Origin of the sequence: Pseudoalteromonas sp. SR41-1 (assembly GCF_014164015.1) — a bacterium.
GTDB lineage: Bacteria > Pseudomonadota > Gammaproteobacteria > Enterobacterales > Alteromonadaceae > Pseudoalteromonas > Pseudoalteromonas distincta.
The window spans coordinates 1-57671 of record NZ_JACJEK010000003.1; the positions used below are offsets into that span (position 1 = coordinate 1).

Sequence of the window (57671 nt, forward strand, 5' to 3'; positions counted from 1 at the left end):
CACACCGACGACAAACTAGGCCCGCATTATTAGTTTTTTCGTAAAGCTCAATCCACTTTAAACGTTGTTTAATTTCTTTGTTCATAGCGTCATAGTATATTGAAACGATCTCTATGAATCACACAGTTTATTACTGTGAAATGGGACACAAGATAATGAATAAAAGCATCGTCTAAGATGTTTATACATTGACTCGTCTTTACTTAAAGGGGGCGTTCATATATGACTTGTTATTTTTAAATATTCTTTAAAGTACTCAACCTTGGTGGTTCCTCATATGAAAACTTATATTTGAAAGCTCCATCACTTAGGACTTCTAAATCACATATTGTCCAATATCTGTTTTCTAGATCATTTTTAGACATAATCTCGCGCAACTGCTCAAAATACTCTGATGCTTCAAGAGTTAAATCAAACTCCCCAACCTCTTCATTAAACCAGATTTCACTCTCATCACTACTAACAAGCTCCCCATCAATATCATCTATTTCGATATTAATAGTAAATTTATCCCATTTGCAGTCAATATTTTGAGCTATTTCTATAATTATTAGTTCTTGAATATTATCGTTCATTTAACCACATTGCTGATTTTTAAAGTTGTACTTCACGAATTTTCCCCTGCGACCTTATAAGATACGGTAAAATCATCTGGTCTATTAGTTTGATTACTCTTACTATATTTAGGTTTTATCGTAATTTCTATATCTTTACCGATGTTATTATCTTACTTTTTTTACTTTTCTTTCAAATCTAGCATACGCACCTTGATTTAAATTCGGGAGTAACTTTGGACCAATACGCTTTCCATTACAGGGGACGACATTATGTCGGAAACTTAACTAGACACTCACTCTAACTTAACATAAACTTAACTAGACACCCACTCTAATTTAACAAGCAAAACTGTATTATTAGATTTACTTTTTTTTACTCAGCGTTTATCTCTTTTTCTATCGTTATTCATAAAGCACTCATTAAATGAAACATTACCGCTGTTAAACCTAAATTACACGCATAAAAATAACTGCATGATGCAGTTTCAACTTTTCTACTGAGTAATTTAAGATCTATGCTAATAGCTTTTCACAATTACTTATATTGGCTCGCCGTTTTCGATTTAAATTTTCACAGTAACTTATTTGTGAAGTGGGCCTGCCTACTGCACCATGAAATACGTGCGTAAATTGGGTTGTGAGTTTTAACCAGTTTTCTGGCGATATATTCACTCTTTCTAGTAAAGGCAAATGTGTACTTTCAATATACCCTCGCTTATCTTCACGTATACAACGTCCTGTTAATTCTAGAAGTTCAAGGTACGATTTAAGTTCAAACGGGAGTCCTTTTGGCATAATTTGACGTGACATGCCTGCAAAGCGAAGTAGTTTTTTTGGCTGTTTACCAACTTTTGCGTATGTTAGTCGCTTTTGAACGCTGGTATGGTCAGAGTCTTCTGGTGTATTTGCCATTCTGGCTCTGATGGGGTTTAAGTCTACATACGCCATGCAGGCCGCAAGTGCGGCTTCATCAAGGAGTGCTTGAGATTTAAAGCGACCTTCCCAGAATCTACCTGTGCAGTTATCTTCTTTATTTGCTCTACGAGCAATATTTTCATTCAATAAGCGCATAAACCAGCTAATACTTGATAGGCGCTCTCGATATTGTTTGACTGTTTGATTAAAAAAGATAAGCTCAGCTTTACTTAACTTTTCACCTTGTATGTATTTTTGCGTGAGTAACGTGCCTTTACACAGTTTATGCCAGCGAATAACAATTGCTTTATCATTCAGTCTATTTGCTTTTTTATCATCAACATACAACACTAAGTGCGTGTGGTTACTCATAACAGCATAAGCACACACGTCAATACAAAACACTTTGGTAAGCATAAGTAACTTCTCTTCTACCCAGCCTCTTCGATGCGCGTAAGACTTGCCAGTAAAATGGTCTTCGCCACATAAAAATGCACGCCGAACACAACGCGAGATACAGTGGTAATATTTTGTATCGGCCAAACTTACTTGGCGCTTTCTTGCGATTGCCATAAGATACCCTGCTAATTTTTCGCTCTGATAAAAGCTTAGTACTTAGTTCGCCAAACTGCAAAATTAGGATGGGTGTCAAGTTTATTTCTTTCCCTCTACGATGCTCGTAAGATTGACCAGTAAAGTGGTCTCTCCACATTAAAATGCACGGCGCACGCAACGTGATATTCAGCGGTAGTACTTTGTATAAAATTAAGATTGGTGTCTAGTTTATTTACTTCGGTGTCTATTTACTTATTGACTTCAAGGGATCGTCCATATATGTCTAGTTTATTTTCTTAGTTTCTAGTTTATTTTCAGAACGAATCTAAGTACTTTCTTTAAGCCACCAAACCTTTAAACTATTCGGAGGTATATTAATTAACTCGATATCCTCTTCGCTATCATCAAAATCTGTTCCATCAGGAAAGCGCGGGAAAGATACATTATTGATGAAGCGATCATACTTTGCTTCGCTACAAGAAGGGCACTCAGGTAAACTTAACAAAAATCGGTCAAGTTTACCCTTGTAGTACTTCCTATATTCACTCCCGCTATCTGGAACTGAGTTTGGCTTAACCTCTGCCAATATAGCGTTAGTTCTGGCCGTAGCCCAGACGATTGTATTACAACAGGAACATTGCCCCCCAACTACTTCACTATCATGCCAAGTGAAATAGCATAATCCATGCTGTTCCATGCCCTTGACTTTAGCAGGCTGAATACCAAGTTCATCTGCACCCCGTAAAATTAAATTGCTCATGGGCTTATTTTCCTATCTAAAATTAACGTTATTGCATCAGAGTCATAGCGACCACCAAACAAAGTAATTGCTCGATTATTTCCGTTCTTTCTACTACTTGGATACAAAATTCCATTATAACCGGCGTCGAATGCTTGGTTGGAAATCTGATTTGTATAACCGTATATTGTTTTCTGCTGAACAGGATTATCGACTTTCGCAGCCAATTTTGCTGGGTCAATACTCATTTTTTTAAGCACATTCGGATCTGTCAAATCCAAAATATTATCCACTCGCACATCACCAACAAACAGAGACTTCCCATCTAAATTTTTACGGACTTCTACATATGAGGTAACAACATTTTCACCAAAGTAAACATCTTCACCAGTTGGGCGATACGTAGGGTCAGAAAAGCGATATTGCGCACTTGGATTTGTACTTAATGCGGGGAAATTTGAATCATATATTTTATGTCCATCCATATGCACATCAGAGCCACTACCAGAAATAATATTCTGGTTCGTTATTTGAAGCTTTTAATGCATTTTTAGCACCTTTAGTCCCATTCAAAACAGTCTTACCGCCAGCTAAGGTAGCAGCAATTTCAACAGATTTATGCGCCATTGTAGCAAGTGCTGGTGAACCTGTCGCCTCAAGCGTCGCATCACCAAGCGCTGCCATATTGTCTTCATAATACTCTTGCACGATCGGAGCTAACTTCTCTGATACGGCTTGCCCTGCATCAGTAAATGGGCCTATTTGATTGGATTGTACACTTTCTATGGTATGAACCGCTGCATCTATATCACCTCCTGACATAGCGAGAGTGACAATACCTGCACCACCAGCTACAACATCAACTACTGAGTTGAATAATCCAGAAACAAATAAATCAAGTCCGCCTGTAACTGCATCAAAGGCATTAATCTGCTCAACCATCTCGTCAGCTGTGCATCCTGATTGCTCTTGTTTACAAATATTTTCTATTTGGCTTCTAAGATCACCTGAAATCTCTGGCTTTGCATCAAGCGCTGCTTTTACTTTTGCCTGCCCCTCTTTACACAACAGCCCCATTGGATCCACCCAATTCACCGGGTTTGGCGCGTATTGATAGTGGTTTATGCCACCCACTAAACCAATTGGATCTTGATTTATAAATCGCTGTTGTTTTGGGCTGTAGTAGCGATAACGGTTGTAATGCAGGCCGCTCTCTTCATCAAAATACTGCCCTTGAAAACGAATTGGCTGAGTGAAGCTATTTTTATTGCTTATCTCTGATTCTTCATAACCATACACATCGGCTTGATTTTCCCACACTACTTCTGCTTTGTTGTTGGTTACAAAACATGGAGTATTCAGTTGGTCTAGGTGGTAGTAGTACACCTCACCTTGTTTAATTAGCGCGACCGGGTGAAATTGATTAGGCAGGTTAATATACCAGGTATATTCACCGTGTTGGTATTCACCGATTAACTGGTCGTTATCCCAAATGTAATCAATTTTACCGTGCTCGGTATGCTTTGCGATACGCCGACCGAGTGGGTCGTAATCGTATTGGGTGAGCGTGCCGTTGTTGTTAAAACAGCTTAGCTGGTTAAATGCGTTATATTCACGGCGGGTTTTAATGCCTTTGCCGGTTTCGCGTATTTGGTTACCAAACTCGTCGTAGTAAAAGTCGCTGTCGCCAAAGTGTGTTAGGCGGTCGGCGTCGGTGGCACTGTTTATTGTGGTGTTGTTAGTGCCTTCATTGTTTGCTACTGAGTCAGCGTTGCTACTATTTTTACTACTACTTTCACTACTATTTGCTGCTAACTCATTGTATTCGCTATGGGTGGCGCGCGTTAAATCAATAGAAGAGCTGGCTGTATACTCGTTGCTGGCTGCATCATGTTCTATCCCCTGCTCGCCTGTATCTCTAAGGTCTGCATCGCTTGTGTTTGATTTAACTGTTTGGCTTTGTGGGTTACCAAAGCTATCCCACTGGTAGTATGTGGTTGTATCAGCACGTGAGCCTGCCAATTTTTGTTGTATTAACTGGCCGAGGCTGTTGTATTCAAAATTGATATTTTGGCTGCTTACGCCTTCGTTTTTACGGGCAATAAGCTGGTTGACGCTGTCGTAGTTGTACGTACAGGTATCAAATAATGTTTGCGATGGATGTGTAAGCTGCTGCTGCGTTAAGCGGTTAAATACATCAAACTGTTGAGTAAGGGTTATGCTGTTACCAAACTGCTGGGTTTTAATATTGCCTTGGCTGTCGTAGCTTAATGTTACAAGCGGCTTCGCAAGTTCAACCTCTTTGCTATTGTTTTGCAGTAAGTTAATGCCGCTTAGCTGGCCAAACTGGTTGTAGCTGTATTTAAGCGTGGTTGAGTCTGGCAGGGTAAGGGTTTGCCTTTTGCCGTATTCGTCGTAACTGTATTTTAAGGTATGCGCTTGTTGCTGGTTATTTACTTGCTCGGCGCACAGTAGCCTGCCGCCTTTATCAAACGTTTGTTTAAGTGTTGATTGCGCATTATGTGCACGCGCAATTTTACCTTGCTTTGTGTAGCTGTAGTAATTGGCGTTATTAACGATATGTGAGTCGCTTGCAAGGCTTGCATGCTGCGCAGTTACGCGGCCAAGGCTGTCGCGCTCTATTTTTACATGGCGTTTATTACTTTGCGTTACTGAGGCTAAGCGGTTACAGGATAGTGAGGTTAATTTTGTATGTTGACTGCTTACGTCTTCGCTTTTTTATGTTAAGAGCTGTTTTCACTTAGGGAATCACTAGAAGTAAATAATCCTCGTGTCAGTAGTTTAAGCTCTTGCTAAACTGATAAGGTGAAATAGATAAGTCAGTTTAAATAGCGACCACTTATTGCTTTTTTACACTAATTATGAATGTAAATAATATTAATAAAATCTATTACTGTAAATTTTGACGCAAATAAAAGAGTGCAGTATAGTACTGCTAAATTACTGGATGTAATATTTTATTTAATATTTACCTTAAAGGACTAAAACATGAAATTACCACTAATTTTATCTGCTTTTTTGTTATCTACCAACGTATTATCTGCCACCGAAACATCCAAAGTTTATTACAGTTATGACTCAGAGCGTGAAGCACAGCTATTCATTGTACCTAATGAAAAACAAGATACATACTATGTTAACTACCGAGGATTCGAGCATCACTTCGATGAGCAGACTTTATTATATAAAAGGTTCAAAAACGATATTGGAGAAGGCTATTACCTAAAACTAATTGGCATGCCTAATGTTAATTTTAGAAACGATAAAGACCAAACAATAATATCTGGCACTCTAGTTTCTTATTCAAATGTATATTTAGACGATGGTACTGTAACTAAAGTTATTTATCAGGGCTCTATAGACAAAGCTAAAGAAAGAAGAATTATTGAAAAATACAAAGAACGACAATTTGAAACCTTTAGCAAAATTGAAGCTAAAAAGTTGTATAAAAAACATTTAAAAAGCCTTAATGAAAAGTGTGGTACGCAAATTGTCCTTGATGTCGCTTGGTCTAACTTTGGCAAAAACAATTTGAAGACTACCCCATCTAAACTTTCAGCTTATTTACAATCATTAGAAAAAGTATGTTTAATTGACAATGATTATGCCTTAGCAGTAAAAGATATAAAAAGTGTTAAGGTTTTACCATCGAGCACTCCCGATACTCAAAGTGCAGAGTTAAATAAAAGCGAACTCACGATTCAATTAGGTAACCAGGTAGAGAATCTGCCTGAAGTTAGTTATGAAGCAATATATAATATTTTTTAAACACTAAAAGGAAGAAGTTATGAAACAAAAAATTTTAGCCGGACTTATTATTGCTGTTTGCAGCTCATCTGCTTATGCATCTATCAAAGACAAAAAAGCAATTAGAGCTGCAGATGCAAGTATTGCAGAAGAAGTTGCAAAAGTTAAAGCTTCTTGTGGAAACGCTAAATTAGATGTAAATGTTGATTGGGATGACTTTAAGAAAATGGCTGCTGCTAATGAAGCTAAGCTTGCTGATGATAGATACCAAAGCCAATGGATTATGTCTCATGCGGGTCAACGCACAGTAGCTGTTTTAGAGGCTGTTTCTGAAATATGTAAAGATGATGCTGATTATAAAGAAGAGTTAGCACTGTTGACAAAGGTTACTGTTTCAGCAAAACAAGATTTTAAAGATTCAAAGAGTGAGTTTTCACTTGATGATACTGTTTTAAAAGTTAAATCAGGTCATAAAATGACAAGACGAGCATCTGACTTTACTAAAAGTATCAAAGAATTATACTAATAGTTTAATATGACTATTGATATGGGCCAGCTATAAGCTGGCTTTTTTATAATATTTACTTTATGTGGGTTAATAAAATTTTTAAGTGTATTAGAATATATTGATGTAATACCAATCATTAAAAGGATCACCATGTCTAACTATAACGAATCTCCAGAACAAGTTGAACAGGCCACTCAGGGCTTTGTTATGCAACAAACTATGTTACGTATTAAAGATCCAAAGCCGTCGCTTGAATTTTACCAAAATGTATTAGGTATGAAGCTGTTAGGTAAGTATGATTTTCCTGGTATGAAGTTTACGCTTTACTTTTTAGGCTACGAGCAAGAATTACCACAAGGTGATGATAAAACTAAAGCAGAATGGGTGTTTCGTCGCCCTGCGCTAATTGAGCTTACCCATAACTGGGGCACTGAAAACGACGACAGCTTTGAGGGTTACCACAGCGGTAACCAAGAACCTAAAGGCTTTGGTCATATTGGTATTAGCGTGCCGGATGTTTACGCAGCCAGTGAGCGCTTTGCAAAATACGATGTAGAGTTTGTAAAAAAACCAGATGATGGTTCAATGAAAGGCTTAGCCTTTATTAAAGATCCTGACGGCTACTGGATTGAAATACTCTCTGCTGAAGGTATTACCGAGATTATCCTTTCTCAGTAATAAAGATTTATTTATATTAAAAACCAGCTTTTTAGCTGGTTTTTTTAATCGTAAAAATTCATTTTTATTTATAGGCCCAAGCATCGGTTATTGTTACTTGGCACTTGTTATAACTATTAGCAGACTTTTGGGCTATCCCTCTTACTCTAAAGTTTGTTGAGTCATTAGGCTGTAGAATTAGGTCTTCGTCGGTTATTGATAGCGTATCGACTAGTGCGTTTTGATTTGTTAAAAAATCGATCTTAAACTTTATATTTTTAAACGAAAAATCTGATTCATTTTTTATTTGCCCTATACAGGCAACATACAAACCATCGGTTTCATTTTTAGTGCTTATTTGGTTTACATTAGCAGTTAGGTTTTTTTGTGCTTGTTCTTCAAGCCCTGCTACATATATATTTTGATAAAAAATAAACCCAAAAATACCAATAATAATTAAGGCCAATGCACCAATAATAATGGGATTGTTTTCTAAGTTAGAATATTTAGCTTGAAGTGAGGTGCATTGCGGGCATTTTGTAGCGCGTGAATCTATAGCGCTAAAACACATAATGCATTCTTTAGTTTGCTGCATCTTTTCCACTACAATAAGCATCCTTGTTAAGTATTAAATGTTAAGTATTAAAACCAGCAGCATTGCTGGCTTTTAAATTATTTTAGTTTACTTATACATAATAACTCCGTAAACACATATAGCTTAAAAAAGTAACGATTTTATAAAGCAATACAAGGTACTGTATATAAACACAGTGCATGCGTGTTTTGGTATTTTAACGTAAACATAAAAAAGCCAGCAATTAAGCTGGCTTAGTATATTAACTATTTTACATAATTACTTACGAAGTGCGTCGATTCGTGCATCAAGCGGTGGGTGCGACGAAAACAACTCAGCAACACCTTTACCACTTGCAATACCAAAGGCCATCATTGAACCTTCTAATTGCGACGGATGGTTTTGCTTTAAACGCTCAAGGGCAGAACGCATTTTGTCGGCACCAACTAGTTTTGCCGCGCCGCTGTCGGCTGCAAATTCACGTTTACGGCTGTAACTTGCCACGACTATACTTGCTAGCACACCAAATAATACTTGGAATAACATATCGAATAAGAAGTATGTCCAGCTACTGCCGCCCTCTTCTTCATCGCTATTAATAAAGTTATCTACTATGCCTGCCAGTACTTTTGCAGCAAATATTACAAAGGTGTTTACCACGCCTTGTATTAGGGTAAGCGTTACCATGTCGCCGTTAGCCACGTGCGATACTTCGTGGGCAAGTACGGCTTCGGCTTGATCTTTTGTCATGTTGTGCATTAAGCCTGTGCTTACTGCCACTAACGAGTTGTTTTTACTTGGGCCGGTTGCAAATGCGTTCATTTCTGGGCTGTCGTAAATAGCCACTTCTGGCATTTTAATACCTGCTTTTTTTGCTTGCGCAGATACCGTTTGTATAAGCCAATGTTCGGTTTCGTTTCGGGGCTGCGTAATTACATGCGCGCCGGTTGATTTTTTAGCGATCCATTTCGACATAAATAACGAAATAAACGATCCACCAAAACCAAATACGGTGGCTATAAGTAAAATTCCGCCAAGACTACGATGGCTTAAGCCCAGCGCACTCATTATTATTGAAAGCACTACACCTAATACCAACATAACCGCTAGGTTAGTTAATAAAAACAAAAATACACGTTTCATATTGTCCTCACAAAATTAATATTGATCACCGAACGCTTAAAATAAATTAGGTTAAAGCAATCACTACGTTATGACACACTATGTCATAACGTTAGCGCTATTCTGTGACAAACTATGTCATAACACAAGTGTTATTTATGTGTTTATTGATAATTTTTTTGAGAGACGTTTTATAGCAAATTTAAGACTGAAGTTTCTTTATAAATCAGTTTATTACAAGCTGTTATTTAGTTCTGCCATATCAATTGGAAAACCACGCTCACCTGCTAATATGCGTGCAACTTCGTCAATTTTTTCGCCGCTATTATATTTAAGGTACGACCATTGGTGGGCACTGCGGTGATGATTTACAGCAGGATCGCTGCTTATTATTCCTAATTTTATAAACTCACCCACTATTTGATCTGCCGCTATTAACGTTGACGATGCTTTAACATTTTCGGCCCGTGCGTAACTAATATGCGAATATAAACTTACATCGGCTACGCGCAAAGTGTCGTCATCCCCTGGGATTTGTTGCCCGCCATACAAGGCATTATTTTGTGTGCTAGCTGTTTTAAATGCAGGTACAAACTCGGCTACATAATCAATTGCTGTTTGGGTGCGTGTTTGCAAGGCTGCTTCATCCCAGCCATCTTTAATATAATGCAGGTATTTATTGGGAAGTTTAGGTTGTGCGCTCATTGGCGTTGCATCAGCTAACCCATCATTAAACAATGTAATGTTGTTAGTCATGCCATGTATTTGAAAATACCCGTTAGGGTAAGGCGTTAGCTGCGCCATACCTTCTGGCGTGCCACGGTTACCGTAAATAATTATTTCGGGTATTTGCCCACCAGCACCTTGCCAATGAGTTATATAAGAGGCTTTAAATTCGACCATGCGTTTTACATCTACCCCAACGAGGTCGTCAATAATACCGGTTTGAAAACCACACGCATTAATAAGGTAATCTACCTCAATGGTTTGCGTATCGGTTTGAGTAACAGGTTGTTCATCAAGGCTTGGCTCTGATTGGTATTCAATGCGCCACTTAAGTGTTTGCTTATCATTATTGGTATTTATAACTGGCGATACATTTTTAACACTGGTGCTTGTTAAAACGTGAGCGTGTTTGTACTGTGCAAGAGCGAGTTGTGCACTGGCCGATAAACGAAAAATATTCCAGCCATATTCTTGTGCAACAATTAGCGGAAACTTTAGCTTATCTAAATCTAAATGCTTAGCAACGGGTATCATCCACTCATCTAACGACGTGGGCTTGGCTACTTGTTTTTGTTTAGCAAGCTTTAGCATTTGCTCATAACTATATAACTGATAATAATGCTCTGGCTCGCCTAATACTTTATTAGCGCTATCTTGCTCAACAAGCTCGCTGTAGGATTTTACTAATTTATCTAAACGCGGAAATAAATCCTCCGGTGAATCGTCATCGCGCTTGGGTACGGCAAATACTGTGGGACGAACATCTATGGTGTGAGGATAAAGGCGCGCAATATCTATACATTGCTTAAGTAAATCTATGCAGTCTTCGTCGGGTATTTCACGATATAAGTTGCCACCTGCGTGCAAATGGCACATTGGAGGGCCATCAATTAACGACTTTTTCTTTTCAAGCACATAAGTTTCTAACCCTAACGCAGCAAGCCTAATGGCTATTGTGGCGCCAGCTGTGCCTCCACCAATTATACCTACGCGTTTTTTAGGTAAGCCATAGTTTAGTGCCTTTGGCTCAGCGCTTACGTGCGCATCTGGGGCGTAGTTTTCAATAAATGGGTGCGTCATATAGTCGTTATGTCCTTAGTAACATTGTCTTTAAGCAAGCTATGTATTTATAAACGTTTATATGTGTACTAAGGCTGACTATTTCAAGATTTACCTAAAAAAGTAACTTTTTTAAAACCACTTAAGTGTTTATAGATAACGCACTAAGCAAGCTTTTGTATATTTGTAACTTAGGAGTTTGCTCGCTGTATGGGCTTATAGCAAGTATTGGAAACGGTAAACGTGCTTTAAGTGAATCAAGGTTTGCTTGGTACTCGTCCATATTTTTATCGACTTGGTTTGCAATCCAACCAACGCAGTTTATACCCATACTTTGCATATGCGCAGCGGTTAGTAACGCATGATTTAAGCAACCTAGCTTCATACCAACAACAAGTATTACCGGCAGTTGCTCTGCTTTAACCCAGTCGTATAAATAATCGTTTTTATTAATAGGTAATGCCCAACCACCAGCACCTTCAGTAAGGATGATGTCAGCGCCCTGTTGTTTTACGTTTTTATAAGCATCACTTAGTTTATCTACAGTAATACTCACTCCAACTTTCTCAGCGGCTATGTGCGGTGCAATAGGGGGTGCAAACGCAAACGGATTAACTACGTCGTATTTAGCGCTTACTGTTGCGCTTTCCATTAGTATGAGAGCATCAGCATTTACTAGCTGATTGAACGCCATTTCGCAGCCAGCAGCAAGGGGCTTAAAGCCAATAGCTTGTTTTTTATGTTGGGCAAGTAACTTTAATAGCAAACTGGTAACGTGGGTTTTTCCGGCATCGGTGTCGGTGCCTGTTATAAAAAATTCTTTCATGCTTTGCCTTATGATCTGAATCTAACTTTGGTTTAAGTTTTAACTTGAGCAATTAATCGCTTTTTTTTAATGATAACAGCACCACATGATAAGACACACATGCTTTATTATTTATAAGCGGATACGCACTGCATACTTTTTGTAGCGCCGATTTAGTAAGTAACCCTTGGCGCGTATTGGTATGATTTTGCGTAGTTGCACCTATAGCTTTAATTGAGGCAATAGCTTTTAAAGGTGTTGTGTATTCATCGGTGTAAATACGTTTTTTAGCGCTATTAATAGTAAACCCTGCATTTTGGACTGATTGGTTTATATGCAGCTCACTATTAAAGGTATTTATGTGGCTGTTAGAATCAAGCGCTGCAAAGGCTGTTTTTATTTCGTTAAGTGAGCCCTCTACCACAGCGCTTATGTACGCCTGCCCGCCTGGTTTTAATATGCTGTAAAGTGATTGCATTAAAGCCGAAAAATTAGCAGACCACTGCACTGCAAAATTACTGTAAATTACATCAACACTGTTTGCTTGTAGCGGTAAGTTATCCATATCGGCGCATATTTTTGGTGCGGTTAAATTACTACTTTGCAGCATGCTTATGCTCAAATCCATGGCAATAACGCTTGCAAACATACTTTGTAAGGTATGTGTATTAACAAGCGGGCCTGCGCCTAAATCAACACAAAGCTTATTTTTATTAAAGCCTGGTTTTATGAGTGAAAATAGATCGCTCGCAGCATTTTTTTGTACATTTGCATGGGCGTTATAACTCGCCGCCGCTTTTGAAAACTTACTTTGTGTAGACTTTTTAAGCTCCTTATTTAGCTCCTTGCTTAAATCCTTGTTTATCTCTATATCCAATTCGCTACTTACTAGGCAAGGTTTTACAAGTTGTGTTTGCACTAGGTCTGTTTTTAATACTGGCTGAGCAGTCATGCTATTGCACCTACTAAATGCTTAACTAAGTGCGTTATGTCTTGCTCGGTATGTGCGGCGGTTAAAGTAATGCGTAAACGTGAGGTGTTATGTGCAACCGTCGGCGGTCTAATTGCAGTGAGCCAAATACACTGTTGTTTAAGTTTATCTGCCGCTTGCAACGTTTGCTCAGCGCAGCCTAATACAATGGGCTGAATGGCTGTGTTTGACTCCATTACAGCAATATTATGGCTTTTAGCGAGTTGCTTAAATAATGCAATATTGGCATTTAGCTTATCGCGTTTATCATCAGCTGTTTTTATGCTTTTAATACGCGCAAGTGTGTGGCTTGCCATAAGCGGTGACATGGCGGTTGAATACGTGTAATCGCGATTAAATTGCAGCATGTAATCAATAAACTGTTTACTGCCCAATACACACGCGCCACTACTAGCCACTGCTTTACCAAAGGTAATGACTAATATATCTGGCAGCGTTTGAGTAATAAACGCTTCGCAACTGCCCAAACCGGTTTTGCCTAATGCACCAAAGCCGTGTGCGTCGTCAATCATTAGCCATGCGTTGTGCTGTTTTGCAAGTGCGAGTAATTCTTTAAGAGGCGCGGTATCGCCATCCATCGAAAATACGCCTTCGCTTATAATAAGCTTGTTTTGCGCTTTTGATTTTTCGAGCCGTGAGCGTAAATGGTTCATGTCGTTGTGATTAAAACGCACTAAAGCCGCGTTTGAGTTCATAGCCCCGTCAATCAAACTTGCATGATTTAACTTATCTTGAAAAATAGTGCTGTTTTGCGCAGCCGCTTTATCTTGAAACAACGCTTTAATTACGCTGCTATTAGCGCTAAACCCTGAATTAAATAACATTCCTGCGCCATAACCAAATTGCTCACATAAGTATTGTTCAAGCGCTTTTTGCTGAGCCTGATAACCCGTAACCAATGCTGAGCTGTGACTCCCTAATGCGTGGGAGTCATTAAGGTTAACAGCCTCATCACCAAAGCCTAAGTAGTCGTTACTGGCAAAGTTAAGGTAGGTTTTATTATTAACCATTATGGTGCGTGCTGTAGCGTGATGTACTACGTGGCGTTTACGAAGCAGTGCATCTTGCAGGCGAGCCTGCAGATGCGTATTTATAAAATCAAAAGGCATTGATATAAGCCTACGCTTCGTAAAACAATTCAGAGGTTGCTTTGTCGGCTACTTGCGATGAAAGCGAGGCTTCAACTGCTTCGTCGGAATAGTCGTGACGTTTTTCTGGGTTCATGCCTAGTTTTTTAATTAGGTTCATATCGGCATCAGCGTCGGGATTTTCGGTGGTAAGGAGTTTATCACCATAAAATATTGAGTTAGCGCCTGCAAAAAAGCACATCGATTGCATTTGCTCGTTCATGGCGTTACGCCCTGCCGATAAACGTACATAACTGTGTGGCATCATAATGCGCGCTGTTGCTATGGTACGTATAAATTCAAAGTGATCTAAATCGTCTACGTTTTCAAGCGGAGTGCCTTTAACTTTAACGAGCATATTAATAGGCACGCTTTCTGGCTGTTGTGGCAAATTAGCTAGTTGCATAAGTAGTCCAAAACGGTCGCTTGCTTGCTCACCCATACCGACTATTCCGCCTGAGCATACTTTCATACCGGCATCGCGTACGTGGTCAATGGTATTTAATCTATCTTGAAAAGTACGGGTTGATATAATTTGCTCGTAATACTCAGGTGACGTGTCAAGGTTATGGTTGTAGTAATCAAGCCCAGCGTCTCTAAGTTCATGGGCTTTTTCATTTGTGAGTTTACCTAGCGTCATACAGGTTTCTAACCCTAGCTCTTTTACTTCTTTAACCATTTGCGAAATGTATGGCATGTCTCTGTCTTTTGGATCTGACCATGCAGCCCCCATACAAAAACGGGTAGCGCCTTTTTGTTTTGCAAGGCGTGCTTGCTCTACTACTTTTTCTACTTCTATTAAGCGTTCGCGTTCTAAATCAGTTCTGTAATGGCCTGACTGCGGGCAGTACTTACAGTCTTCTGGGCAAGCGCCTGTTTTAATTGATAACAACGTAGAAATTTGCACTTCATTTGGGTTGAAGTTAGCACGGTGAACCGATGCGGCTTTAAACAGTAAATCGTTAAATGGCATTTCAAATAATGCTTTAACTTCAGCGTGGGTCCAATCGTGACGAACAGGTGCAAGTTCCATAATACTCTCTTATTTTTTTCTCAGCGGTGATATTGGCTTAGTCTACGAGTTGAAGTACCATTGTCAACGAAGCCCACCAAGTTAAAGTTTACATATGATTAAAAAGAATACGATTGACCTTGATTTTGATCGTGAGCACATTTGGCACCCATATACATCGATGACTAAGCCAATTCCGGTATACCCTGTTACACATGCTAATCACAATATTATTCACCTCGAAACTGGCGAGCAATTAATCGATGGCATGGCCTCGTGGTGGAGCGCAATACATGGCTATAACAACCCTGTTATAAATAACGCCATGATTGAGCAAATTAATAATATGAGCCACATTATGTTTGGCGGTATTACGCATAACAGCGCGGTAGAGCTGTGCAAAAAAATAGTAAATATAACGCCGCCTAGTTTAACTAAAGTGTTTTTAGCCGACAGCGGATCGGTAAGTGTTGAAGTAGCAATAAAAATGGCGCTGCAATATTGGTTAAGCCAAGGCATTACAACAAAACAAAAATTAATGACGCCTTACAAGGGCTACCATGGCGACACGTTTGCAGCCATGAGCGTATGCGACCCCGTTAACTCAATGCATAGTTTATATTCAGGCTTTTTACCTGAACACGTTTTTGTGCCTGCACCGGTGAGTAATTTTGGGTTCGAGTTTAACCAAACTGAAGCCCAAGAGCTTGAAGAATACTTTAAAGCAAACCACAGCCAAGTAGCCGCCTTTATCATTGAGCCTATTGTACAAAACGCAGGTGGTATGAACTTTTATCACCCTGATTATTTAGCCTGCGTGCGTAAATTATGCACCCAATATAACGTACTGCTAATTTGCGACGAAATTGCCACAGGCTTTGGCCGTACAGGTAAATTATTTGCTGTAGAGCACGCCAATATAGAACCCGATATAATGTGTATTGGTAAAGCATTAACCGGCGGTTCAATGACGCTATCGGCCACTATCACTAGCGATAAAATAGCCATTGGCATAAGCGAAGGTGAAGCCGGTGTTTTAATGCACGGCCCTACGTTTATGGGTAATCCGCTTGCCTGTGCAGCGGCCTGCGCAAGTATTGATTTATTACTTGAACAAAACTGGCAACAACGAATAAAGCAAATAAACACACAGTTACAACAACTTAATAAATGCAGTGAACTAGATGCGGTTGCCAATGTGCGTACCTTAGGAGCAATAGGTGTTGTTGAACTGAACGAGGCTGCGGGCAATGTTGATGTTGCTAAAATTCAGGCTTATTTTGTAGTGCAAGGTGTATGGATACGCCCATTCGGTAAACTAATTTACCTTATGCCACCGTATATAAGTGACGACACAAGTATAAAAACACTGTGTGATGCCATTTATAATGCCATTAAAGGCAAGCATTACGCTTAATAGTCGGTCTCAATAACTAATCCTAATACAGGTTATAGCGCTATTTGCTGTAACCTACCGCTACATTTAGTGTTTTTATCTATTAAGCGAGTTTGTAGTTATTGATCTCGTTAACCATTAGCTATATGATAATGTCTATCATTTACAATTACCTTTTTGGACTTCTTTGCTATGAAATTACTATTTAAACCAGCCAAAACTTTAGGTGCAAGCCTTTTACTAGCCTCGGCGTTTATGGCTCAACCAGTATTAGCTAACGGCCCTATTGGCGAGCATGTTAATCATCTTCAAGCTAACCTTAAAAGTTACGCAGAAGAAGTAGAATGGATGGTAGGCAAAGTTGATACCATGGTAAGCGACTACGATACTAAAGGCGCAAAATCTGTAAAAACTGATGATTTAATTGAATATTGGGAATCAGTTAAGTTTCACAGCGCAATAGAAACTAACTTTGTACCAGTATACGCTTCTATTTGGCAGGGTCTTTATGGCGTAAAAATGGCCATTGATAATAAAGAGCCTGCTGAGGAAGTTCGTAAACAGCAAAAAGCGATGAACATAGCCTTGTGGCAAGGCCTTGGGGCTGTTAAGCTTGCTGCAAAATTCCAGCAAAAAGGCTTGTTAGACACAGTAAAAGCAACCGCTACAACTCAAATGACACAAAGTGCCACAATTGATGAAATTAAGCACAAATTAGACCGTGTAGTAGCTAAATTTGCTGAGCGTTTACGAGACGAAGCAACTGAAATTGTTCACGATACTTATCTGCACCTGTTTGAAGGCGTTGAAGGAACTCTTATTGAACAAGATGCAAAACTAGTTGAAGTGCTGGAAAAAGACTTTAACGTAACACTGCCACAAGCCATTACAAACAGCAAAAGCGTAGACGAAGTACGCGATGTGATCAGTGATATGCAAACAAAATTAGACCGCGCTAAGGTTTTAATAGAAAAAGCCGAAAAAGCACGTAAGGATGTATTTTAAGTGAAGCGTAGGACCTTTATTCAAGGCCTAGCCGCGTTAGGGGTGGTTGGCTCATTGCCACTGCCTCTTTCTCGTGCGCTAGCCGCTGATATAGCAAACCCTGTTTCTGTTGACGATTTACCAAAGCTTAAAGGCGAGTTAACGCTTTATTTAGGCCGAGGCGAAGGTGGTTTGTATGAAAACGTATTACAAGCAATCCAGAAAAAAAATCCAGACTTTAAACTCGGTATACGCCGAGGTCCTACTGCTGCTTTAGCAAATACCATTGTTGCAGAAGCTAAAGCTGGCGTTCGCCGCGCTGATTTATTTTGGGCAGTTGATTCAGGCGCAATTGGTTTAGTAACCGATGCTGGCCTTGCACAACCCATCCCAAGTGATTTATCTGCTCAGTTACAACCACAATTTAGATATAAAGAGTGGGCACCTGTAACTGGCCGTATTCGTACATTGCCATATAACACGTCGCGTTTGACTAAAGATCAAATTCCAACAAGTATTATGGAAATTGCCGACAGCGATTTAAGTATTGGCTGGGCGCCCGCCTACGCTTCTTTTCAATCGTTTGTAACCGCAATGCGAATCTTAGAAGGCGATGACAAAACCGCTAAGTGGCTTAAAAAGATTCAAAAACGTGCTAAAACATACGCCGGCGAGCTAGGTGTTGTTATGGGCGTTGAACGCGGTGAAGTTGATATTGGTTTTGCTAATCACTATTACACTTTGCGTTTAAAATCAGGTAAGCCTGATGCCAAGCTAGATTTAGCATTTACACAAAATGATGCGGGCTGTTTAGTTAATGCATCGGGTGTATTAGCGCTTAACGACGATTCGCTTGCAACTAACTTTATGCGTTACTTACTAAGTAAAGAAGTACAAGGTTACTTAGCCAGTGAAGCGTACGAAATTCCGTTAGTAAATGGTATTACCCAACCTGAGGGTTTACCGTCACTTGCTAATATTTCTCCACCTAAAGTAGATTTAACACAGCTAGCTGATTTACGCCCTACTATAGATTTGATGCGAAGCAGCGGCGTATTGTAATGAAAATACCTGCCTCTTATCCAATGGCGCTGCTTGCAGCGCTTGTTGCGCTTACCCCTGTTTATGTATTAATTGTGCTTGCAAGCGATGCGAGCTCAGTGTTTGACACCCACAACCTGCAAATTTTAGGTAACACGTTATCGTTAATGGGTTTAACGGTACTTGGATCTATTTTAATTGGTGTGCCACTGGCGTTTATTAGCGCGTATGTGCATTTACCATTTAAAAAGCTCTGGCTGGTTGTATTTGCAGCCCCACTGGCAATTCCCAGTTATATTGGCGCATTTACACTTTATGCTGCTTTTGGCCCCGGTGGCGAAATAAATACCTTAACAGGAATAGAAACACCATCAATGTATGGCCTAACAGGTGCCGCCATTGTAATGACGCTTTATACCTTCCCGTTTGTAATGATGACAACTCGCTCATCCCTACTGAGCCTTGATGCAAGCATGGTTAATGCCGCACGAACGCTGGGCATGTCGATGACGCAAAGTATATTTAAAGTTATATTACCGCGCGTAGTTAACGGTATTGCAGCAGGCTCTTTGTTAGTCGCGCTTTATACGTTATCAGACTTTGGTACGCCCGCAATGATGCGCCTAGATACCTTTACCCGCGTAATTTATGTTGAATACAACGCCTTTGCGTTAGGGCGCGCTGCAATGCTTTCACTTCAGCTGATGGTTATTGTTGGTTTTTTACTTTTAGTTGAATCACAAATAAAAACAGCACCTGAGCGCCATGGTCGCCCGTTAATTTTATTTCCAAGTAAAGTACAATTAAGTGCCATGTTTGTTACGTTTGCACCTGTTTTACTGCTTGCTATTGGCTTGCCTTTGGCTATATTTTCGCTTTGGTTAGCTCGCGATGGTTTTAGCTCATTTGATTTTAATATTGCGTGGAACTCTACGTATGCATCGGGTATTGCGGCAATTGTAGCCGTTATCGTTGCGATCCCCGTTGCACATGCTGCACTGAGTGGAAAAGCGGGTCGTATAATGGAGCGTGTTACTTACTTTGGTTTTGGTATTCCGGGTATAGTAATGGGCACAGCGCTTGTTTACGGTGGTTTGCAGTTGCCGTTTTTATATCAAACACTGGGATTGCTTATTATTGCTTATATGCTGCGATTTTTACCACTTGCTGTAGGCTCTGTTAGAACAAGCACCGAACACTTAGATCCAAGCTTAGTAAAGTCTGCGCGCGTATTAGGGGCAAGCCCACGTGAAGTATTTACTCGCATAACACTACCTTTAACTATGCGCGGTATTATTGCCGGTGCAGCACTGGTGTTTTTAGAGTCAATGCGCGAACTAGAAGCCACGCTACTACTTGGCCCAACAGGGTTTGAAACCCTCTCTACATATTTATGGCGTGTATACGAAGCGGGCTATTTTGGTCGCGCCGCGATTCCAGGGTTATTGTTAGTAGTGATATCTGCCTGCGGGTTAGCTATTATGATGTCTGGCGAAAAACGCAACCAGTTTGAACATTAAGGATTTAAGAAACAATGCTATCTGTAAGTCAGTTGTCTATAGATTATGGCAGTAACCGCGTAGTAAGCGATTTAAACTTTTCGCTGGGTGAAAACGAAATCCTTATGCTTGTAGGGCCAACAGGTTGTGGTAAAAGTACAATTTTACAAGCCCTTGCTGGCCTTATACCTATTAGCGAAGGCGAAATAAACACAGGTAAATGGCGCGCTACACCCAAATTAACAATACCTCCTGAAAAACGCAGTGTAGGCATGGTATTTCAAGATTTTGCGTTATTTCCGCACTTAACCGTACAGCAAAACATTTGCTTTAGATTAAAAGATACAGCCCCTGCTGAGTATTGGATAAACCTACTTGGGTTGAGCGATTTTAGAGACAAAAAACCAGCAACGCTTTCTGGCGGACAAAAGCAGCGCGTTGCACTTGCGCGTACCCTTGCCCACCAACCTGACTTTGTATTACTTGATGAGCCGCTTTCAAACTTAGATGCCGCTCTTAAAGACATGCTTCGTTGGGATATTAGAAACGCACTTAAAGCCGCTGGCGTACCGGCGATTTGGGTAACACATGACCAAGAAGAAGCACTCTCAGTTGGCGATCGTGTTGGTGTGCTTAAAGGCGGTAAAATTCAGCAAATCGATACACCCGAGCGCTGCTTTAGTACCCCAAACAATCGCTTTGTAGCACGTTTTTTAGGTGAAGCCAGCTTTATTAGCGGCCAATTTAGCCAAGGACAAGCCACTACCTCAATTGGTAATGCGCCAGCTCATTGCGTTGACTGTGAAAGTGGCGACGTTGATGTACTACTACGCCCTGACGATGTATTGCTTGTACAAAGCAGTGTTGGTAATAACGGCGAAGTGATTTGGGTACGCTTTGAAGGTGGCAGCCGCTTGTGCGCTGTAAAACTTGCGTGTTCTACGGTGGTAACTAGCCGAGTAAGCCATGAAGTTGTGGTAAACCCAGGCGACGAAGTGCATGTATCACTAAGCACATCGCACCCACTAGCCGTTTATAAATCTATAGATTAATATCTATACCTAACTCAAAGTTAAGAGGAAACCCCATGAACGGACCAAACCCCAATAATCCTTCACCAATGGAAGGTTTTCCTCAAGTAGGTTTTTTAAAAAACTATATTACTTCTATCAATATTGAAGTAGGCGATTATACATATTATGACGATCCTGATGGCCCTGAGAATTTTGAAAAAAATGTGCTTTACCATTTCGATTTTATTGGGGATCGTCTGATCATAGGTAAGTTTTGTGCGATAGCTAAAGACGTTACTTTTATAATGAATGGCGCTAACCATCAAACTTCTGGATTTTCTACTTATCCATTTTTTATATTTGGTAATGGCTGGGAAAAATTTGTACCAAAATCAAATGATTTACCCTTTAAAGGCAATACAGAAATTGGTCATGATGTTTGGATTGGTTATAACGCTACAATTATGCCCGGGGTAAAAATTGGCAGCGGCGCTATTATTGCCAGTAAATCAGTTGTTACCTGCGATGTACCTGCTTATAGCGTTGTAGGTGGAAATCCCGCTAAAGTGATAAAAACCAGATTTGACGATAAAACAATAAATACGCTGCTAGATATAGCTTGGTGGGATTGGAGCAATGAAAAAATCACTGCTCATTTAGATGCCATTACACAATGCGATATAAAAGCCTTATCTAATCTCTAAGTGATTACCACTCAAACATGTAGGCCATTTTACTTATTGTTTTTAGCGGCACATTATGTGAGTTTCGTTTAGCGTATAGGTGCTGCATAGCTTTGTCTTTTACTTCACCCACTATCACTTCTTTTACTTGATAACCTAAAGCAACGGCAGCTTGAGAGTAAGCTATAAATTCCCACTTTTTAATATTGGTGTTATCTACAATCACCAATGGAATGCCTTGAGCAAGTGCATTTATAAAGCGCGCCAAATTTAAATTATGAAATTGTGGTAACTTAAATTTATCGAAATGATATTCGCCCTGCTCATTATTAAAGTAATCATCAGTTGAGCAAATTAGATACTGACTTTCGTCGGCTCCACCTAATTCGTCAGCAAGGCTTTGCGCGTAGTAAGACTTACCACTTCCTGGTAGTCCTCGTAAAATAAAAACTTGTTTCATAGCATCGATTTTTTAAGGGTGAATAAATATTAATTTAGTTTGGATGTTAATAATGCCACAAAATCATTAAATTTCAGAGCAACAAATCATAATAGTGGCAATTAAACTCTAAAAACTGTTTAAAAATAAACCGCATGCATAAAAACTTTTAAAGAGTTGCCCACAATAGTTTTTTTATTTAACTTTACTAGGTAAGATACAGGGTTCAAGTGCAGCGCCGTTTATGTGCAATTTATGCCCGAGTGTTGCGCACAGTTAAAATAAAATAGTTAGGCAACTTATATCATTGGAGTGAAGATGAGCCATTTAGCGATTTCAGAGCTATTAAAAGGCAATGTTGCGGTAGACAGCCAAGTAACAATTAAAGGCTGGATCCGTACTCGCCGCGATTCAAAAGCAGGAATTTCATTTTTAGCCGTTCATGACGGTTCGTGTTTTGATCCTATTCAAGCGGTAGTTCCTAATTCACTGAATAATTATGATGAAGTTACTAGCTTAACAGCCGGTTGTTCTGTGTCGGTTACTGGTGTTTTAGTTCAATCTGCTGGCCAAGGTCAATCTTACGAAATTCAAGCTAACTCAGTGACTGTATTAGGTTGGGTAGAGAACCCAGATTCATACCCAATGTCGGCAAAACGCCACAGCATTGAGTACTTACGTGAGCACGCTCACCTTCGCCCTCGTACAAATATGATTGGCGCGGTAACTCGTGTACGTAACTGTTTAGCACAAGCTATTCACCGTTTTTACCACGAGCAAGGCTTTTACTGGATCAGCACGCCAATCATTACGGCAAGTGACTGTGAAGGTGCTGGCGAAATGTTCCGTGTATCAACGCTTGATATGCAAAACTTACCACTTACAGACAAAGGCGAAGTTGATTACAGCGAAGATTTCTTCGGTAAAGAAGCATTCCTTACTGTATCTGGTCAGTTAAATGGCGAAACTTACGCGTCTGCAATGTCAAAAATTTATACATTTGGCCCTACATTCCGCGCAGAGAATTCAAATACATCTCGCCACCTTGCAGAATTTTGGATGGTAGAACCTGAAGTAGCGTTTGCTGATTTAGAAGATATAGCAAAACTTGCTGAAAACATGCTTAAGTATGTGTTTAAAGCCGTACTTGAAGAGCGCCGTGATGACATGGAATTTTTTGCACAACGTGTAGAAAAAACCGCAATTACGCGTTTAGAAGAGTTTGTAGATAAAGACTTTGCACAAGTTGACTACACAGACGCTGTAGAAATCCTTAAAAACTGTGGCAAAAAGTTTGAGTACGCTGTTGAATGGGGTGTAGATTTACAATCTGAGCACGAGCGTTACTTAGCTGAAGAGCACTTTAAAGCACCGGTAGTTATTAAAAACTACCCTCGTGACATTAAAGCATTTTACATGCGCCAAAACGAAGACGGTAAAACCGTTGCCGCAATGGACGTTGTAGCACCTGGTATTGGTGAGATCATTGGCGGTTCACAACGTGAGGAACGCCTTGATGTACTTGATGCACGCTTAGAAGAAATGGGCTTAAACAAAGAAGATTACAGCTGGTACCGCGATTTACGTAAATACGGTAGCGTGCCGCACTCAGGCTTTGGTTTAGGCTTTGAACGCTTAGTTGCTTATGTAACAGGTATGGGCAACGTACGTGACGTTATTGCCTTCCCTCGCACTAAAGGCAGCGCAACTTACTAATTAGTAAGTAAACTGTTTTAAAATATTGAAAAACCAGCCTAGTAGCTGGTTTTTTTGTTCAATATATTTTTATTTAAGATTTTTTACAAAAAATAAGTAAAAACTTATATGTGATGTTAATAAGGTTAAAAACAGACTTCCCTTTGAAAAGCTATAAAACCAGAGTGAAAAAAGTAAAAATACATGAACTAAGAACATCCCATACCAAGAGATTTTTGCAGCCATATGGATTTTTGTACTTTGCTGTTGCTTAACTTCATGAACGCTAAAACCCCAAGCGAGAGCGGTCCAAACACATGAAAATAAAAACATAAAGGTTGAAACAATAGTTAATCCTATATCACCACTATTCATAAATATCCTTATCCAAGTAAAGCATTACCTTAAAACAACAAAAAAAGCCGTAATACCCAAAGAGTATCACAGCTTTCAACCAGAATAAGTTTGTTTATTTGAAGGCTATAAAGCACTCTCTAACTGTGGCAGTACTTCAAATAAATCTGCCACTAAACCGTAATCTGCAACTTGAAAAATAGGTGCGTCAGGGTCTTTATTAATCGCGACGATTACTTTTGAGTCTTTCATACCCGCTAAATGCTGAATAGCACCGCTAATACCTACTGCAATGTATAAATTAGGCGCTACAATTTTACCTGTTTGCCCTACTTGCATGTCGTTAGGTACAAAGCCTGCATCAACTGCTGCACGCGATGCACCAATAGCTGCACCTAGTTTATCGGCAATACCATTAAGTAATGCAAAGTTTTCGCCGTTTTGCATACCGCGACCACCCGATATGACCACACTAGCAGCTGTAAGCTCAGGGCGTTCTGATTCTGTTTGCTCAACACTTACAAAGCTGCTTAATTGCGAATCTGATACTGTATCAATGCTTGTTATAGCAACAGCTGATTGCTCACCTTGTAAATCAAAGCTACTGGCACGTACGGTAATTACTTTTTTACTGTCGAGTGATTTAACCGTGGCGATTGCATTACCTGCATAAATAGGTCGTTTAAATGTATCGGCGTCCACTACTGCGATAATTTCAGAAATTTGCGCAACATCTAATAGCGCGGCAACACGTGGCATAAAGTTTTTGCCCGTTGTAGTAGCACTTGCAACAATGTGGCTGTAGGTGTCGCTAAGTGATAAAACTAAATCGCTCATGTTCTCAGCTAACTGATGTTCATAAACGCTATTATCGGCAACTAAAACATTAGCTATGCCATCAATGCTTGCAACTTGTGAGCTCATTGCGCTTAAGTTGTTACCTGCTATTAGTACATCAATAGGAAAGCCCATTTTTACTGCAGCGTTAATAGTTTTTGAGGTTTCTGGTTTTAAGGCACCGTTGTCATGCTCTGCAATTACGAGTGTTTTCATTTTAAATCACCTTTGCCTCTGTTTTTAATTTTTCTACAAGCTGCGCTACGTCTTCTACAATAATTCCTGCGGTGCGTTTAGCTGGCTCTTCTACACTTATTAATTGCATACGCGGTGTTAAATCAACACCAAGCGAATCTGCTGCTATTACTTCAAGCGGCTTACGTTTGGCTTTCATAATATTTGGCAGTGATGCATAGCGAGGCTCATTTAAGCGTAAATCAGTTGTAACAACTGCCGGTAAATTAAGTGCTACCGTTTGCAGCCCGCCATCAACTTCGCGTGTTACGTTTACTTTGCCATTTTCAATAACTACTTTTGATGCAAATGTACCCTGCCCGCGATTAGTTAATGCAGCAAGCATTTGACCTGTTTGATTATTATCTGAGTCAATTGACTGCTTACCTAAAATGACAAGTTCAGGCGTTTCTTGCTCTACAATTTTAGCGAGTAGTTTTGCAATATGAAGTGACTCGAGCTTTTCATCGGTTTCGATGTGAATAGCTTTGTCAGCGCCCAATGCTAATGCTGTGCGTAATTGTTCTTGTGATGCTTTTGGACCAATAGTTACGGCAACCACTTCAGTGGCGGTACCGGCTTCTTTAAGGCGAATTGCTTCTTCTATAGCAATCTCACAAAACGGGTTCATTGCCATTTTAACGTTGGTTAAATCAACGTCGCTGTTATCACTTTTAACGCGTGCTTTTACGTTGTAATCAATCACTCTTTTTATTGGTACGAGAACTTTCATAGGAACTCCATAATTATTTAAACCTACAAGGTAACGTGGACGTCAACCTATTTATTTTATGGAATTAGACTACTTCCTGTTGACGTAAACGTCAACCTAAAATAACCTTTAACTATTCACAGTCTGTAACGTTTAATTTGCAAGGTTATAAATAGGCTGTACACCTTATTTAAATGCGTAGTAAACATTCAAATAAGTCCGTCATAGATAAAGAGGTTATTATGGTCGAACGTGAAACCATGGAATTTGATGTAGTAATTGTTGGTGCAGGCCCTGCTGGGCTTTCAAGTGCAATTAAACTCGCGCAATTAGCACAAGAAAAACAACAAGAGTGCATGATTTGCGTAGTCGAAAAAGGTTCTGAAGTAGGTGCACATGTACTCTCTGGTGCTGTTTTTGAAACCAGAGCTTTGGATGAACTACTACCTAATTGGCAAGAGCTTGGCGCACCGGTTACAACCAAAGTAACTAATGATGAAATTTATTGGTTTAATAACGAGCAAAAAGCGACATCAATCCCCCACTTTGCTACACCAAAAACATTTCATAATGATGGTAACTTCATTGTATCTATGGGCAATGTATGTCGATGGCTTGCAGAGCAAGCTGAAAGCTTAGGCGTAGAGATATTTCCAGGATTTAGCGCACACTCTTTAATAATTGAAGATGAAGCAGTAAAAGGCATTATTACTGGTGATATGGGTGTAGACAAAGATGGTAATGAAAAAGACGGTTACATGCCAGGCATGGAGCTTCGTGCAAAATACACTATTTTTGCTGAAGGTTGCCGTGGTCATTTAGGTAAACAACTAATCAATGAGTTTGCACTTGATGCAGATTCATCACCGCAGCATTATGGTTTAGGCTTTAAAGAAATCTGGCAAATAGATGAAAGTAAACATGAGCTTGGCAAGGTAGTTCATGGTACAGGTTGGCCACTTAGCGGCGATACTAATGGTGGTGCATTTATGTATCACAGTGAAAACAATCAAGTTGTTGTTGGTTTAATTGTTGATTTAAATTACTCAAACCCACATTTGAGCCCGTTTGATGAGTTTCAGCGAATGAAGCACCATCCAGTATTTAAAAACGTACTTGAAGGCGCTGAACGTATTGCTTACGGTGCGCGTGCTATTGCTAAAGGTGGCTTGCATTCATTACCAAAAATGCATTTTGCTGGTGGTTTACTTGTAGGGTGTGATGCAGGCACTCTTAATTTTGCAAAAATTAAAGGTAATCACACTGCAATGAAATCGGGAATGATTGCCGCTGAGGTTATTTTTGAAGCATTGCAAAATGAGTTAGCAAATACCGATTTAACTCATTATCAAACTGCGTTTGAGCAATCGTGGGCATATAAAGAGCTATATCAATCTCGTAACTTTGGCCCTGCTATGCACAAGCTCGGTAAATTTTTAGGTGGTGCGTACAATACGCTTGATCAAAACATTTTTAATGGCGGTTTACCCTTTACGTTTAAAGATAATACGCCCGATCACTCTACCCTTGTTGATGCTAACGCCGCTGACAAAATTGCATATCCAAAACCAGATGGACACCTTAGCTTTGATAAACTCTCAAGTGTGTTTTTATCAAATACTAACCACGAAGAATCACAGCCGTGTCATTTAAAGCTTAAAGATGCGTCAATTCCTATTAATGTAAATTTAGTCAAATTTGATGAACCCGCACAACGTTATTGCCCAGCAGGCGTTTACGAAGTACAAGAAATTGCAGGCAATAAAGAGTTTGTTATTAATGCCCAAAACTGTGTGCACTGTAAAACCTGCGATATTAAAGACCCAAGCCAAAACATTACATGGGTAACACCTGAAGGTGCAGGTGGGCCAAACTATCCTAATATGTAACTAAATTATGCGCTGTATAGCTATATAACTACGTTTTTTACATATAAATTATAAACATATCCTAAATTGCAGGGGCTTCGGCCCCTTTTTTACGTTATGCTAATAGTAGTTTTAATAATAAGAGTGTTATTTATGCCGTCGTCAAAAGTTATTTTTCGTTTTTTAGCAGAGCCTACTGATGTTAATTTTGGTGGTAAAGTTCATGGTGGGGCCGTCATGAAGTGGATTGACCAAGCAGGTTATGCGTGCGCTGCTGGTTGGAGTGGTCATTACTGCGTAACTGTTTCGGTTGCGGGTGTTAAATTTAGACGCCCTATTTTAGTGGGTCAAATAGTCGAAGTAGAAGCTAAAATTGCCCATACGGGTAGAAGTAGCATGCAAATATTTATTCAAGTTAGGTGTGGCGATCCAAAAACGCAAAATATGGTTGAAACAAACCATTGTGTTATCAGCTTTATTGCAATGGATGAAACGGGCTACCCAATAGAAGTGCCTTCGTTTAAAGCAGTGACCGATGAAGACATTAAATTAGAAAATTACGCTATAAAAATGAAAGAAATAGCAATTGAAACAGAAAACTTGCTTCATAAAGTCTAATTAGTAATTTGAATAAAGTAAGGCTATGTAAAAAACTCATTATACTTTGTAAAACATACAACTTATTTTAGAGTACACGATTACACAAAAGTTCACTTTGATTATAAAACACGCTAAACAATGTAAAAACCAATACAAAAGAACTAATTGTGGCGTGTTTTTAATCCATTTTAATATTGGCACGCTCGCTGCAAGTAGATAATTGAAGTTTGATTAATGAAATCAAGCATTTGATTATTTTTTGTAAAGGAGCTATTCAATGATTAAAACACTTTCTCTTTCAGCTATTGCACTAGCAACACTGGGTTTTAACTCTGCAGCACACGCTGACATTTCTGATTTCGATTCTCCACGTATTTATACTGGTATCGGTTACGGTCAATATTCTTTTGAATTTGAAGACAGTGACAACGACACTGACTTTGACGACGATGCACAAATGCTTAAAGGCTATATTGGTACTCAGTTTAACGAATACCTAAGCTTAGAACTTGCTTATCAAAACTTTGATGAAGTAAGTGATATAGACAGCAAAGCTGAAATTGATGGCGTATCGCTTGCCGCACGTTTGGGCTACCCAATAACAGAGAGCTTTTCTGTATATGCAAAAGGCGGTTGGCTTGAGTGGGATGCAGATTACACACAAGATTTACCAGTAGGCGGTGTAACAGCTTCTACAGATGGTGGTGATGCGTTTTATGGTGCGGGTATTGAATACGCACTTACAACAAATGTACAATTTCGTTTAGAGTACGAACGCTACAAACTTGATGACGATATTGATCCAGACATGGATGTAGCATCTGTATCAGTTCAATACATGTTTTAATTAATCTTTAACATGTTTGAAAAGGGTAAGCTTATTAGCTTGCCCTTTTTTGTTTTAGGTCCTTTTTAAATATATTAATACAAAATATAAACCTCTCAGTCTAATAATTGATTTTAAACTAGATGGTCTATATGAATAATTTTTAACGAAGTAAGTGCGCTATTTAATGCACTAGAATAATCATATTTTTAATAAAATTGGTATACGCAATAAACTTACTTACACTAATGCCATAAATACTAAATGCAGGTAGAATAGCGCTCTATTTTATTTGTACCCGAGTACTATGAGCGATTATACCATTTCGGCTATTGGCCACATTGAATCTCCCTATAAACAAAAGTTTGCTATACCTAGGCAGCCTCGTTTAGTGCCACAAGCCAAGGCAAAACTTATTTTTGCACCTGATTTTAATCGCGAAGAGTTTGTACGTGGTTTAGATGAATTTACTCATATTTGGTTGCTATTTCGTTTTCATGAAACGGCCGATAAAGGTTATTCTGCCATGGTGCGCCCACCTCGTTTAGGTGGGAATGAGCGAAAAGGTGTATTTGCTACCCGCGCTACATTTAGACCAAACGCGATTGGTATGAGCGCAGTAAAACTTGAAGGTATTGAATATAAAAACGGACAACTTAGTTTATTACTCGCTGGCATTGATTTACTTGATGGCACACCCATTATCGATATTAAACCGTACTTACCCTATTCAGATGCAATGCTTGACGCCAGTGCTGGCTTTGCAGATACACGCCCAGAAACACAAATGACGGTTGAATTTAGCCCTCAGGCAATTGAGTTTGTTAATGCGCAAACACAATACCCAGATTTACATGATTTTATAGCTAATGTTTTAAAACAAGATCCCCGCCCTGCCTATAAAAAACAAAAAGACGGCGAGCAAAGCTATGGTATGACTTTGTACAATTATAATATTCGCTGGCAAGTCAATGACGAGCATAACGTAGTAACAAACATAGAAAAAAACTAAATAACTCACTTAGCGCTTTAGTGTAAAAGCATCCGCTGTTAAACTTAAGCTCTATTAAAAGAACATAATTACTCTATTTCGGAAAAAACATGCGTACAAGCCAATATATACTCGCAACACTTAAAGAAACGCCATCAGATGCTGAAATCGTATCGCATCAGTTAATGCTTAGAGCCGGTATGATCCGTCGCGTCGCTTCGGGTTTATACACTTGGTTACCCTCTGGTTTACGTGTGCTACGTAAAGTAGAAAACATTGTACGTGAAGAGATGGACAAAGCAGGTGCTATTGAAATGCTAATGCCTGTAATTCAACCCGCTGATTTGTGGGAAGAGTCTGGCCGTTGGAATGAATTTGGTCCTGAGCTTATGCGCTTCACAGACCGTCATAACCGTACGTTTGCACTTGGTCCAACACACGAAGAAGTAATAACTGATTTCGTACGTAAAGAAATAAGCAGCTACAAGCAGTTACCAGTTACCTTGTATCAAGTACAAACTAAAGTACGCGACGAACGCCGCCCTCGCTTTGGTGTGATGCGTGCTCGTGAATTTACAATGAAAGATGCCTACTCTTTTCACTTAAGTGAAGAGTGTTTAGATGCGACTTATCAAGCGATGCACAAAGCATACTGTAACATTTTTGAGCGTTTAGGCCTTGATTACCGCCCTGTACTTGCTGATACTGGGTCTATTGGTGGTAGCTTATCTCACGAGTTTCATGTACTTGCTGAGTCGGGCGAAGATGCAATTGCATTTAGTGATGGCAGTGATTACGCTGCTAATATTGAAAAAGCAGAAGCACTAGCGCCAAACGATCCACGCCCAGAAGCAAGTAAAGAGTTAAAAGCATTCCCTACTCCTGACGCTAAAACAATTAATGAGCTTAAAAAGCACTACGGTGTAAAACCTCATCGCGGTGTTAAAACCTTAATTGTTTACGGTGCACCTGATGAAAACGATGTACGTGGTTTAGTGGCGCTTGTACTTCGTGGCGATCATGATTTAAATGAATTGAAGGCTGAAAAGCACCCATTAGTAGACTCCCCACTTGAAATGGCAACAGAGGCAGATATTGTTGCTGCTATTGGTGCAAAACCCGGCTCATTAGGCCCTGTGGGCTTATCTATGCCTATAATTGTTGATAGAGCCGCTAATATCCTTGCTGATTTTGTTGCCGGTGCTAATAAAGACGACGAGCATTACAGCGGTATTAACTGGGATCGTGACGTAACTGATTACGAAGTTGCTGATATTCGTAATATTGTTGAAGGCGATATGAGCCCATGTGGCCAAGGCGTTTTACAAATAAAACGCGGTATTGAAGTAGGTCATATATTCCAACTTGGCACTAAATACTCAGAAGCGATGAAAGCGGGAGTATTAAACGAAGGTGGTAAAAACCAAACCATGACCATGGGTTGTTACGGTATTGGTGTTTCACGTATTGTTGCAGCTGCTATTGAACAAAACAACGATCAATACGGGATCATTTGGCCAAAATCAATCGCGCCATTCGATTTAGCGATTGTTCCAATGAACATGCACAAATCGCATCGTATTCCTGATATTGCAAATAACCTTTACCAAGGTTTAAAAGATGCAGGTCTTGATGTGTTATTTGATGACCGTAAAGAGCGCCCTGGTGTTATGTTTAATGACATGGAGCTAATTGGTGTACCATTTACGCTGGTGATTGGTGAGCGTAACCTTGACGAGAATAAAGTTGAGCTTAAAAACCGCCGCACCGGTGAAAAGCTAATGATTGATATTGACACTGCAATTGATGCAATTAAAGCGGCTGTTAAAGGTTAATAACACCCACGCTTAGAACAGACTAAAAGGCCGCATTTAAAATGCGGCCTTTTTTATGCGTAATAATAGCTGCTCAATGACTCACCTTTCCTAGCTTTGTAGAAATCATTTAATTACGTGCCTTGGTATAAATTGTCATGGAGGCTTCGCTAAAGTGTCTCATAAGTGTCATTAGATTTATCTACAGTGTTTAATTATTACACTATGGATGACAGGCATGACAAACAATCAACTGCGTAAAAAACAACATTATCCAGCTATATGGATATCTGATGTTCATTTAGGTTACAAAGATTGTAAAGCTGATTACTTACTTGATTTTTTAAACTCGGTAGAATCCGACACACTTTATTTAGTGGGTGATATTATTGACTTATGGTCAATGAAGCGACAGTTTTATTGGCACCCTTCTCATTATGAAGTATTAAACTGCATACAAACAAAAGCAGCTAGCGGTACACGTGTCATTTATATTCCCGGTAATCATGATGAAGCGTTTAGAAACTATATAAATCAAACATTATTTGGTGTTGAAATCCACCAGCAGTTTATTCACACCACTAAAGCTAATAAACGGTTTTTACTTATACACGGCGACGACTTTGATTCAGCAACTCGTTATAACAAACTTGTTAGTATTGCGGGGGATGCAGGATACGACTTTTTATTATTTTTAAATCGATGGACTAATCGTATACGTAAAATATTTGGCGGTAACTATTACTCGCTTGCATCATGGATAAAAGCTCGGGTACACAAAGCACGAGAAGCGATTAGTGCCTTTGAAGATGCTGCAATTCATGAAGCTAAAAAACAAAACGTAGATGGTATTATTTGTGGACACATTCACCATCCCAAAATAAAAGTAGATGACGGTATTATGTACTGTAACGATGGTGACTGGATTGAGAGCTGTACTGCGCTTGTAGAGCAGCAAGATGGAAAGATAGAATTACTACATTGGTCAGATACACAGTTTATACTCGATAGCGCAGACATAGCTATTCTTAACACGCCTTTAAATACGTCAACAAGTACCAAACCAAAAAAATCAGCTGCCTAGCAGCTGATTTTAAAAACGATTAACTTAACCAAGTAATTAGCTTATCTTTTAAAGTTTCTGGTTTAATTGGTTTTGTAATGTAGTCGTTCATTCCAGCAGCTAAACATCGCTCTCTATCACCTTCCATCGCACTCGCTGTCATAGCGATAATCGGTATGTAAGTATAATCTACCCCTGCCTTACTATTTCTAATTTCACTTGTTGTATCGTAGCCATTTAAATTGGGCATTTGGCAATCCATTAATATAACATCAAAAGCTTGCTCTTCGTTTTCTCTCAATGCTTCTAAGGCTTCTATACCGTCTGACGCACAAGTGATTTTTACTTCGGTACGCTTTAATATCGCCTTTGCTACTTCAATGTTTATCATATTATCGTCTACTAATAATATATGATAAGCAGATAGGTCAGGCTCTACTTGTTCCTCTTCCAAGCCTTTAGGTGGCGCTATAATACAGTCACTACTAGCACCAAATAAGCTGGCTAATTTATAACTGAATTGATCTTGAGTGAGTGGTTTATTTAAAATATGGCTGCCTTCAGGTAATACCGTTTTGATTGGCTTATCTGTCACCATGTCTCGTAAAATTAAAACATACCTTTTATTAAACTGTTTACAGTAATCAATTAACGCATCAATTTGAGGATGCTCATCATCAATTAATAATAAATCAGCTTCAAACTCTTTGTGCTCACTAAAGTAGTCAAGTCGTACAATGTTTTCTGCTTTTACTTTGCAGGTTAATAACAATAAGTCGCATACGTTTTTATAAACGTTATCGCGCGCTATTAATGCAGCTACGTTAATACTTGTAGCAAGCTCTATACCTGTGTTTAATTTTTTCTCTTGTGCAACGTGTAGCTCAACCGTTGCGGTAAAGGTACTACCCGCGCCCTTTTCACTTATAACCGTAATATTACCACCCATTAACTGAGCAAGTTTTTTACATATAGATAAACCTAAGCCTGTACCACCAAAATGGCGGGTCGTGCTTGAATCTTCTTGTGTAAACACTTCAAATAGTTTGTCTATGTTCTCTGGCGCTATACCAATTCCGGTATCTTTTATTGTAAAGCTCATTAATAACTTTGAGTCAGTAATGTACTTAGAGCCAACAGTTAAACTTACTTCACCTCTATGAGTAAATTTAAACGCATTATTAACTAGGTTAATTAAAATTTGTTTAAGTCGATGGCTGTCGCCAATAACCATTCTGTCTACTACATCTTTAGTATCTAAAAATACTTCAAGACCTTTGCGCTGGCCCTGTAACGCTAAAGAGCTAATCATATCGCTACATACTGTCACAACATCAAATGTATGATTATCAATATCAAGCTTACCTGCTTCTATTTTAGAAAAATCAAGAATATCGTTAATCAGATTCATCAGTGAGTTAGCACTGCTATTTGCTAGTTTTAAATAATGGTATTGTTGTTCGGTTAAGCCATCTTCTTTGAGCATTTCAAGCATACCCAAAACGCCATTCATCGGTGTGCGTATTTCGTGAGAGATATTTGCTACAAAGTCACTTTTTGCATGGCTTGCTGCTAATGCTTGGTCAATTGCACGTTCTAGTTCAATGGTCCTTTGTGAAACCTTTAGCTCCAGAGTACTGTTTAACGCTTCGAGCTCTGATTGCGTATTTTTTAATGAGCTAATATTTCTTAAAATAGCCGCTACCTGATAACGGTTATTATATACGTCAAAAATACTACTAAGCGTGATAGAAAAGTATTGTTTGTTGCCATAACCATCTGTGTAGATAGCTTCAAACGGCATTTTTGAACCGTTTGTAATAGTCTCTTGAATACAATTAGTGTCTGCGTTGTTTAAATTAAACAGCGAGACAAAATCAGGATTAGTGCCTGTAATTGAACTACCAAAAACCTCTTTAGCGGTATTATTAAAGTGAACAATTTCGCCGTTTTGCTCAATTGTAAAAATAGCATCCAAAGAATTTTCTATTACTTTATTGTTTTGCTCTTTTAGAGAATTAATTAACAGCTTACGGTTTATAAAACGTTGGTATAAAAAAGCAATAACTAAAAATATGCTAAAAAACACCACTAACATTGCAATAAAGTTTTGACGCCTTTCGTTCACCTTTGCAAACAACGTTTTAGTATCAACACTTACACCAAGCTCTAAAGGTAGCATGGCTATATCACCCTCAAACGAAATTCGTTTTTTTAAAGTGTAAGCCACTGGATAATTACTTATTGGTAAAGTGCCTTGCTCTGTCATGGTGGTTGCAGTAGAGAATTCTTCAGACCATGTTTTAGTTTTATTAAATTCAAAACGGAATCGAAGTTGAGGGTTTGGATGATATAAAAATTCACCTTCATTATTCATAAGGTAAACCTGCGTCCCTTGTGGAGATTCAACTGTTAAATCTTCAAGTAATTTATCCGCAAAGTAATTAGTAACTAATATTGCAAATATTTTATTATTTTCATCAAAAACAGGCTTAGCAACACGAAAAGTGCTTATATAAGGTTCTTGTATCTGTCCATTTTCACGGTTGTAGTTAATTGGAGAAATATAGACACTTTTTTTATCAAGCATGCTTGCTTTGATTATGTAATCGCGTTGACCTTTTTTTTGTAATTGCAGACCTTGCAGTCGATTAATCTCTCCAAGTTGATTTCGGTCAACTCTAACAATCTCTTGCCCACCATCTTCGAGCATAATATAGCGAGCTTGCAAAATACTGTCATCGGTCTGCATAAAACCAGTAAAAATACTTGCTAAGCGCTCTTGCCAAACATCTATTGGCGTACCAAGAACAGGATCAATTAGTTTATTTTCTTTAGCGCGGGTAATGCCTTGTATTGGTGGTGTAGCATCTAAAAAACGAATGGCGGTAACACTGTCTTTAAGATGTTTTTTTAATGAATAGCTCTTTGTTTCAAGTTCACGCTTTAATTCTATTTGAGCTGAATTATAAACATCACTTCTTACTTTTTGATCGAACAAATACAGAGATGGTAAAGCTATAAGAACAAATATTATTGTTGCAACAAGCATTAATTTATTATTTTTTGTCACGTTCAAAAAAATATTCTTTTTTAACATTTACCTTCACCATAAGTTTTTATTGTTATTAGTATAGAGTATTAAAGAGAGAATTGGACCCTCTAACTAATCAGTTATCGTTATAATTTTTATAATAAAAAGACTAAATCATTAGTTTTATTTAGAGCACAACCCTTATGTGAATTTTAAATGAATGGGTTAAAAAATATTGGCTTACAAAATTAATAAATGAGCTATTTTAACTATTAATCGCTTCAAAGTATAAAAGGTAGCAATTGCTACCTTTTATATATTCTTAAAACCCTTTATGTACATTATCTAAATAGCACATCTTCTCTGTTAAACCACTTAACACAAAATGCCAATAGTCCAGCAGCAATGATTGCAGTGGCTAAAAATATTAAGCCTACAAATGTGTAATCAACAGTCCCTTTTACTATTTCTTTAATTGCTAATGCTACGTTTGTAACAGGAATGAATGCTGTTTTAGCAGTGAGTTCCATATTTGGCATGATTGAAATAATAATCGGGAAAAATACGCCCATACTAAGTGGTGCCATATAATTTTGCGCTTCTTTAAACGTGCGAGCATAGATAGATATAGCCAGAGCTAAGGCCGAAAATATAGCTGCAACAGGTAGTAATAGTACAAATATCATTAGTAAATCGGTAACTGCTAATGTACTAAATGCGGCTTTAATAAAATCAAGATCGGCAAATGCGAGCGCCAATGCTATCCAGCAGCCCATACTTAAGACGGTTATGGTTGTGGAGGCAATGGATGTAGTTAACAAGGTTATAAATTTACCAAGCACCAACTCTGTACGCGTAATAGGTGTAAGTAGGAGTGTTTCTAGCGTGCCGCGTTCTTTTTCGCCAGCGCCTAAATCAATAGCGGGATAAGTTGCCCCCATCAATACTAATGGAATAAGTAAATAAGGTAAAAACCCGCCAATTTTTTCGCCAAGGTTTTCACGTTTATCGGCTGTATCTACTTTTATGACTTCAATTGGATTAAGAATAGATTTTTGAACAGACTCTTCAATACCAAAACTGATTAGCTTTTGAGTTTGCAGCACGTCACTGTATTCTTTTGCGAGCTCTTTAACGCGTTCGAATAAAAAGTTGATAGATTTTGAATCGTTAAAAACAACCTGCCACTGGCTTTGTTTTCCATCGTCCAATGTTTGCACAGCATGACTTGGTAAATAAATACCCATATCAATATCGCCAGCGATTACACCTGCTTTAAGCTCATCAATATTGTTAAAGGTTTTATCCCCTTTATAAAGCTCAAAACTTTTGTGATAAAACACTTTATCTGTAAACTCTTGTGCGTATTCACCGTTGATTATCGCGTAAGTATTTACTTTTTGCTCAGCGTCCATTGCAGCTTGCGAGCTTATAAATGCCATTACGGCAAACAATAACGGAAATATAGCAACAGGAAGCGCGACAACAAATAATAGCGTTTTTTTATCGCGTAATAACTCTCTTAATTCCTTTTTAAATACCTCAAACATCATGTTTCTCCGTTAATATATTCATAAACGCTTGGTTAAGCTCATCACTATTACCTGCTTGTTTAAACTCTTCTACTGTCCCGTCAAAACAGCTAATACCTTCGTTAATTACAGCGACACGGTCACATAAAAGTGCAACTTCATCTAGATGATGGGTTGAGAAAATAACAGGCGTCCCTTGCGCTTTTAAACCTTTGATAAATTTAATAACGGTTTGTGTTGTCATTATATCAAGGCCCGTTGTTGGCTCATCAAGTACCACAACTGCTGGGCGATGAACAACTGCACGCGCTATATTTGCTTTTTGCTTCATACCTGTTGAAAGGTTTTCTGCCCGTTTATCTACAAATTTATGCATATCTAGCAATGTAAATAGCTCATCACAACGCGATGCTATATCGCTTTTGTTCATGCCATGAAGCTTTGCAAAATACTCTATGTTTTCTTTTACAGTTAAGCGGCCATACAACCCCGTAGAGCCTGATAAAAATCCAATAGACTTACGGCCCAGTAGCGGTTTTTTTACAATATCGTTTCCGGCAATCGTTATTGAGCCTTCATCGGGCTTTAACGCGGTTGAAATCATTCTCAGTGTCGTCGTTTTACCCGCACCATTTGGGCCGAGCAATCCAAGTACCTCACCTTTAGCGCAACTAAAACTAACGTCTCGTACTGAGTGAAAGTAGTCTTTATCTTCACGAGGATCGATGTCGTCTATTTTATTTTTTTTGTGATCTTTAGTTAGCTTAAATTTCTTTTTAAGCCCAGCAACTTCTATCATGTTCGCATCCTTCGTTTCGCTCTAAAATAATCTGTATTGTTGTAAAAAGAGTCATCTTTGTTTTCGTCATGCCAGCCTGGCACACCTAATAAAGGCAGTGGTGAAAGCTTTTTGTTATCGGCTAAGCAGTTATCTGTATTAATCATCTCATAAAGGGCTTGGTCAAGGTACTGGTATTGAGTTACTAAATCTTTACAAAATATTTCATTCGGTACACAAACAAATAACGCTTTACCCGTTAAACCTATATAAGGCTTTGTTAGCATTTCATAATTAGCATGACCAAACATAAAAGGTTTTATTGTTTTACCCCACTCATGTTTGTGTTCAACGAATGCAGTTTTCCATTGGTGATCGCAAAGCCACTGCTGCCATTTACTCTCACTTATAGCTAATGCAACACCACACTCATCAAAAAGCGTTAGTGCATTACGATGCTTAGTACGCTGTTGCAGTCCATGCTCAGCTATATCTTGCACATGTCTATGGTTTATTAACGCTTTGGTTTTTGGAAATAAACACCATATAAACCCACCAAATAAGTCATGCCAATTTTCACTTCGTGTAGGTACAACACCCGTTTCAAAAATTACTTGCTCGTAATACCGCTCGCCAAAGTCTACCTTTGCATCATCTTCAAAAGTAATAGGAATACTATTCTCATTAATAGCAGTTAAAAATGGTGAAAACCACTGCGGCGCCGGCCAATCTGTTAGTTCGTTAACTTTAAATAGCTCACGTAAATGCGCAAATGCACCTGTTTCTAAACTACTGATTTGCCACTGCTCGGGGGGAGTAAAACGCTTCATTTAAACCTTTAACAATTTATGCCTATAATTTACGAGAAGTTTACCGCAAAAACTGGTTCTGCTTAATAGAAGTTAATATACTAATCACAACTTAAAACAAAAAAAGAGCTGACATGAAACATTATTTCTCTCTCACACTCCTCGCTACTGCTGTTTTAGCAGGTTGCGCAACAACAAGTATTACACCTACTGATGTAACAAATGGTTATAACAGTATTCAAGCTGATGAATTGGCTAAACATGTAAAAGTACTCGCATCGGATGAGTTTGGTGGCCGTGCTCCTTCATCACCTGGCGAAAAGCTAACGCTTGATTATTTAACTGCGCAGTTTAAAGCTTTAGGTTTAAAACCAGGTAATGGCGACAGTTACTTACAAGAAGTGCCATTGGTTTCTCTAGAAGCTGATTCGAATATGGTGCTTAGTATTGGTGGTAAAGACTATCAATATAAAAAAGATATGGTTATGGGTAGCAGCCGCATTAGCGCACAAGAAGGCATAGAAAATTCTGAACTTGTTTTTGCGGGCTACGGCGTTAATGCACCTGAATACAATTGGAATGACTACGAAGGGTTAGACGTTAAGGGCAAAACGGTTGTAATGCTGGTTAACGATCCGGGCTTTGCAACAAAAGACCCTGCTTTATTTACTGGCGACGCAATGACTTATTACGGTCGTTGGACATACAAATATGAAGAAGCAAGTCGACAAGGTGCAGCTGGCGCAATTATTATTCATGAAACAGCACCTGCGTCATACCCATGGTCAGTAGTTGAAAACTCTTGGAGCGGTGAGCAGTTTGGTTTTCAAAAAGAAAACAACAATATGGATCGTGTAGCTGTTGAAGGCTGGGTTACAACTGACGTAGCAAAAGAGCTTTTCACTAAAGCAGGATTAGATTTCGATACCGTTAAAACAAATGCCGCTAAAGGTGCTTACCATGTTGATATGGGCGATTTAACTGCTTCTGTTAATGTTAAAAATACGATTAAAAAATCAGTGTCGTATAACTTTATCGCTACGTTACCAGGAAGCGAGCAACCAGATGAGCATGTTATTTACTCGGCTCATTGGGATCACTTAGGTACAGATAAAACACGTAAAGGCGATCAAATTTATAACGGTGCTCACGACAATGCAACGGGTACCGCTGGGCTAATTGAAGTAGCTGAAGCGTTTACTAAATTACCAAAGCACCCTAGCCGCTCAATGACATTTTTAGCAGTTACGGCTGAAGAGCAAGGCTTACTAGGTTCTAAATACTATGCAGCTAACCCAGTGATTGCAGCTGATAAAACAGTCGCTAACATAAATATGGATAGCTTAAATTTATTAGGCAAAGTAAAAGACATGAATGTGGTCGGTATTGGTAAGTCACAAATGGATGAGTTTTTAGCAACTGCAGCTAAAGAGCAAGGCAGAACAATATCAGGCGATCCTAAACCATCATCTGGTGGCTATTACCGCTCTGATCACTTTGCATTTGCTAATATGGGGATTCCAGCCATGTACGCAGGTGGCGGCACAGTCGCAGCTGACGAAGAGACAGCTAATTACCGTAAACGCATGAGTTTAGTACTTCGCGGTTGTTATCATCAACCGTGTGATCGTTACCGTGACGAATGGGATTTATCGGGTGCTGTTCAAGACTTACAATTGTTTTATAAAGTAGGTTTTGATATTTCGGAGCAAGAGCAATGGCCAACGTGGAATGCAAGCTCAGAATTTCAACGTAAGTAGCATTGGTTTAACATCGAAAAACTCAAAGAGAGTAATCGATTTAAATAGATGCAAATGATATTGATTATCATTTAATTAAAATATACAGTGTTACTAAGTTTATTTAATTGGTAACACTGTATGATTTTACTCTCTCAAATAGGATTTATTACGCCCGCTTCTAAACGCTTTGTTAGCCAAAATAAACGTTTATTATTACCGCTTTTTTTGCTGGTATGCTTAGCTGTGCCATCACTTCGTGAAATTACAATAACAGCACTAAGCGATGCTTTTTTTCAAGTTAGCGTATTTGTTGCTGCTACATTATTAATTTATTACTACGCCATAGAGCATTTACCTCAATTAGAACTTAGTTATTTAAGTGCTAAATCGCCGGTATTAGAAATATTTTTTGCTGCCGTTTTAGGTGCCCTTCCTGGATGTGGTGGTGCAATAATAGTGGTTACCCAGTTTACAAAAGGCCAAGCAAGTTTTGGGGCTATTGTTGCTGTTTTAACAGCTACAATGGGAGATGCCGCATTTTTACTCCTTGCCACTCGCCCTACTGAGGGTTTAACCATAATGGCCATTGGCTTAGTAGTAGGCACGCTTTGTGGTGTTATAGTAAACGCCCTTCATGCAAAAGACTTTTTACGCCCAACAAAGCAAGAACAAAAACACCAAGTTAAAGTATTGCCAACTAGTATAATTAAAATAAGCAAACCCGTTTGGATGTTTGCTATTATTCCAAGCCTCATTATTGCTTTTTTAATTGCATTTAATGTCGACTTTGATCAATTTGGAAAATACACAGGCACAAGTATTAGTATTTTTGGTGCTGCAATGGCGTTATTTACTGTAACTATATGGGCGTATTCTTCTAAAGGTGAAAGCTATAAAGAAGTAACCTCAGAAGACGATGAATGTAATCCACCTTCTAAAATTATTAAAGTACTTCAAGACACACACTTTGTGACCGCATGGGTAGTGGCATCGTTTATGTTGTTTGAGATTTTAGTAAATATTGCAGGGCTTGATTTAAAAAACTGGTTTGCACATTATGCTTATTTAGCGCCACTTATTGCTGTAGTGATTGGTTTTTTACCAGGTTGTGGTCCGCAAATAATTGTTACTACGTTATATATTCAAGGCATTGTTCCCTTTAGTGCATTAACTGCTAATGCAATATCTAATGACGGTGATGCATTATTCCCTGCAATTGCAATGGCACCTAAAGCGGCTGTAATTGCGACTGTGTATACATCTATTCCTGCTTTGGCCGTTGGCTACGGCCTTTACTTTTTAAGCTAAAATAGCCAAACACAAAAAAGCTCAGCAATTGCTGAGCTTTTAGGATGTTAACTTATTTTATTTATACGGCTGCTGGCTCTGCAGCTAGTTCTTTTGGATTTGGGCCATAATCGTTCTCGCCTTCATGTGAGTTTTGTGCAAGAAAAACAATTAAAACAATCCAACCAATTACTGGCACTAACCAAAGTAACTGCCACCAGCCTGAACGACCAGTATCATGAAGGCGACGTGCGCCAGCACTTAAGCCAGGAATTAATAGCGCTAAGCTATAAATAGAGCCAATGAACATTGTACCTAGTACACCATCAATCGCATTACAAACTACCGAAAAAATGAAGTTAAATAATACAAACATCCAATATGCTTTACGACGATTACGGCCTGAAAAATCCGCGTAGCTGCGAAGCGCGTTCATATAATGTTCCATGAAATTTCCTTAGTGTTATTTTTTATATTCCCTAACGGGGTTAACTTTATTACTTTTTAGTAACACTTGTATCTTAAATAAAAACAGACTCATTTAAAACAAAAAACCAGCAAATTGCTGGTTTTTTTATTAGGGCGTGTTGACCTTTGCGGATTGTAATTTGTTCAATCTAGGGGCGATTTAATCGCGGCGCGAGGTTTGTAACCTAGTGGGCTAAGAAAAAACCGAGCAACAAAGAGTTTATCGCCCCTAGGCAAAACCCGAAGGGCAGCGCATGTTTGGCATTTATGCTGCGTTATCGCCTACTTATGGGGAGTAACCACACTTCATAGGCTCTGCCTTGCCTAAAAACCAAACATACTGCTGCAAATTCAATCATCAAAGATCAACACGCCCTAGGTTTAAACAATTATATTATTAACTCATTGCCATCATCATTGCCGAAGGGTTTTCTAAGTACGATTTCCATAGGTTATTAAAGCGAGCAATCGTTCCGCCATCAATAACACGGTGATCGCCAGACCAACTTACTTGCATTATCGCTTTACTCACAACGTGCCTACTTTCGTCAAAACGTGGTAGATGCTGTAGTTTACCAAGCGCAACAATAGCTACTTCTGGTTTATTAATTATAGGGGTCGCAATAGTGCCGCCAATCGCACCAATGTTAGAGATACTAATTGTCCCACCTTTTAAATCATCAGGTGCAACACGCCCTTCTCGCGCTGAGTGAGTTAAGCGGGTTAAATCATTAGCCACATCAACAATACTCTTACTCTGGCATGATTTAATATTAGGCACTAACAAGCCAATTTTTGAATCAACCGCTATACCAATATTATGATCGTTATAATAGGTAAGCTCTGAGCAATCATCATTCACTTTTGAATTAAGTACAGGGTACTCTTTCATTGCTAGCGAGAGTGCTTTTACAAAAAATGGCATCATGGTGAGCTTTACACCTTGTGCTTTGTACTGCTCTTTTAAGGAGCTGCGTAAAGCTATAAGCTGGGTTAAGTCGATTTCATCGCTAAACGTAAAGTGCGGAATAGTTGAAACCGAAGCTACCATTTGCTTGGCCATGGCCGCTTTAATACCTTTAATTTGCTCTACTCGTACGCCACCGCTTTGATTCTGTGTTTGGTTTTGTACAGCACTTTGAGAAGCATCGCTATTAAGCGGTGAAGTATCAATAGTATTTGGCACTTCGCCTTTTACAAACTCTTCAATATCTTGCTTGTAAATACGTCCATTTTTTCCACTACCTGGTACGCACGTTAAATCAACATCAAGTTCACGTGCTTTACGACGAACTGCAGGCGACGCAACCGCTTTTTGATTGATAACCTTTGCAGCTTGCTGCGTTTTAACAGAGGCAACTTTTTCAGCGACGGCATTAGTTTGAGCCTTTACGACCGCTTGGTTTATATCAACATTTGGCTTTACTGCACTGCCTGCAATTGTTATTTGAAACAACGGGCTATGTACTTTTGCTATTTCACCTTTTTGGTAATATAGTTTTTTTACTGTGCCTGTATATTTTGCCGGAATTTGTACTAATGCTTTGTCGGTCATTACATCACAAACCGCTTGGTCTTCTTCTATTTCATCACCTTCTGCGACTAACCAATCAACAATCTCACATTCGACAATACCTTCACCAATATCAGGGAGTATAAAGTCCTCAACTACATCAGATGCATTGTTATTAGTTTGATTTTCAGCTTGAACTGGCTCTTCTACTACTTCATTACTCGTACTATCACCAGTTACATCCATAGCAAATAAAGGCGCATGTACTTTAGCAATTTCACCTTTTTGATAATATAGCTTTGTAATAATACCATCATGCACTGCCGGAATTTGTACTAATGCTTTGTCTGTCATCACATCACAAATTGGCTGGTCCTCAGATACGGTATCGCCTTCTTGAACTAGCCACTCAACAACTTCGCATTCAACAATGCCTTCACCAATATCGGGTAATATAAAATCTTTCGCCATGGTAACCCCTAAAAATCCATTGATTGTTTAATTGCAGCTAACACTTTTAGTGCGTCCGGTACGTATTCTTTTTCAAGTGCCAACGGGTATGGTGTATCTAGACCACATACACGTAAAATTGGCGACTCTAAATGCAAGAAACACTCTTGTTGTATTGTTGCTGCTATCTCGGCACCAAAGCCATTAGTTATAGGCGCTTCATGGCTCACGATTAAACGGCCGGTTTTAATAACCGATTTAGCAATCGTTTCAACATCCCATGGTAAAATACTACGAAGATCTATTACTTCACAGCTTATACCTTGCTCGCTTGCTTGCTTTGCTGCCTCTTCAATAATCTCCATTTGAGCACCCCACGCTAAAAGCGTAATATCGGTACCCTCTTGTACTACTTCAGCCGTGCCTAATTCAATACTATAATCTTCTTCTGGCACTTCGCCTGTTGATGCACGATATAAACGCTTAGGCTCAAAAAATATAACAGGGTTATCATCTTTAATAGAGGCACGTAATAAACCCTTAGCTTGATAAGGGTTACGCGGTACAACCACTTTTAAGCCCGGTGTATGTGCAAAATAAGCTTCGGGTGATTGCGAGTGATATAAGCCACCAGCAATACCACCGCCATAAGGCGTACGAATAGTTAAGTTACCTACATTAAATTCATTACCACTGCGATAACGAAATTTAGCGGCTTCATTTACTATTTGATCAAACGCTGGGAAAATATAATCAGCAAATTGAATTTCTGCTAATGCAGGCGCACCAAATGCCGCTAAACCATTAGCAAAGCCTAAAATACCTTGTTCGGTTAAAGGCGTATTAAAAACGCGATGCTTACCGTACTTTTCTTGCAAGCCTGATGTTGCTCTAAATACACCACCGAAGTAACCAACATCTTCGCCAAAAATACAGGCTTGAGGGTGTTCGTTCATCGTAATATCGAGGGCAGAGTTAATTGCGTGGAGCATGTTCATTTTAGCCATTACTTAATTCTCCCTGCAGTTACTGGGTAAGCATCTGGATGCTGTTTTATATGTTCTTTTAATTGCTCGTACTGACGTTGCAATAATGGAATTGGTGTATCGTAAACGTCAGATACCAATTCTTCTAAAGCCGGCTTGGCAACAACTTCAGCACGCTTAAGCGCTGCTAAAATTTCTTCACGAATCGACTCTTTTGCTTTTATGTCGTCCTCTTCGTTTAACCAATCTTGCTTGACCAACCATTTTCTAAATTTATCAATAGGACAGATTTGATTATTTGCTTCTTCATCTTTAGAGCGATAACCACTGGGATCGTCTGATGTAGAATGCGCGCCTAATCTATAAGCAATCGATTCAATAAGTACAGGCTCACCTTGTGTTGAGGCTATTTCGCGTGCTTTTTTGGTCGCTGCATACACAGCAAGTGCATCTGTGCCATCAACACGAATTGTTTTAATACCATAACCTACACCACGCGACGCAATACCATCGCCTTTAAACTGTTCATCAGCAGGGGTAGATATGGCATAGCCGTTATTACGTGCAAAAAATATAACCGGCGCTTTGTGAACAGCCGCCATATTTAAGCCCGCATGAAAGTCACCTTCTGATGCAGCACCTTCACCAAAGTAACAAATAGTCACGTTATCAATTGTGCTTGCAAGCTCACCTGTTTTAGCGTCGATATGCTTTATTTTTTGACCATATGCATAACCTGTGGCCTGTGGTATTTGCGTACCCAGTGGCGATGAAATCGTCATGTAGTTTAGCGCTTTAGAGCCATAATGGATTGGCATTTGGCGACCTTTACCTAAATCCAATTCATTTGAGAACATTTGGTTCATAAATTGATCAAGCGTAAAACCACGATAATGTAGTGCAGCTTGTTCACGATATTGAGCCATGATCATATCGTCTTGATCAAGTGCAGCAGCAGAGGCTGTAACTGCGGCTTCTTCGCCTAGGCATTGCATATAAAAACTAACACGACCTTGGCGCTGCGCGCCTTGCATACGTTCATCTAACAAACGTATAAAACGCATTGTTTCATATAACTTAATAGCGGTATGTTTTGAAATATCAGGTGCGGTTGCACTAGGATGAATGTCGCCGTCCTCAGTTAAAATACTAAGGGTTGGAATATTAAGTGCTTGGCCATCAATAAATTCAAGCTCGTGGTTAATATTCAGCGATACGTTATTTGGATTACTCATAACCTACCTTCTTTTGTTGTCGGTAAAACAGTGCCCCTTTAAATTATTATTGTGGGTGATTGTTGTTGGTTAAACTTTGCAACATCTGCACTATCTTTAATTAAAGCTGCCAACACTTTACGTTAACGTAAAGTGTTATTCAATACATCTGGGACGAAACAAAAGCAAATACAGGTTAAATAAGTGGCAAGTTAACGATACGGTTACTTTAATTAATAGTAATCAAATAGTTAACTTGAAGCCAGTAGTGGTCTGATGAGTTTAATTAAACGAAATTGCTATCAATATCCATTGGAATAACAGTAAGCAGTGCTCTTTGCCCTAATGCTACGCTCGCATTTGGAAATATAATAGCCTCACCTTCAACGTCAGCGTAAATCGCTGTATCACCGTCGGTTGCAAGTAGTTCACCTTTCGCAAAGCCACTAAAGTTCTCAGCATCATCAGAAAAAGGGAAACTAAAATCATCCTGCGTTCTATTAATTGTGCGGTGCACTGCAAATAACTCAAACTCACTTGCATTAAAATCAGGGTATTTAACTTCATTTTGGCTAATTAATGCAGTTAAGGTTTGCTTTGTTTTTTCAAAGCGGGCCATATCATTTTGGCCAAATGGCTTAACCTGACCCAGCTCTACCGTAAACGAGTCTGCACCATGAACAAACGACGAATAATAGCTAAACGTTGTTGCGGGTGATTTCATCATAAGTACGGTATTTACACCACAGCTCAATAAAAATTGCAACTGTGACTTTTTCCATGGCTTACCATGTAAAAATGGATACACAGCAAATTTTTCGTTTTTAGAGCCTCTAATTGCAGTGTGTAAGTCGTAATGACATCGGCTACTGCCTTGCTGGCCACGGGCATAAAAGTCACTTACGTATTGCTCAAGCTTTGCAGCGCGGTTTCGTTCATTATTCATTGGTACACCTTCAACTGTATGGTGACCATTAAATAATCTATTTAAGTTTTCTTCTACAAAACGCAGGCCAATATTAATTGATTGTGGATTACCATAAATAAATAAAACACGCTGCTTAAGGACTAGCTCACCTTTTATAATTTGTTTAATGAGCGTATCACAAATTTCAATTGGCGCAGTTTCGTTACCGTGTACAGCGCTTGAATAAATTACATCTTTGCTTGTTTTAACAGCAGGTTGAAACTCAATTACACCGGTATCGTGTATATTTACACGAGTCCCATTATCTAAAACAAATTCACCTGCATCTAAATGCCATTCGTTGTCACGACTAAGCGTTAAAAAATCGCCCGTTTGTTTTAATTCATTTAAGTAAGATGGATTGGCTGACATGTAATAAGCCCTTTAAAAATAATGTGAGAGTAAACTCTTATGCATATATATGCACAAGGTAGAGGTATAGAAACAAAAACGGCTGAATAAATCAGCCGTTTTAAAATTATTAGATTAAGTTAGCTTATAACTGAATCTACAAGCTTTTTAGCTTCTTTTTCAAGTAACGCTAAATGCTCTTCACCTTTAAATGATTCAAGGTATATTTTATAAATATCTTCAGTACCTGATGGACGCGCTGCAAACCAGCCATTTTCAGTGACCACTTTTAAACCACCAATTGCCGCATCGTTACCTGGTGCATGAGTCAGTTTTTGCAAAATAGGTTCGCCAGCAAGTGTATCTGCTTTAACATCAGAAGCACTTAATGCTTTTAAACGTGACTTTTGGCCGCTTGAGGCCGGTGCATCAAGGCGTTTATAAATTGGAGAACCAAACTCTTGTTCTAGTTCTTTATAAAGCGCTGATGGAGTTTTACCTGTTACTGCAAGTATTTCTGCAGCAAGTAGTCCCATAATAAAGCCGTCTTTATCTGTACACCATACAGAGCCATCAAAACGTAAGAATGCAGCACCTGCGCTTTCTTCGCCACCAAATGCAAGCTTGCCTTTGCTTAAGCCTTCAACAAACCATTTAAAGCCTACGGGTACTTCTTTTACTTTACGATTATTGCGCGCTGCTACTTTATCGATCATAGAGCTAGAAACCAGTGTTTTACCAATCTCTACTGTTTCATTCCAATCACGGTGTTTAAGTAAGTAATCAATTGCCACTGCTAAAAAGTGGTTTGGATTCATTAAACCACCTGGCGTTACAATACCGTGGCGATCGTAGTCAGGGTCGTTACCAATAGACACATCAAAATCATCTTTTAATGCAATAAGGTTCGCCATTGAATAAGGTGATGAACAATCCATACGAATTTTGCCGTCTTTATCAAGTGGCATAAAAGCAAAACGTGGATCAACAACATCATTAACGACGGTTAAATCTAAATTATATTTTTTAGCAATAACAGGCCAAAAATTAATACCTGAACCACCTAGCGGATCAATACCAATTTTGATACCTGCATCGCTAATGGCTTTTAAATTAACGATATTTGCTAAATCATCAATATAAGGAGTCATTAAATCTTCGTAGCGAATAAAGCCTGAACGTGAAGCTTTAGCGAATGGGAATAACTCAACTTCAACTAAATCTTCTAATAAAAGTTGATTTGCTCTGTCTTCAATCCATTTAGTAACGTCGGTATCAGCAGGCCCGCCATTAGGTGGGTTGTATTTAAAGCCACCATCTTCAGGAGGGTTATGCGAAGGCGTAACAACAATCCCGTCTGCAAGCTCATTTGGGTGTAGCTTGTTATGGCTAACTATGGCGTGGCTGATAACTGGCGTTGGTGTAAAGTCACCGTTTTCTTGCGTAATCACTTGCACTTCGTTAGCAACTAAGACTTCAATAGCTGAATTAAATGCAGCCTCACTCAGTGCGTGTGTGTCTTTACCTAAAAATAACGGACCAAAAATATCATTTTGTTTTCTATAATCACAAATAGCCTGAGTAATCGCTAAAATGTGTGACTCGTTAAATTTAACATCATAAGAACAACCACGGTGGCCTGATGTACCAAAAGCAACACAATGCTCTGGATTTTGTTCAAGATCAGGTTCGTTTAAGTAATACGCAGATACTAATTTAGGTACGTTAACCAGTGCTGATTGTGGAGCAGTTTTGCCTGCGCCTGAGTGAATAGCCATTATATTTCCTTACAGGTAATCGCGAATTTTTTCAGCTTGCTCTGCACTATATCCAAGGCAAAGAGCAACTTCATGAAGCATCATTTTTTTACGCGTTGTATTAGAATTTGTCATAACCCAATATTCACTATCAGTTATGTTTTTAGGGTTCATACTACTACCGCTATTTACTAAGGCTTCTTTACTAGTAGCAAAGTAAACACGGTCACGCCCTTTTATATCTAGTACAGCCGAAAAATCAGTTTTATGTGTGCGGTAAAATGCACTTAAAATAAACAAAAAGCGCCCAACAACACCCTTTTGCATTGCCAGCTCTTCTTTATTTAATACATTAAAAACATTATCGCTTTTTTGCTTCACGGGTGCGTGAGCTACAGGCGTTTGTTTTTTTGAAGTCTCAGCAGCAGGTAGCTCTGAGCTTTTTAATGTGGCGGTAGACGTAGTCGCAGTTTGATTATTTTGAGTTAGTTCTACGTTTGCGGTTTGAATTTTTTCGCCGCTCAGATTTAATAAACGACGTAAAATAGTGGATGCACTTTCACCAATACTTTGCGTATTGCTTGCAATATACTGATATAACTCGTCGTCTATGTCGATTTGTTTCATGTTCTTCCTGTCATTACGGGTCACATTTTTTTCTCCCGTGTGATTATACCCAAACCAATCAGAAATGCGAGTTACAACAAGCACTCCCGTAAACATATTAATATTTACTTGATTGTTGTTGATTTAACAAACAAAAGCCCAATTTAATAAATAGTCGCTGTATTTTTTGCTTTTTAGAGCAATGCTCGGCAAACTATGGCGAAATTTTCAGGAGGCGTGTATGCAGTTAAATTACAAGCAACAAGGGCAAGGCCCTAATGTTATTTTGATCCACGGACTTTTTGGATCATTAGAAAACCTAAATGTAATCGCAAAACCATTAAGTGAACACTTTAATGTTATTAACGTTGATATACGCAACCACGGGCTTTCTCCTCATAGTGATGAAATGAACTACCCTGCAATGGCTCAAGATATTGTCGAGTTATTAGCACATTTAAACATAGATAAAGCTCATTTAGTTGGACATTCTATGGGTGGGAAAGTCGCAATGGAATTAGCACTAACACACCCTGAACTGGTAAATAAATTGGTTGTACTTGATATTGCACCTGTTAGTTACCCTGCTCGCCACACAAAAATATTACAAGCATTAAAAGCAGTTTCAACGCAGTCAATAGATGATAGAAAGCAAGCTGATGCAATTATGCAGCCTTATATTGAAGAGCTGGAGGTTCGACAGTTTTTACTTAAAAGCCTCGCAAAAAATGAAGAAGGTCATTTTGCATGGCGATTTAACCTAAATGTGCTTGATGAAAAATATTCGACAATCACGTCCAATGTTAATGAAAACAATTCTTGTTTATGCGATACTCTTTTCATTAAAGGTAATGATTCTGACTATATATTGCCCGAGCATCGTACTGCAATTACAGCACGCTTTAAAAACACCAAGGCTAAAATTATTCATGGCGCAGGTCATTGGCTTCATGCTCAAAAGCCTCTTGCTGTTAATAAAGCGATAAATGACTTTTTAACTGCGGTTTAAAGCAATTTTAATCGCGTGTTTTTGATTCAGCGCACTAAATATATGAATATTTATATGCTATAGTACGCGCCGTTTAATTTAAAGGTTATACGTTGATGGTCAGTCAGTTAATTAACGAATTTGATACCCTAGGGTTGTATTTTGGCTTAGCCGGTATTTTCATATTCATCGGCATGGCAATTAAAGACGTACTAAAAAGTGGCAATGTACCAAAGTTCGGACAATACATTGTTTGGGGCGTGCTCTTTTTAGGTTGTTCAGGCTTTATTGCTAAAGGGCTTATTCAAGTATTTTGGCAAGGCGCAGGTGTAGGTTAAGCATGGCGAAGTCAGAAACAGATAGAACTACACTCGATTTATTTGAATACGAAAAACGCCCAGGCAGACCTAAGACCAATCCCCTTTCTCGGGATATGCAGTTAAAGGTAAATAAACGTAATCAAATAAAAAGAGATAAAGCACGTGGTTTAAAGCGTGTTGAATTTAAAGTTTCATCGCAGTTATATCAAGCATTGAGTGATATGGCAGATGCACAAAATATTAGCCGCAGTGCGCTGATTGAAACGATTTTACAAGAAAGATTGGCTATTGATACATAAAAGGTTTTAAATCCATGGCAAGTGTAGGCATTTTTTTCGGAAGTGACACAGGTAACACAGAACACGTAGCAAAAATGATCCAAAAAGAATTGGGTAAAAAGCTAGTGGCTGTTCATGATATTGCAAAAAGCTCTAAAGAAGAGATTGCTGAATTTGATTTAATCTTATTCGGTATCCCTACTTGGTACTACGGTGAAGCTCAATGTGACTGGGATGACTTTTTTCCAGAACTTGAGGAAGTAGACTTTGAAGGAAAACTTGTTGCTATTTTTGGTTGTGGTGACCAAGAAGATTACGCTGAGTACTTTTTAGATGCAATGGGCATGATCAACGATATTGTTACTGAACGTGGCGCTATTGTTGTGGGCCATTGGCCAAGTGAAAGCTATGACTTTGAAGCCTCTAAAGGAATGGCTGATGATAAGCACTTTGTAGGTTTGGGTATCGACGAAGACCGTCAACCAGAGCTTACAGAACAACGTGTTAAAGCATGGTCTGCTCAAGTATATGAAGAAATGTGTTTAAGTGAATTAGCAGACTAATTTACTGCATATATCGCTAGCTGTTTAAATAATTATCAAACAGTTAGCGTTTTAAGCTTTAGTGGCAATATATATCAATTGTTCTTTGCACTTAACGCTTAGGCACGTTATCCTGTTTGTTGCTAATGTGTCGTGTACATCTTTGCAAGATGTCTAGTATAACCAAATAAAATTGAGACAGATTTAATGACTGATCATAACTTGGAACTTAAAAAAGCCGGTTTAAAAGTAACTTTACCGCGTATTAAAATATTAGAGATTTTACAATCTCCAGATAACCAACACATCAGTGCTGAAGATGTTTACAAAATTCTTTTGGATCTAGGTGAAGAAATTGGTCTTGCAACTGTATACCGCGTACTTAACCAATTTGATGATGCGGGTATTGTAAGCCGTCATCACTTTGAAGGCGGAAAATCAGTATTTGAACTTTCTGGAAGCACTCACCACGATCATTTAGTATGTTTGAAATGTGGCAAAGTGGTAGAGTTTGAAGATGACATGATTGAGCGTCGTCAACTAGAAATTGCTGAAGAAAATGGTATTACTCTTACAAACCATTCTTTGTATTTATACGGTGAGTGTAATGATAAAGCAGCGTGTAAAGAATTTAGCGACGCTAACAGCTAATATCGCTTTTAAAAGCAATAAAAAAACCTGCTAAGTGCAGGTTTTTTTTGTGCCTAAAAGACAATAGTAATAAATATACCCAGTAAATCCTGGGTATATTTTAAGTATTATACCAATCCGCAATAATACTTGATCATTTCGCGGGGCTAAACGTGTCGCTACCTGCGTTAAAAAATGCTCATTTAGAACAACTAAATAGCGAATTTTTTGCCTAGCTATCAACACGTTTTTCCAGCCTCAAAATAGATCACTTAATTAAGCGAATTGGTATTACTTATTGAGTTTTAGACCATGAATCGCGAAGACCCACTGTTTGATTAAATACAACGTTCTCTGATTTAGAATCACGAGAGAAATAACCTGTACGCTCAAACTGAAAGCCCTGCTCTGCTTGTGAATTAGCAAGCGATGGTTCTAATTTAGCATTAGGTAAAACAACCAGTGACTCCGGGTTTAGCGTAGTTTCAAATTCCTCTGCAGCTGCTGGATTTGGTACGCTAAACAAGCGGTCGTATAAACGAACTTCTGCACTAATAGACTCTGGTGCTGAAACCCAATGAATAACACCTTTTACTTTACGACCATCACTTGGGTTTTTACCAAGTGTTTCGCTGTCGTAAGTACAGAAGATAGTTGTGATTTCGCCATTTTCGTCTTTTTCAACACGCTGCGCTTTAATAACATAAGCACCACGTAAGCGTACTTCTTTATCAAGTACTAAACGTTTGAATTTGTTATTCGCTTCTTCTTTAAAGTCTTCTCGTTCAATATAGATTTCACGAGTAAATGGAACATCACGACGCCCCATTTCTTCTTTATTTGGGTGATTAGCCACTGATAAAGTTTCAACTTTATCTGCATCGTAGTTTTCAATAACGATTTTAACAGGATCGAGTACAGCCATTGCACGTGGTGCATTTTCGTTTAAGTCTTCACGGATACAGGCTTCAAGCATGCCCATTTCAACCATATTCTCTTGTTTTGTTACACCAATACGCAAACAAAATTCACGGATTGAACCTGGTGTATAACCACGACGACGTAAACCTGCAATAGTAGGCATACGAGGGTCATCCCACCCTTCTACATAGTTATTTACTACTAAATCATTTAGCTTACGCTTTGACATAATAGTGTATTCAAGATTTAAGCGCGAAAACTCAATTTGCTGTGGGTGACACTCTAAACTAATGTTATCAAGTACCCAGTCGTATAAACGACGGTTATCTTGAAACTCTAATGTACATAATGAATGTGTAATACCTTCAAGCGCATCAGAAATACAGTGAGTGAAGTCATACATTGGGTAAATGCACCACTTGTCAGCTGTTTGATGATGATGAGCAAAACGTACACGGTAAATAATTGGATCGCGAAGCACCATAAATGAGCTTGCCATATCAATTTTAGCACGCAGTACACATTCACCTTCTTTGAATTCGCCAGCGCGCATTTTTTCAAATAACGCTAGGTTTTCTTCAACTGAAGTATCTCTATAAGGACTGTTTTTACCTGGCTCTTTTAATGTACCGCGGTACTGTCGTGCTTCGTCTGCAGTTAAAAAACAAACGTACGCTAAGCCTTTTTCAATAAGCTCTACTGCGTAACCATATAAAGTATCAAAATAGTTAGAAGAATACTTTATGTCGCCATCCCAATTAAAGCCTAACCACTGTACATCCTCTTTAATAGAGTTAACGTAGTTAATGTCTTCTTTTTCAGGGTTTGTATCGTCAAAACGTAGGTTACATAAACCGTTGTAGTCTTTTGCGATACCAAAATTCAAACAAATTGATTTGGCATGGCCAATATGTAAAAAACCATTTGGTTCAGGTGGAAAACGTGTATGCGTTGTCGCATGTTTGCCACTTGCTAAGTCTTCATCAATTCGGGTTCTAATAAAGTTACTTGGGCGATTCTCAATTTCCGCCATAGGAGTGTGATCCTCTAAATATTACGTAATAACAAAACTAATGCATTATTACAAAAACATACACTAACATACAGCAATAGATTAAGGTTTATTTTAGATATTGATTAACTTTAATCCACTTGTTCAATTGTTTATGAATAAAATTTGTTTTAACGCAACATTTAGGTCATCAAAGCCAATTATAGTAGCTAAATAACCTACTTTATAAGGATTCTAAGATGGCGACACTTAATCAACACCGTGTATATATTCCAACTAATGCACGCGCTAACCATTATTTATTGGCTGAAATAATACCTAATGAAGCATTTTATAATAGCTTTAGCACTATAAACTGTTGCTACGAGCGTATTGCGCGTCAATTATTTGCATGTTGTGATGAGTATGAACTACATAATGTACATTTATTAGCAAACGATAAACTACCGGTTGTACGCTTTCATGATGAGTCATATCAACTAGAAACCGACAAGCAGATGTTGTTTTTTTATAATCCTCGTTATCACGAAGCACATAAAATTTATTACTCACCAGATATAAAAAGTAAGAAAATACGTTTATTGTTTTTAGCCACGGGTGAAGACTTACGTGCAAACTCAGCTTTGTTTCACAATAGAGTACAAAAAGTATTGACCCTTTTACAAGAACAGTTATTTATAAATCAGCCCCAATTTAAACTTCGCGATCACCAACATCTAACTTACGATTTATTTGCTAAAGATAAGGGAAATAAAGAGAGTTATGGATATAAACTCAGAAGCCTCTACCCTCGTTATCAATCAAGGCAATGTAATATTTCTAGTGACTATACTGAAATGACTTACGCAACATTTACCATTGCGGTTTCTCGGGCCATCAAAACGCAGTTTCAAACAATGGTGAACAATAACGATGTAGAAAAGTTTTATGATTACTTTGCAGATAGTTTTAAACGCGCATGTGAACAAAACAAACTAACACACGGTGCAATGGTAGCTAATGGCGCAATACCCATTGTCCGAAACTGTAAAATAGATAAAAATGAAGGTAATGCAGAGTTACAAAAGTTGAGCTTTGATGTTGAATCAAATGAAAATCAAATTAAGTATTTTTATGAAGCAACAAAATTAGTAGAAACAATACATTTTGTTATTGTCGCAACGCAGCAGGATAAACATGAAATTGGTTATGGCCGCTTTATGAACCAAGTAGAGAAAACAATTCATGCATTATGTAACGAGCTGGCTATAAATAAACAACGACAGGATTTGTCTGTACGCTTTTTTCAGCATATTAGTTATCCGTTCTAAATTTACCTCAATAACAAAAAGGCCCGCATAAGCGGGCCTTTTCAGAGGAAACAAGCAATTACCAGCCTGTTTTCTCTTTAAGTGCTTTACCGATTTCAGCAAGTGAACGTACAGTTTTTACGCCCGCAGCTTCTAATGCAGCAAATTTCTCATCAGCAGTACCTTTACCGCCTGCGATGATTGCGCCAGCGTGACCCATACGCTTACCTTCAGGTGCAGTAACACCAGCAATGTAAGATACTACAGGTTTAGTTACGTTAGCTTTGATGTACTCTGCAGCTTCTTCTTCTGCAGTACCACCAATTTCACCAATCATTACGATTGCTTCAGTTTGTGGATCTTTTTCGAACATTTCTAGAACGTCGATAAAGTTAGTACCTGGGATTGGATCACCACCAATACCAACACACGTAGACTGACCAAAACCAGCATCAGTAGTTTGCTTAACCGCTTCGTACGTTAAAGTACCAGAGCGAGAAACAATACCTACTTTACCAGGTTTGTGGATGTGACCAGGCATGATACCAATCTTAGTCTCACCAGGAGTAATAACACCTGGACAGTTAGGACCGATCATACGAGTACCTGTTTGATCTAGTTTAACTTTAACGTCAACCATATCAAGCGTAGGGATACCTTCAGTGATACAAACAATCAGCTCGATGCCTGCATCGATAGCTTCTAAGATTGCATCTTTACAGAAAGGAGCTGGTACGTAGATAACTGAAGCAGTTGCGCCAGTTTCTTGAACAGCATCACGAACTGTGTTGAATACAGGAAGACCAAGGTGCGTTTGACCGCCTTTACCTGGGCTTACACCACCAACCATTTGTGTACCGTACTCAAGCGCTTGCTCTGAGTGGAAAGTACCTTGGCCACCAGTGAAACCTTGACAGATAACTTTTGTATCTTTATTGATTAATACAGACATTATTTGCCCTCCGCAGCAGCAACAACTTTCTCAGCAGCGTCTGTTAGTGATTCAGCAGCAATGATATCTAGACCTGAGTTC

Annotated in this window: 54 protein-coding genes (1 of these 54 running past the window's edge); 24 read left to right on the plus strand and 30 right to left on the minus strand. The window is 38.8% G+C overall.

Annotated features, from left to right (window positions below; all coding sequences use genetic code 11):
* Positions 1–236: 236 nt before the first annotated feature.
* The 5 genes from H5118_RS02935 to H5118_RS20790 form a co-directional block, all read right to left on the minus strand.
* A complete protein-coding gene (locus tag H5118_RS02935) occupies positions 237–575 on the minus strand; it encodes a hypothetical protein (protein ID WP_182747736.1) in 339 nt (112 codons plus the stop codon).
* Positions 576–1070: 495 nt separating this feature from the next.
* On the minus strand, positions 1071–2045 hold the full coding sequence (locus tag H5118_RS02940; RefSeq protein ID WP_182747738.1) for a transposase: 975 nt from the start codon (positions 2043–2045) through the stop codon (positions 1071–1073).
* A 307-nt stretch (positions 2046–2352) separates the two neighbouring features.
* The gene (locus H5118_RS02945) at positions 2353–2787 is read right to left on the minus strand and encodes a hypothetical protein (RefSeq protein ID WP_076924327.1); all 435 of its coding nucleotides are present in this window, start codon (positions 2785–2787) and stop codon (positions 2353–2355) included.
* Complete coding sequence (locus tag H5118_RS02950; RefSeq protein ID WP_182747740.1) at positions 2784–3251, minus strand: RES family NAD+ phosphorylase; 468 nt, start codon at positions 3249–3251, stop codon at positions 2784–2786. Before H5118_RS02950 ends, H5118_RS02945 begins: the two co-directional genes overlap by 4 nt.
* A 16-nt stretch (positions 3252–3267) precedes the next feature.
* Entirely contained in the window at positions 3268–4788 is a 1521-nt protein-coding gene (locus H5118_RS20790; RefSeq protein WP_310736086.1) for an RHS repeat-associated core domain-containing protein, read from the minus strand.
* Positions 4789–5775: 987 nt separating this feature from the next.
* Here H5118_RS20790 and H5118_RS02960 point away from each other — a divergent pair.
* The 3 genes from H5118_RS02960 to gloA all read left to right on the plus strand — a co-directional run bounded on the left by H5118_RS02960 (position 5776) and on the right by gloA (position 7720).
* Positions 5776–6555, plus strand: coding sequence for a hypothetical protein (locus tag H5118_RS02960; RefSeq protein WP_182737301.1), 780 nt, complete (start codon positions 5776–5778; stop codon positions 6553–6555).
* 19 nt (positions 6556–6574) lie between these two features.
* Positions 6575–7060, plus strand: coding sequence for a hypothetical protein (locus tag H5118_RS02965; protein ID WP_182747742.1), 486 nt, complete (start codon positions 6575–6577; stop codon positions 7058–7060).
* A gap of 132 nt (positions 7061–7192) precedes the next feature.
* Positions 7193–7720, plus strand: coding sequence for a lactoylglutathione lyase (gene gloA / locus H5118_RS02970; protein WP_182747743.1), 528 nt, complete (start codon positions 7193–7195; stop codon positions 7718–7720).
* A gap of 64 nt (positions 7721–7784) precedes the next feature.
* Here the strand turns inward: gloA and H5118_RS02975 are convergent, their stop codons facing one another.
* The 7 genes from H5118_RS02975 to bioB all read right to left on the minus strand — a co-directional run bounded on the left by H5118_RS02975 (position 7785) and on the right by bioB (position 15136).
* Positions 7785–8294 carry a hypothetical protein gene (locus tag H5118_RS02975; protein ID WP_259397884.1) on the minus strand — a complete coding sequence of 170 codons (510 nt, stop codon included), beginning with the start codon at positions 8292–8294 and terminating at the stop codon, positions 7785–7787.
* Positions 8295–8552: 258 nt separating this feature from the next.
* A complete protein-coding gene (gene htpX / locus H5118_RS02980; RefSeq protein WP_170070868.1) occupies positions 8553–9416 on the minus strand; it encodes a protease HtpX in 864 nt (287 codons plus the stop codon).
* A 213-nt stretch (positions 9417–9629) separates the two neighbouring features.
* A complete protein-coding gene (locus tag H5118_RS02985; RefSeq protein ID WP_182747745.1) occupies positions 9630–11201 on the minus strand; it encodes an FAD-dependent oxidoreductase in 1572 nt (523 codons plus the stop codon).
* Between the two features lie 121 nt (positions 11202–11322).
* On the minus strand, positions 11323–12006 hold the full coding sequence (gene bioD / locus H5118_RS02990) for a dethiobiotin synthase (RefSeq protein WP_182747747.1): 684 nt from the start codon (positions 12004–12006) through the stop codon (positions 11323–11325).
* A gap of 52 nt (positions 12007–12058) precedes the next feature.
* A complete protein-coding gene (locus H5118_RS02995; RefSeq protein WP_182747749.1) occupies positions 12059–12937 on the minus strand; it encodes a methyltransferase domain-containing protein in 879 nt (292 codons plus the stop codon).
* Positions 12934–14085 (minus strand): 8-amino-7-oxononanoate synthase, encoded by a 1152-nt coding sequence (locus tag H5118_RS03000; RefSeq protein ID WP_182747751.1) that lies wholly within the window; start codon positions 14083–14085, stop codon positions 12934–12936. Before H5118_RS03000 ends, H5118_RS02995 begins: the two co-directional genes overlap by 4 nt.
* Before the next feature lie 10 nt (positions 14086–14095).
* Positions 14096–15136 (minus strand): biotin synthase BioB, encoded by a 1041-nt coding sequence (bioB, locus tag H5118_RS03005; RefSeq protein WP_002961242.1) that lies wholly within the window; start codon positions 15134–15136, stop codon positions 14096–14098.
* A gap of 94 nt (positions 15137–15230) precedes the next feature.
* Here bioB and bioA point away from each other — a divergent pair, with 94 nt between their 5' ends.
* The 6 genes from bioA to H5118_RS03035 all read left to right on the plus strand — a co-directional run bounded on the left by bioA (position 15231) and on the right by H5118_RS03035 (position 21752).
* Positions 15231–16532, plus strand: a complete 1302-nt coding sequence (gene bioA / locus H5118_RS03010) for an adenosylmethionine--8-amino-7-oxononanoate transaminase (RefSeq protein ID WP_182747753.1) — start codon at positions 15231–15233, stop codon at positions 16530–16532.
* A gap of 171 nt (positions 16533–16703) precedes the next feature.
* Positions 16704–17516: a hypothetical protein gene (locus H5118_RS03015; RefSeq protein ID WP_154903076.1), complete on the plus strand. Its 813-nt coding sequence runs from the start codon at positions 16704–16706 to the stop codon at positions 17514–17516.
* Positions 17517–18557 carry an extracellular solute-binding protein gene (locus H5118_RS03020; RefSeq protein WP_182747755.1) on the plus strand — a complete coding sequence of 347 codons (1041 nt, stop codon included), beginning with the start codon at positions 17517–17519 and terminating at the stop codon, positions 18555–18557.
* Positions 18557–20056 carry an iron ABC transporter permease gene (locus H5118_RS03025; RefSeq protein ID WP_024597048.1) on the plus strand — a complete coding sequence of 500 codons (1500 nt, stop codon included), beginning with the start codon at positions 18557–18559 and terminating at the stop codon, positions 20054–20056. The genes H5118_RS03020 and H5118_RS03025 overlap by 1 nt, the downstream gene beginning before the upstream one ends.
* Positions 20057–20070: 14 nt before the next feature.
* Positions 20071–21087: an ABC transporter ATP-binding protein gene (locus H5118_RS03030; RefSeq protein WP_182747756.1), complete on the plus strand. Its 1017-nt coding sequence runs from the start codon at positions 20071–20073 to the stop codon at positions 21085–21087.
* A gap of 35 nt (positions 21088–21122) precedes the next feature.
* Entirely contained in the window at positions 21123–21752 is a 630-nt protein-coding gene (locus tag H5118_RS03035; protein ID WP_024604311.1) for a Vat family streptogramin A O-acetyltransferase, read from the plus strand.
* 4 nt (positions 21753–21756) lie between these two features.
* Here the strand turns inward: H5118_RS03035 and H5118_RS03040 are convergent, their stop codons facing one another.
* The gene (locus H5118_RS03040) at positions 21757–22191 is read right to left on the minus strand and encodes an ATP-binding protein (protein WP_002961231.1); all 435 of its coding nucleotides are present in this window, start codon (positions 22189–22191) and stop codon (positions 21757–21759) included.
* Positions 22192–22488: 297 nt separating this feature from the next.
* On the opposite strand from H5118_RS03040, the gene asnS reads away from it, so the two are divergent.
* Positions 22489–23886, plus strand: a complete 1398-nt coding sequence (asnS, locus tag H5118_RS03045; protein ID WP_024596826.1) for an asparagine--tRNA ligase — start codon at positions 22489–22491, stop codon at positions 23884–23886.
* Positions 23887–23955: 69 nt separating this feature from the next.
* Here the strand turns inward: asnS and H5118_RS03050 are convergent, their stop codons facing one another.
* The 3 genes from H5118_RS03050 to H5118_RS03060 all read right to left on the minus strand — a co-directional run bounded on the left by H5118_RS03050 (position 23956) and on the right by H5118_RS03060 (position 26023).
* Complete coding sequence (locus H5118_RS03050) at positions 23956–24240, minus strand: hypothetical protein (RefSeq protein WP_182711217.1); 285 nt, start codon at positions 24238–24240, stop codon at positions 23956–23958.
* 105 nt (positions 24241–24345) lie between these two features.
* Positions 24346–25272: an electron transfer flavoprotein subunit alpha/FixB family protein gene (locus H5118_RS03055; protein ID WP_182692832.1), complete on the minus strand. Its 927-nt coding sequence runs from the start codon at positions 25270–25272 to the stop codon at positions 24346–24348.
* A 1-nt stretch (position 25273) separates the two neighbouring features.
* Positions 25274–26023 carry an electron transfer flavoprotein subunit beta/FixA family protein gene (locus H5118_RS03060; RefSeq protein ID WP_182715514.1) on the minus strand — a complete coding sequence of 250 codons (750 nt, stop codon included), beginning with the start codon at positions 26021–26023 and terminating at the stop codon, positions 25274–25276.
* Positions 26024–26244: 221 nt separating this feature from the next.
* Here H5118_RS03060 and H5118_RS03065 point away from each other — a divergent pair, with 221 nt between their 5' ends.
* The 6 genes from H5118_RS03065 to H5118_RS03090 all read left to right on the plus strand — a co-directional run bounded on the left by H5118_RS03065 (position 26245) and on the right by H5118_RS03090 (position 33185).
* On the plus strand, positions 26245–27891 hold the full coding sequence (locus tag H5118_RS03065) for an electron transfer flavoprotein-ubiquinone oxidoreductase (RefSeq protein ID WP_182747758.1): 1647 nt from the start codon (positions 26245–26247) through the stop codon (positions 27889–27891).
* Positions 27892–28023: 132 nt separating this feature from the next.
* Positions 28024–28488 carry an acyl-CoA thioesterase gene (locus H5118_RS03070; RefSeq protein ID WP_024596822.1) on the plus strand — a complete coding sequence of 155 codons (465 nt, stop codon included), beginning with the start codon at positions 28024–28026 and terminating at the stop codon, positions 28486–28488.
* Between the two features lie 259 nt (positions 28489–28747).
* Positions 28748–29317, plus strand: coding sequence for an outer membrane beta-barrel protein (locus H5118_RS03075; protein ID WP_002961225.1), 570 nt, complete (start codon positions 28748–28750; stop codon positions 29315–29317).
* 286 nt (positions 29318–29603) lie between these two features.
* On the plus strand, positions 29604–30308 hold the full coding sequence (gene tsaA, locus H5118_RS03080; protein ID WP_182747760.1) for a tRNA (N6-threonylcarbamoyladenosine(37)-N6)-methyltransferase TrmO: 705 nt from the start codon (positions 29604–29606) through the stop codon (positions 30306–30308).
* An 89-nt stretch (positions 30309–30397) separates the two neighbouring features.
* Positions 30398–32122, plus strand: coding sequence for a proline--tRNA ligase (locus H5118_RS03085; RefSeq protein WP_149602592.1), 1725 nt, complete (start codon positions 30398–30400; stop codon positions 32120–32122).
* 217 nt (positions 32123–32339) lie between these two features.
* Positions 32340–33185, plus strand: coding sequence for a UDP-2,3-diacylglucosamine diphosphatase (locus H5118_RS03090; protein ID WP_182724434.1), 846 nt, complete (start codon positions 32340–32342; stop codon positions 33183–33185).
* Positions 33186–33204: 19 nt separating this feature from the next.
* On the opposite strand, the gene H5118_RS03095 is transcribed toward H5118_RS03090, so the two are convergent.
* From H5118_RS03095 to H5118_RS03110, 4 genes are all read right to left on the minus strand, one after another.
* Complete coding sequence (locus H5118_RS03095; RefSeq protein WP_409074706.1) at positions 33205–36216, minus strand: ATP-binding protein; 3012 nt, start codon at positions 36214–36216, stop codon at positions 33205–33207.
* Between the two features lie 323 nt (positions 36217–36539).
* Complete coding sequence (locus H5118_RS03100; RefSeq protein ID WP_039487952.1) at positions 36540–37748, minus strand: ABC transporter permease; 1209 nt, start codon at positions 37746–37748, stop codon at positions 36540–36542.
* The gene (locus tag H5118_RS03105; RefSeq protein WP_024596859.1) at positions 37741–38529 is read right to left on the minus strand and encodes an ABC transporter ATP-binding protein; all 789 of its coding nucleotides are present in this window, start codon (positions 38527–38529) and stop codon (positions 37741–37743) included. Before H5118_RS03105 ends, H5118_RS03100 begins: the two co-directional genes overlap by 8 nt.
* On the minus strand, positions 38526–39338 hold the full coding sequence (locus H5118_RS03110; RefSeq protein ID WP_182747764.1) for a DUF3025 domain-containing protein: 813 nt from the start codon (positions 39336–39338) through the stop codon (positions 38526–38528). Before H5118_RS03110 ends, H5118_RS03105 begins: the two co-directional genes overlap by 4 nt.
* A 113-nt stretch (positions 39339–39451) precedes the next feature.
* On the opposite strand from H5118_RS03110, the gene H5118_RS03115 reads away from it, so the two are divergent.
* Together H5118_RS03115 and H5118_RS03120 are read left to right on the plus strand one after the other, a co-directional pair.
* Positions 39452–41077 (plus strand): M28 family metallopeptidase, encoded by a 1626-nt coding sequence (locus H5118_RS03115; protein ID WP_182747766.1) that lies wholly within the window; start codon positions 39452–39454, stop codon positions 41075–41077.
* A 120-nt stretch (positions 41078–41197) separates the two neighbouring features.
* Positions 41198–42367, plus strand: coding sequence for a putative manganese transporter (locus H5118_RS03120; protein ID WP_182747767.1), 1170 nt, complete (start codon positions 41198–41200; stop codon positions 42365–42367).
* A gap of 61 nt (positions 42368–42428) precedes the next feature.
* Here the strand turns inward: H5118_RS03120 and H5118_RS03125 are convergent, their stop codons facing one another.
* The 7 genes from H5118_RS03125 to seqA all read right to left on the minus strand — a co-directional run bounded on the left by H5118_RS03125 (position 42429) and on the right by seqA (position 50679).
* A complete protein-coding gene (locus H5118_RS03125; protein WP_165723473.1) occupies positions 42429–42794 on the minus strand; it encodes a DUF805 domain-containing protein in 366 nt (121 codons plus the stop codon).
* A gap of 417 nt (positions 42795–43211) precedes the next feature.
* A complete protein-coding gene (locus H5118_RS03130; protein WP_182747769.1) occupies positions 43212–44798 on the minus strand; it encodes a dihydrolipoyllysine-residue acetyltransferase in 1587 nt (528 codons plus the stop codon).
* 8 nt (positions 44799–44806) lie between these two features.
* Complete coding sequence (locus tag H5118_RS03135; RefSeq protein ID WP_182695664.1) at positions 44807–45784, minus strand: alpha-ketoacid dehydrogenase subunit beta; 978 nt, start codon at positions 45782–45784, stop codon at positions 44807–44809.
* On the minus strand, positions 45784–46998 hold the full coding sequence (locus H5118_RS03140; protein ID WP_002962935.1) for a thiamine pyrophosphate-dependent dehydrogenase E1 component subunit alpha: 1215 nt from the start codon (positions 46996–46998) through the stop codon (positions 45784–45786). Before H5118_RS03140 ends, H5118_RS03135 begins: the two co-directional genes overlap by 1 nt.
* Before the next feature lie 265 nt (positions 46999–47263).
* On the minus strand, positions 47264–48316 hold the full coding sequence (gene astE / locus H5118_RS03145; protein WP_182747771.1) for a succinylglutamate desuccinylase: 1053 nt from the start codon (positions 48314–48316) through the stop codon (positions 47264–47266).
* A gap of 119 nt (positions 48317–48435) precedes the next feature.
* On the minus strand, positions 48436–50073 hold the full coding sequence (gene pgm, locus H5118_RS03150) for a phosphoglucomutase (alpha-D-glucose-1,6-bisphosphate-dependent) (RefSeq protein WP_182747773.1): 1638 nt from the start codon (positions 50071–50073) through the stop codon (positions 48436–48438).
* 9 nt (positions 50074–50082) lie between these two features.
* Positions 50083–50679, minus strand: coding sequence for a replication initiation negative regulator SeqA (seqA, locus tag H5118_RS03155; RefSeq protein ID WP_002962932.1), 597 nt, complete (start codon positions 50677–50679; stop codon positions 50083–50085).
* 220 nt (positions 50680–50899) lie between these two features.
* Here seqA and H5118_RS03160 point away from each other — a divergent pair, with 220 nt between their 5' ends.
* The 5 genes from H5118_RS03160 to fur all read left to right on the plus strand — a co-directional run bounded on the left by H5118_RS03160 (position 50900) and on the right by fur (position 53437).
* On the plus strand, positions 50900–51667 hold the full coding sequence (locus tag H5118_RS03160) for an alpha/beta fold hydrolase (RefSeq protein ID WP_182747775.1): 768 nt from the start codon (positions 50900–50902) through the stop codon (positions 51665–51667).
* Between the two features lie 95 nt (positions 51668–51762).
* On the plus strand, positions 51763–51984 hold the full coding sequence (locus H5118_RS03165) for a DUF2788 domain-containing protein (protein ID WP_002962930.1): 222 nt from the start codon (positions 51763–51765) through the stop codon (positions 51982–51984).
* A 2-nt stretch (positions 51985–51986) separates the two neighbouring features.
* Positions 51987–52265 carry a LexA regulated protein gene (ybfE, locus tag H5118_RS03170; RefSeq protein WP_002962928.1) on the plus strand — a complete coding sequence of 93 codons (279 nt, stop codon included), beginning with the start codon at positions 51987–51989 and terminating at the stop codon, positions 52263–52265.
* A gap of 14 nt (positions 52266–52279) precedes the next feature.
* Positions 52280–52807, plus strand: coding sequence for a flavodoxin FldA (gene fldA, locus H5118_RS03175; RefSeq protein WP_007586856.1), 528 nt, complete (start codon positions 52280–52282; stop codon positions 52805–52807).
* Positions 52808–52993: 186 nt separating this feature from the next.
* Positions 52994–53437, plus strand: coding sequence for a ferric iron uptake transcriptional regulator (fur, locus tag H5118_RS03180; protein ID WP_002962922.1), 444 nt, complete (start codon positions 52994–52996; stop codon positions 53435–53437).
* Positions 53438–53711: 274 nt separating this feature from the next.
* Here fur and glnS read toward each other — a convergent pair whose 3' ends face one another.
* Positions 53712–55370, minus strand: a complete 1659-nt coding sequence (gene glnS / locus H5118_RS03185; protein WP_024596870.1) for a glutamine--tRNA ligase — start codon at positions 55368–55370, stop codon at positions 53712–53714.
* A gap of 218 nt (positions 55371–55588) precedes the next feature.
* Between glnS and H5118_RS03190 the strand changes: the two genes are divergently transcribed.
* A complete protein-coding gene (locus H5118_RS03190; protein WP_182747777.1) occupies positions 55589–56659 on the plus strand; it encodes a DUF3083 family protein in 1071 nt (356 codons plus the stop codon).
* A 58-nt stretch (positions 56660–56717) separates the two neighbouring features.
* Here the strand turns inward: H5118_RS03190 and sucD are convergent, their stop codons facing one another.
* The gene (gene sucD / locus H5118_RS03195; protein ID WP_002961811.1) at positions 56718–57590 is read right to left on the minus strand and encodes a succinate--CoA ligase subunit alpha; all 873 of its coding nucleotides are present in this window, start codon (positions 57588–57590) and stop codon (positions 56718–56720) included.
* A protein-coding gene (gene sucC / locus H5118_RS03200) for an ADP-forming succinate--CoA ligase subunit beta (protein ID WP_002961809.1) crosses the window boundary here: on the minus strand, positions 57590–57671 show its 3' portion. The gene runs 1085 nt beyond the window's last position; 82 of the gene's 1167 nt are visible here — the last part of the coding sequence; the start codon falls outside the window, past its right edge — the gene reads right to left on this strand; the stop codon is at positions 57590–57592. Before sucC ends, sucD begins: the two co-directional genes overlap by 1 nt.

Excerpts from the sequence above, each read along its gene's own strand:
- H5118_RS02935 (WP_182747736.1), bottom strand. The coding sequence starts at position 575 with ATGAACGATAATATTCAAGAACTAATAATTATAGAAATAGCTCAAAAT.
- H5118_RS02940 (WP_182747738.1), bottom strand. The coding sequence starts at position 2,045 with ATGGCAATCGCAAGAAAGCGCCAAGTAAGTTTGGCCGATACAAAATAT.
- H5118_RS02945 (WP_076924327.1), bottom strand. The coding sequence starts at position 2,787 with ATGAGCAATTTAATTTTACGGGGTGCAGATGAACTTGGTATTCAGCCT.
- H5118_RS02950 (WP_182747740.1), bottom strand. The coding sequence starts at position 3,251 with ATGGATGGACATAAAATATATGATTCAAATTTCCCCGCATTAAGTACA.
- H5118_RS02960 (WP_182737301.1), top strand. The coding sequence starts at position 5,776 with ATGAAATTACCACTAATTTTATCTGCTTTTTTGTTATCTACCAACGTA.
- H5118_RS02965 (WP_182747742.1), top strand. The coding sequence starts at position 6,575 with ATGAAACAAAAAATTTTAGCCGGACTTATTATTGCTGTTTGCAGCTCA.
- gloA (WP_182747743.1), top strand. The coding sequence starts at position 7,193 with ATGTCTAACTATAACGAATCTCCAGAACAAGTTGAACAGGCCACTCAG.
- H5118_RS02975 (WP_259397884.1), bottom strand. The coding sequence starts at position 8,294 with ATGCAGCAAACTAAAGAATGCATTATGTGTTTTAGCGCTATAGATTCA.
- htpX (WP_170070868.1), bottom strand. The coding sequence starts at position 9,416 with ATGAAACGTGTATTTTTGTTTTTATTAACTAACCTAGCGGTTATGTTG.
- H5118_RS02985 (WP_182747745.1), bottom strand. The coding sequence starts at position 11,201 with ATGACGCACCCATTTATTGAAAACTACGCCCCAGATGCGCACGTAAGC.
- bioD (WP_182747747.1), bottom strand. The coding sequence starts at position 12,006 with ATGAAAGAATTTTTTATAACAGGCACCGACACCGATGCCGGAAAAACC.
- H5118_RS02995 (WP_182747749.1), bottom strand. The coding sequence starts at position 12,937 with ATGACTGCTCAGCCAGTATTAAAAACAGACCTAGTGCAAACACAACTT.
- H5118_RS03000 (WP_182747751.1), bottom strand. The coding sequence starts at position 14,085 with ATGCCTTTTGATTTTATAAATACGCATCTGCAGGCTCGCCTGCAAGAT.
- bioB (WP_002961242.1), bottom strand. The coding sequence starts at position 15,136 with ATGGAACTTGCACCTGTTCGTCACGATTGGACCCACGCTGAAGTTAAA.
- bioA (WP_182747753.1), top strand. The coding sequence starts at position 15,231 with ATGATTAAAAAGAATACGATTGACCTTGATTTTGATCGTGAGCACATT.
- H5118_RS03015 (WP_154903076.1), top strand. The coding sequence starts at position 16,704 with ATGAAATTACTATTTAAACCAGCCAAAACTTTAGGTGCAAGCCTTTTA.
- H5118_RS03025 (WP_024597048.1), top strand. The coding sequence starts at position 18,557 with ATGAAAATACCTGCCTCTTATCCAATGGCGCTGCTTGCAGCGCTTGTT.
- H5118_RS03030 (WP_182747756.1), top strand. The coding sequence starts at position 20,071 with ATGCTATCTGTAAGTCAGTTGTCTATAGATTATGGCAGTAACCGCGTA.
- H5118_RS03035 (WP_024604311.1), top strand. The coding sequence starts at position 21,123 with ATGAACGGACCAAACCCCAATAATCCTTCACCAATGGAAGGTTTTCCT.
- H5118_RS03040 (WP_002961231.1), bottom strand. The coding sequence starts at position 22,191 with ATGAAACAAGTTTTTATTTTACGAGGACTACCAGGAAGTGGTAAGTCT.
- asnS (WP_024596826.1), top strand. The coding sequence starts at position 22,489 with ATGAGCCATTTAGCGATTTCAGAGCTATTAAAAGGCAATGTTGCGGTA.
- H5118_RS03050 (WP_182711217.1), bottom strand. The coding sequence starts at position 24,240 with ATGAATAGTGGTGATATAGGATTAACTATTGTTTCAACCTTTATGTTT.
- H5118_RS03055 (WP_182692832.1), bottom strand. The coding sequence starts at position 25,272 with ATGAAAACACTCGTAATTGCAGAGCATGACAACGGTGCCTTAAAACCA.
- H5118_RS03060 (WP_182715514.1), bottom strand. The coding sequence starts at position 26,023 with ATGAAAGTTCTCGTACCAATAAAAAGAGTGATTGATTACAACGTAAAA.
- H5118_RS03065 (WP_182747758.1), top strand. The coding sequence starts at position 26,245 with ATGGTCGAACGTGAAACCATGGAATTTGATGTAGTAATTGTTGGTGCA.
- H5118_RS03070 (WP_024596822.1), top strand. The coding sequence starts at position 28,024 with ATGCCGTCGTCAAAAGTTATTTTTCGTTTTTTAGCAGAGCCTACTGAT.
- H5118_RS03075 (WP_002961225.1), top strand. The coding sequence starts at position 28,748 with ATGATTAAAACACTTTCTCTTTCAGCTATTGCACTAGCAACACTGGGT.
- tsaA (WP_182747760.1), top strand. The coding sequence starts at position 29,604 with ATGAGCGATTATACCATTTCGGCTATTGGCCACATTGAATCTCCCTAT.
- H5118_RS03085 (WP_149602592.1), top strand. The coding sequence starts at position 30,398 with ATGCGTACAAGCCAATATATACTCGCAACACTTAAAGAAACGCCATCA.
- H5118_RS03090 (WP_182724434.1), top strand. The coding sequence starts at position 32,340 with ATGACAAACAATCAACTGCGTAAAAAACAACATTATCCAGCTATATGG.
- H5118_RS03095 (WP_409074706.1), bottom strand. The coding sequence starts at position 36,216 with ATGCTTGTTGCAACAATAATATTTGTTCTTATAGCTTTACCATCTCTG.
- H5118_RS03100 (WP_039487952.1), bottom strand. The coding sequence starts at position 37,748 with ATGTTTGAGGTATTTAAAAAGGAATTAAGAGAGTTATTACGCGATAAA.
- H5118_RS03105 (WP_024596859.1), bottom strand. The coding sequence starts at position 38,529 with ATGATAGAAGTTGCTGGGCTTAAAAAGAAATTTAAGCTAACTAAAGAT.
- H5118_RS03110 (WP_182747764.1), bottom strand. The coding sequence starts at position 39,338 with ATGAAGCGTTTTACTCCCCCCGAGCAGTGGCAAATCAGTAGTTTAGAA.
- H5118_RS03115 (WP_182747766.1), top strand. The coding sequence starts at position 39,452 with ATGAAACATTATTTCTCTCTCACACTCCTCGCTACTGCTGTTTTAGCA.
- H5118_RS03120 (WP_182747767.1), top strand. The coding sequence starts at position 41,198 with ATGATTTTACTCTCTCAAATAGGATTTATTACGCCCGCTTCTAAACGC.
- H5118_RS03125 (WP_165723473.1), bottom strand. The coding sequence starts at position 42,794 with ATGGAACATTATATGAACGCGCTTCGCAGCTACGCGGATTTTTCAGGC.
- H5118_RS03130 (WP_182747769.1), bottom strand. The coding sequence starts at position 44,798 with ATGGCGAAAGATTTTATATTACCCGATATTGGTGAAGGCATTGTTGAA.
- H5118_RS03135 (WP_182695664.1), bottom strand. The coding sequence starts at position 45,784 with ATGGCTAAAATGAACATGCTCCACGCAATTAACTCTGCCCTCGATATT.
- H5118_RS03140 (WP_002962935.1), bottom strand. The coding sequence starts at position 46,998 with ATGAGTAATCCAAATAACGTATCGCTGAATATTAACCACGAGCTTGAA.
- astE (WP_182747771.1), bottom strand. The coding sequence starts at position 48,316 with ATGTCAGCCAATCCATCTTACTTAAATGAATTAAAACAAACGGGCGAT.
- pgm (WP_182747773.1), bottom strand. The coding sequence starts at position 50,073 with ATGGCTATTCACTCAGGCGCAGGCAAAACTGCTCCACAATCAGCACTG.
- seqA (WP_002962932.1), bottom strand. The coding sequence starts at position 50,679 with ATGAAACAAATCGACATAGACGACGAGTTATATCAGTATATTGCAAGC.
- H5118_RS03160 (WP_182747775.1), top strand. The coding sequence starts at position 50,900 with ATGCAGTTAAATTACAAGCAACAAGGGCAAGGCCCTAATGTTATTTTG.
- H5118_RS03165 (WP_002962930.1), top strand. The coding sequence starts at position 51,763 with ATGGTCAGTCAGTTAATTAACGAATTTGATACCCTAGGGTTGTATTTT.
- ybfE (WP_002962928.1), top strand. The coding sequence starts at position 51,987 with ATGGCGAAGTCAGAAACAGATAGAACTACACTCGATTTATTTGAATAC.
- fldA (WP_007586856.1), top strand. The coding sequence starts at position 52,280 with ATGGCAAGTGTAGGCATTTTTTTCGGAAGTGACACAGGTAACACAGAA.
- fur (WP_002962922.1), top strand. The coding sequence starts at position 52,994 with ATGACTGATCATAACTTGGAACTTAAAAAAGCCGGTTTAAAAGTAACT.
- glnS (WP_024596870.1), bottom strand. The coding sequence starts at position 55,370 with ATGGCGGAAATTGAGAATCGCCCAAGTAACTTTATTAGAACCCGAATT.
- H5118_RS03190 (WP_182747777.1), top strand. The coding sequence starts at position 55,589 with ATGGCGACACTTAATCAACACCGTGTATATATTCCAACTAATGCACGC.
- sucD (WP_002961811.1), bottom strand. The coding sequence starts at position 57,590 with ATGTCTGTATTAATCAATAAAGATACAAAAGTTATCTGTCAAGGTTTC.